The following is a 57,671-nucleotide window of genomic DNA, read 5'->3' as shown; positions in this document are numbered from 1 at the left end:
ACGACACTTCCGGATTGGTCACCACAACGGCCATGTCGGCATGGCGCATGGCAAGCGTCGCGCCGCGCTCGATCCCGGCCGGGCTGTCGCAGATGATCCAGTCGAATTCCTTCTTGAGGTCTTCGATCACACGATCAACGCCCTCGGTGGTGAGGTTGTCCTTGTCGCGGGTCTGGGAGGCGGGCAGCAGATAAAGCGTGTCGAGACGCTTGTCGCGGATAAGCGCCTGCGGCAGCTTCGCATCGCCCTGAATCACATTTACCAGATCGAACACCACGCGGCGTTCGGCGCCCATCACCAGATCGAGATTGCGCAAGCCGACATCGAAGTCGATAACGACAGTCTTTTCACCGCGCTGCGCAAGAGCGGCGCCGATGGCTGCGGTGGATGTCGTTTTGCCAACGCCACCCTTGCCGGAAGTTACAACAATTACTTTTGCCATATTGGTCTCCTGTAGCTCCCGCACGCCTTATGAGAGTATTGCCCGCCCAACCGGACATGATTTCTTTTCAATAAATTCGATCAACCGAGCGTTTCGGCCATCATGTAATCGCCATCGAGCCAGAGCTGCACCGCCTGACCGCGCAACCGGGCTTCCATGTCTTCAGCCGTCTTGTAGAGGCCGTCGATTGCAACCAATTCGGCTTCCATCTTGCGGCAGAAAATGCGCGCGTTGGAATTGCCTGCCGTCCCGGCCATCGCACGACCGCGCAGCGCGCCATAGACATGGATCGAACCGCCCGCCACCACTTCCGCACCAGAAGCCACCGAACCGACAACAGTAACGTCGCCATCCGGGAAATAGATGGACTGGCCGGAGCGCACAGGCTCCGTTACCACCATCGAAGGGACGGCCTTCACCAGTTGCACATTGGCGGGTGCTGCGGTTGCAGCCGGCTTTGCCGGGGCCGCAGGCTCGCTCACCTCGGGATTGAAATCCGCGGCCACCTGCCCGCCACGCAGCGCTGGCGGCATGCCAGGACCGAGAAGCGAAGGACGCGCATTTTCAAACCCCGTGATCCAGACACCGCGACCTGCAAGATCTTCCAGTAGCTGAACCAGCTGCATCCGTTCGATAACCAGATTCTCAAGATCAAGCACGACTGGCCGGTTCAGAAAGAACCCCGCCGAACGCGCGGCAAGATCGTCTAGCCTGTCCAGCCAGCCATCCAGCGGCAGTTCAGGCGAGAGCACCAGCGCAAGAAAGGAGCGCCCTTTCAAACGGATCGGACGGGATTGTGTTAGCACTTGATTCATCTTGGTTAAAAAACGGTTTACTCGGTCTATATGCGGAATGGTTAACAGATGGTTAATTTTTGGCTGACGTCCTGACATGTAACCCCTCCGACGAAGCGAAGGCGCGCTAGCATGAAGCCGGACCCGCTGCTGCATGCATTCCAAGACGTGGCCAAGCTGCGGTGCACCTCGCGCACCAATCGACTCAACTGGCTTAAACGTACCCGAAGAATAGGGCATCAGCCGGGCTTTTCGGCGTCTTCCACAGAAGAAAGCGCTTCAGATTTACGATTAAATCCCAATCAAATGTGACGCTGCGTAACGTCTTAAAACGTGACTGCGATTTTTATACGAACTGAAGGGTAACGCGCGTTGCAACTCAAAATGCGCGGACCGAAGCCAGCATATTCGATTGTTACGATTCTTGGGAAAAACTGATGGTTCCTGGATAAGGAACCGCCTCGCGTTTGGGCGGGGGGCTTAGGGGCGCGAGGCGGGCGAGCTCTCAGGAGTGCACGCAGGGAAAAAATGGCGACTAAAGACCGATTCTAAAACCAACAAAGGGTTCCAGTCTGAAAGATTACGTGATCAGAACGGATAATTATCCCACTTAATTGGGAGGGCGATCTGGTTAAACACCCGAGATCATAAGGCTTTTTTTGAAACTCTTATTGAGTCAGAGTTTTTATAGTCCTGTCTAAATTTCCACCGCGCAAGCCTATCGCATCAGTGAAATTTGAAGACTGATTCCTTAAATCCGTCGGCGCGAACCTAATCACACCTGTTCCAAAATGGAAATAGCAATCTCGGAGAATTGCGGGGTACAACTGCGAAGCGCACTCAAATGACAGCTTCACACAGGTGCCGTGGTTCCACTCCGCCTCACGGCAATTAGATAGTCCATAAAATATATCAAATATTAGCCAAAGTTTTGTTCGGCTGGGAGCCACACAGTGTGGGCGAGTACGACCCGAGATCAGTCGAGACCCAACCGCTCATCAGCAGGAGACCCGGCAACTACTCAATTAGCTTCATGGATTTCAGTATTTTCTGAAATTTATAGAGTTTTGTCGGGGGCTTGCTTTTAGAAACTCCCACATTATTGTGTGCTCCACTTGGAGGAGGGAGTGACCGCCCCAGCGCGCTAGACCGCTGCGGGGCGGTTTCTTTTTTAGCCCTTTAAAAAATGCATAGCTGCCCTGCAGCATGTCCTCTTGTAAACCTCTGACCGCGCACCTATTTTCACGTTGTTCGGTTTCACTCCTCCTCCCAGAAACCGGACACGAAGCGCGATACTCCTCCTCCCAATCGCGCTTTACCAATCAGCCCGTTGCGCACTCCTCCTCCCAGCGCGACGGGCTTTTTTGTATCTCCAGACAAAGCTAAAACAGTCGCAGCTTGCGCATATGAAACGCTTCGGCATAGGTTTCCGGCGCGCGACATTCCATACCGCGCAATCGCGCCAATCCGCGAAATGTTTCGGGGTCGAACCAGTCCTTCGAACGTTGTGTGCCGAAATGCTTCATCAAAAGCTCGACCTTGTGTTCCATGATCGCCGCCGAAAGGGCCGAATAGGCATTGGGCTGGCCGAGGTCGCCATCCCATTTCGGGATTTCATATTCGAGGATCAGCTGGTCGCGGAAGAGGTTCCAGGTCAGTTCGTTGACTGTGCGGTGATCCTGATGCGCGTCGCCGTGGCGGTGGGTGAAAACAATATCCGGCGTCTGGCGGCTGCGTTGTTCGATCAGCCACGCCTTGATCTCGCGGATCTGCGCCGGGAAATAACTGTCCTCAAACGCCGCAAGCCGGATGCCGGGATTTTCCGTACCGCGCAGAAAATCGCGCGCTGAAGCCTCCGCCTCGGCGCGTCGTTCTCCACTGCCCGACAACACACACCATTCGATGTGCATCGGCGTTCCCGCTTCGATCAGACTGAGGAGCGTTCCCCCGCAACCGATTTCGATATCGTCCGAATGCGCGCCCAGACATAAGAGCTGAAGCGGCCTGCCCGGATTGGCGAGAGAACGCAGGTCGATCATAACGCTATGGCGATGTTGGCTGCGCGCTGCTCCGCCTTGTGTTTCTTCCAGGGCATATCGCCCTTCTCGACCATGTCTTCCAGCGTCTGCCAGTCGCGCAGCGTATCCATTGAACGCCAGAAGCCCTCATATTTATAGGCCATCAGTTGATTGTCGGCGATAAGACGGCTGAACGGTTCCAGCACCAGCTCTTCGCCCTCTCGCATGTAATCGAAGATTTCCTTGCGGAAGAGGAAATAACCGCCATTGATCCAGATATCAGAGGTGTTTGACGTCCGAAAAGCCCGCACGTCCCCGCCTTCGGCGATATCCGCCAGATGATAGGTCAGCGGCGGACGCACGGCGAGGAAGCAGGCTATCTTGCCGCTCGCCTCGAAACGCCGCGTCATGTCGTCGAGATCGACATCGCTCAGACCATCGCTGTAATTGGCGAGGAACATGTCCTCCTTCTCGACATGGGCACGCGCGCTCCACAGGCGCTCGCCGATATTGCGCCAGATGCCGGTGTCGAGCAGGGTCACGCTCCAGTCGCGGTCCACTTCCTCCAGCAATTCGACATTGCGCCCGCCATTGGAGACGACGCAATCGGCGAAAGTCTGCGGGCGGATCGTCAGAAAGAAATCCTTCACGACATTGGCCTTGTAACCGAGACAGAGGACAAAGTCGTTGTGGCCGTAATCGCTGTAATACTCCATGACATGATGCAGGATCGGCTGGTGGCCGAGCGGGATCATTGGCTTGGGCACATTTTCCGAATATTCGCGGATTCTGGTTCCAAGACCGCCGCAAAACAGAACGACTTTCATGACTAACGCTCCTCTGCAATCAGAGCTGGATCGATCAATCGGACATGAGGAATGGGGATAATGAATTTCGCGCCCCATTCGACCACGTGCTGCATCTGCCGGATAATCTCATCCTTGAAGTTCCAAGGCAGGATGAGAATGTAGTCCGGCTTGTATTTGTCTATCGCCGATACGTCATAGATCGGGATATGCATGCCGGGCGTATAGCGCCCGTGCTTGTAGGGATTGCGGTCCACGGTGAAATCCAGAAAATCCGTGCCGATGCCGCAATAGTTCAGAAGCGTGTTGCCCTTGCCCGGCGCACCATAACCGCTGATGCGCTTGCCCGAATTCTTGGCTGCAATCAGGAAGGACAGGAGATCACGCTTGGCGTGACGGGTCTTTTCCGCAAACTGTTCATAGGTCGCGATATCGGTGAGGCCGAAGCTCTCTTCCTTCTTGAGAAGGGCCGCTACCCGGGGCGACGCCTTGCGCTTGCTGCCGGTGCGCGCCAGATAGACCCGCAGCGATCCGCCATGGGTCGGCACTTCCTCGACATCGATGATCTTGAGGTGGTGCCTGTGCGCCATGAAGCGAATGGTCAGCAGCGAGAAATACGAGAAATGCTCGTGATAGATCGTGTCGAACTGGTTGAACTCAATCAGATTGGCAAGATGCGGAAATTCCAGCGTGATGACACCTTCGGGTTTCAGCAGAAGCTGCATACCGCGCACGAAATCATTCAGATCGGGCACCTGCGCCAGAACATTGTTGCCGATAATGAGATCGGCGCTTTGATTAGCACCGAGCATTTCCAGCGCCAGTTTCGCGCCGAAGAAATCAACCCGGGTTGGCACGCCCTTGGCGATTGCGGCTTCCGCCACATTGGCCGCAGGTTCTATGCCCAGAACCGGAATGCCCTTTGGCAGGAAATGCTGCAGCAGATAGCCGTCATTGCTGGCGACTTCCACCACGAAACTGTTCTCGTCCAGTTCCAGCCTTTCGGTGATCGCGTCGCAATAGGCTCTGGCGTGATCCACCCAGCTTGTCGCAAAGGACGAGAAATAGGCATATTCCGTGAAAATCTCGGCGGGCGAAAAATACTCCTTCAGCTGCACGAGATAGCAATGATCGCAGACCAGCGCATAGAGCGGGTAATAAGGCTCCATGCGGTCCAGCTGATCGGCGGCAACGAAACTTTCGCAGGGCGGCGACATGCCCAGATCCACAAAGGTGTGTTTGAGCCGCTTACCGCACAGGCGACAGCCGGTCCGCTCTTGCGTCATGCTTTTGCTCCGCGAAATATCCGGTGTCTGGATGGTCATACACACCCCCTCGGCTCTGGCCCTCACAATGGCCGCCACTACTCTGCCCCCAAACTACTAAGCGGTCTAAAGATTGCCGAGACTGCCATCTGGAGCGCGGCGCACATACCATTGGGCGCAGCCATCACCGAACGAATACTGCCAATCCTCACCCGGCTTGCGTCATAGGGCGGGCAAGGGTGTAGGCCGCTCGCCCATCCGGGGGAAAGCCCTACGTCGGAAGGTGAAGATCGTCCCTCGAAGAAGGCTCTACCGGGCGCTGACCACGCTGTCAGAATGTCGGCAGGCGGAAACGGGGCGTTCCATATGCGGTTTACTTCTCTGAACATTGATGGCGCATGGTCTATCGAGCCGGAACGGATGGAGGACGAGCGCGGCTGGTTTGCGCGGGTTTATTCCGAAACGGCTTTTGCCGAACGGCAGATGGAAACGCACTATCCGCAACACAGCCTTTCCTTCTCGCGTGAGAAAGGCACGCTGCGCGGCTTGCACTACCAGCATGACCCGCATTCGGAGACAAAACTCGTCACCTGCCTGCAAGGCACGGTCTGGGATGTGCTGGTCGATATACGCCCCAAGTCGCCCACCTATATGCGCTGGGTTGGTCTGGAGCTTTCGGCGGAAAATGGCGTGCAGCTTTATATACCGGAAGGCTGCGCCCATGGATTTCAGGCGCTTACCGATAATGTCCTCATCCGCTACATGATCTCGCATCCCTACACGCCGGACCATGCAACGGGCCTGCGCTATGATGATCCGGCGCTCGGCATACCGTGGCCGAACCAGCCCAGCGTGATTTCGGACAAGGACCGCTCTTGGCCTTTACTTTAGGCCCATTACTTCAACTCGATCAGCAATCCGGCATCGCGCAATCTCTCCGCAGCCCCGGCGAGCGTTGCGAAAGGCAATTTCGACCGCTCGGCCATGTCGAGAAGTGACGCGCCGCCGTCAGATAGATTAAGAATCCAGAGCATGGCCATCGCTTCCTGCGCGGCACGGCTGTCACCACCGGTCTTGCCGTAAAGCCCACGACGGCCCAGTTGCGGCTCGCCCTTTGGCGAGGTGTTGAGCGGAATCCAATTTCGCTCCGCTATATCAATGGCCTGCATGATGAGATTGAAAGATTGCTCAAGACATTCCGGCTTGATGAAATCCAGATTATCCGCTGAGGTATGATATTCCGAGAAAGTGCCATAAAGGCTGCGTTGAAACATGCCGACCGGCAGGTTGAACCCCGGCGAGCAGAACTGCCTTTCATCATATCCATAGGGCCAGAAATCATGCATTGTCGCCCCGGCCAGACCGGACTGCGCGAGCACCTGCCCCATGATCCGGTCGATCGCCGCGTTGCCGCGACGGCTGCGCTTGTAATTCGGCCCGCCATCATCGCCAACGCAGGACAGGACAAGGCCGTGACTGACACGGTCAAGGTGCGGCTCGTTCTCTCTCAGCCAGGCAAGCGCGCCGAATGTCGCCGGGCCGAACAGGAAGCGATAAGTCAGCCGCGTGGAGCGCGCTTTAAGCGCCGTCCCCAGAAGCGTCAGCAATGCCAGACCTGAGCAATTGTCATTGGCAAGCGATGGGTGACAAAGATGCGCGGAGATCAGAAACGTCTCGTCCGTTGTTCCGCGATGCGTGAACTCCCCGAAGACGAGCGCACCATCGCGCCGCTCGGCATCGATAACCACGTCATAGTCTCCCTCGGCCATTGCCAGAAAGTCGCTATGCGCCATGCAGAAACCCCAGTCCTCCGCATGATAACAGGTACGGTAGGGAATGAGGTCCGGCTGATCGGGCAGCGTGTGAATGTGGCCTCTCAAGGCTTCGAGCGAAAGCCTTGTTCGTACAGGAATACTGAAGTTCACCACATGCAGATTGTGCCGCGCAAAATCGACAATCCGCTGGCCGTTTCTGTTCGCAATATAGGCTTCGCGGATCACCCATTCCTGCGGCGCTTTCCAGTCGAAAAGCGGGGTGCCGGTCGGCACCTCGTGAATCTCCAGCGGCAAATGCCTGCCAATAATGGCGAGCGTGTCCCGCACGCCCTCACCCGTCAGACTGCGGCAGATAGGATAAAGCTGCGCGGCCAGATCATAGATCGCCTGCCCGTCTGGAGACCGGTGCATGTCCGTGATTGCTGGCCGCGCATCCATCATGCGATCGCTCTGAGCGGCGGCTGCATAAGCTCCACGCGCCGCAGATCGCTGTCGAGAACACCTTCCTCCAGAAGCTTGCGAATATGGGCGATGCGCTGGAACCGAGGCCCTTCGAATTCTTCAAGCGTCAGGGTCGAGCGGCTATAGGCTGCCAGAAGCTCTTCCGCACCCGCCGCCGCATCCCATTGCGGCTTTGCGTTGGGCAGAACCCGCGCCAGCTTCTCGAAGCTGACACGGTAGGACCGTGTATCCGGGCCGGCATCTTCGGCAAATTCGATCCGGCAATCGGGCACCGTCTCGGCGACAATGCCCGCAATGTCACGAATACGGTAATTGTGTTCGGTGGAGCCGACATTGAAGGCTTCATTGAAGACCTTTTCGCGCGGCGCTTCCATGGCCGCCATGAAGGCTCGGGAAATATCACGAATATGCACGATAGGCCGCCATGGCGTGCCATCTGATTTCAGATAGATCAGCCCCTTGGTCACGGCCCAGGCGACAAGATTGTTCAGCACGATATCGAAGCGCAGGAAAGGCGACACGCCATAGGCCGTTGCGGGTCGCAGATAAACCGGGCAGAAATTCGCATCGGCCAGCTCACGGATTTCCTGCTCGGCGCGCACTTTCGAGCGGCCATAGGCCGTCACCGGCTTCAACTCGCCGGTTTCGTCGATCAGATCGGCATCGCTGATGCCATAATTGCTGCATGACGAGGCAAAGAGAAAACGCCCCACGCCCGCACGCTTGGCGGCTTTCGCCATTGCCACGCTGGCGCGGTGGTTGATGTCATAAGTCAGTTCTTCATTGAGGTTGCCCAGCGGATCGTTCGACAGCGCGGCCAGATGAATGACTGCATCGAAACCTTCCAGATCGCGCGGCGACACATCGCGCACATCCTTGCGCAGCGTCGGTACATGAACAACCGCACCACCTTCTTCGAACAGGCAATGTTCGTAAAGACCGATATCGTAGCCCGACACCTCATGGCCCGCATGAACGAGGATCGGCACCATGACCGATCCGATGTAACCCTGACTTCCGGTAACCAGCACTTTCATAGTCGTTTCCTCTGCATCCCCAATAATCCAAGTTAATCACGCAGCAGTGGGGGTAGCGATTTGACCGAAGGCATATCCGGTTAAAGACAAGCGGGGTGCACGGCAGCGGAAGGGCGTAGCGCTTACCCCTTTCGGTTAAGCGCAAATCGGCCCGGCTTACCGATCAGCAATATCCAGTCTCCGTCCCCGCCCGCATTCTTTTCTGATGGGGTGCGAAAGGTCAGCGTCTGGCCATCTTCCTGCGGCGTGGCCGCTTGTATCCCTATCCCGGAAGATGGGTCGATCCAGACGACATCATCGCCAGTTTTCACTGCGGCCTTACGGACGGAAAAGCTGCCCCCTTCGCCGTAGATCACCGCTCCAGTCCCGCCGGAAAACGATGCAGCATAAAGGTTGCGCGCATCGGTAATCAGGCCGTTGCGGTCGGGCTGGAGTTCGGTCCATGGCAGCACCGCAAACAGCTTTCGCAGCACCGTCATCGACCGCGCACCCGGACTGTTCAGCTCTTGCCGCCAGTCCCGATCGGAGTCGAACACGCCCGGCCCGCCAAAATGCCAGATCGGACTATTGCCGAAGAACTGCCCGACCGCTCCAGCCAGCAGCGCGCCATAAGCATTCCGGCGTATCATTTGCGCAGTCGTTCCATGCTCATTCTCGTAGAGCGTCTCAACCAGAATGACCGGCATTCGGTTGGCTTTGGTCTGCGCAAGCACGGAACTATGAACATCGTCATAGTCATAGACGGTGTCGATAGAAAGCCATTTGGCGTCGGACCAGATTTCGGCGGTGTTGGTGTTGCGGCGCGTATGAACGGTTTGCAGGGCATTCGGCAAAACGGCCGCGATGCCGTCGGCCAGGCTGGACACCAGCCTTTTATCCGGCGCATCAAAATCGCCGCCCAACACCCAGATAATATTGGTATATTTGGCGAAGCGGCGCGCCACCGCCTCGCCATAGGCGCGCATCCGTTGCGGCCCTGCGGCTTCGATTTCCAGATACCAGCCCTGCCCGCCGCCATTGGCGCCAAGATAGGCCGGGGCCAGCAGAACCACAAAACCAAGCGTCTGCGCCCGCTCGATGACCCATGCGGCATGGTCGAAGTAGCGCGGATTGATCGCGCCAAAAGCTGCATCTTTAAACGGCTTGTCGCCATAGGCATTGGCAGGCGGATTGCTGGAAAACTGATGTTCCAGAAGATTGACCAACAGGGTGTTGAAGCCGCGTTTGCGGCGGTCTTTCAGGTAGAGATCCACATCATCGCGTTTGAGTTGAACGATCAATGACCATGCAGTGTCTCCCTGCATGAGAAATGGCTTGCCGGATGCATCTTCAAAATAGCGGTGGCTTTCGCTGACATGGATCGGCAGCTTGACCTCCGTCGCGGCTTGCGTCGCCCCATTCAGCAACACAAACGCAAGCAAACCTGCCAGCATCCCTCTCATAGCGTCGCGGGCGGACATGCATTCACGTTTTCATTGAAGCGGCGATAGACCACCTGCGATGGACGTCCTGTCAGATAGGTCTCGACACCGTCATTCAGCGCCCGCGCATAGATAGCAAGAGCGCCGTCAATCGCATCGACCGTCTTCGCGATATCATCATCGCTATGGGTATAACTGACCACCAGCGAAGGCATCAACACACCACGCCGGATGGTCTCCTGAAGAAACAGGGAGCGGAACGCCTGCGATGGCGCGCCGGTTTCGTCCAGCGTCGCATAGGCGAGGCAACTGTCGCGTCCAACCGTGCTGACATAGTTGCTTAAGCCGTGGCGGGTGATCGCCTCGTTCATACCGCTCGCAAGCTTGGCCCCCTGTTCATACAGGTGCTCGATAACCGGTTCATCGCGATAAACCGCTATTGTCGCCATGGCAGCGGCCATAGCGTGGGTCTCGGCACCATGCGTGGTCGACAGCAGAAACACACGCGGAAACTCGGTCTGACTGAGGCCGCCGAGCTGCATATATTCCGCCTTGCCTGCAAGCGCCGAAATGGCAAAACCATTACCGAGCGCCTTGCCGAAACAGGAAAGGTCCGGAACAATATCGTAGAGTTTTTGCGCGCCCTGGCTGTGCCAGCGGAAGCCAGTGATCATTTCGTCGAGCACGAAAAGCGCACCATTTTCATGGGCAATGCGCATCGCTTCATGCAGAAAATTTTTCTTTGGATCATCGGCACGCGCTGGCTCCAGAATGATAGCCGCAATACGCCCCGGATAATCCTCAAACAGAGCCTTTACGCTGGCGAGATCGTTGTAGCGGAAGGTCGCCGTCAGGGCCGAGACTGACGCCGGAATGCCCGCATTCATCTTCGTCGTCCCGATGAACCAGTCATCGGTGGAAAAGAACGGGTGGTCCGCACAGCAGGCGATCATGTCGCGCCCGGTATAGGCCCGCGCCAGACGCATTGCGCCCGATGTAGCGTCAGAACCATCCTTGCAGAATTTGACCATCTCGGCATTGTCGATCAGCTCAAGAAAACGCTCCGCGCAATCCACTTCCATCGCGCTCGGGCGGGTGAAATTGCACCCATCCTCCAGCGCATCGCGCACGGCCTTCAAGACCGGCGGATAGGCGTGACCCAGCCCCACGGCCCGGTTGCCCATGCCATATTCGATATATTCATTGCCATCGACATCGAAGACATGCGAGCCGCAACCGCGTTGGATAAAACCCGGAGCGAGGACCGGATACTGGTCGTCGCCCTTGGCATAGGTGTGGCAGCCGCCGGGTATAAGCGCATGGGCCTTGCTACCCAACAATTGAGAATTGCGAAACTGCGATGTGAACAGATTCATGGCGAATACCTTCGATTGCTCGGCAGCCGGTCAGGCTGCGGACCATCCCGCATACATTCGTTCCCTTATCCGGCGCAGCCAGTTCTTGACCGGCTGCGGCAGGCGGCTGCGCAAATTCTTGTGCAGCGCATTCGGCATAGACCATTGCGACAAGGCCAGTGGCGGCGCGATTTCCGGACGGTCCCGGTGCAGCTTTTGCAGCAGATTTACATAAGCGCCCCCAACAATATCGCTGTCGAAAGTCGAAGTGACTTTCTGCACTGCCGCTTCCGCCATGCGGTTGCGCAATTGCGGATCACCGGCAAGCCGGTCAATCTGTGCCGCCGCCCGCCCGCAATCGCCAATCGGGAAGAGCATCCCGTCTTCGCCATCGGTGACGATCATATCCGTCACACCTGCAATGCGCGATACGATGGCCGGACACCCCTGGCTCATCGCTTCCATAAGCGTCATCGGGCACCCCTCATAGCGGGAGGGCATGACCAGCGCATCGTGCTGACTGACCAGCCATGACACATCGGAAGGCGCGACCCATCCGGTAAAGCTGACCTTGTCGCCGAATGGTTCCAGCTTGTGGCGCAGCGCTTCGAGGTCCGGCCCATCGCCTGCAATCGTCAGATGATAATCGCAGCTGAGCCGCCGCAAAATGCCCGGCAGCCAGAACACACCCTTCGAACTGTCGTCTATACGACCCAGATGCAAAAGCCGGATCGGCTTTCCATCTGCATTACGCGATGGGGCGCGCCCGATATGCGGATCGCGGCTCAACCCGTTCGGAATCACCAGCGTTCGCGACGCATCGAAACCGTAGCCGCGAACAAGATCGTCGCGGCAGCGGTTGGAGACGCCGACCGTCGCATGAACATGATCGCGGATTGCGCGTGCCGCCTCGTAAGTGCCGGGCGTGATGCTGTGGACGATCATGATGCGCAGAATATCGGCAGGCAGATAGCGGACGAGATTGGTTTCGAAACGCTGCGACAGCACATTGACGAAGACAGCATCGAACCGATTATCGCGCAGAAAATCCACAATGCGCTTTGCGCGGGTTTCTTCATCGAGAACACCCATCCGGTCAATGGCGTCGCCCTGCCGCTCGGCATCCTCCAGCCCCTGCCCTTCCGGCACGCTGACGGTATCGCCCGCAGCCCCCGTTGCAAGCCAGCGCAGTTCAATGTCCGAGCGCGCCAGTGACGCACGCATCCGCGTGAAAACCGAATAGGTCCCGCCTATGTGCGGGCGCACGAAGTAGGCACATTTCATCGTAAACACCCCCTTTAGAGCGGCTCCATTACACTTGAATAGGGGTGCCGCTCTAAATGTCTTTTCGTCCGCATTTCCAACGCAAAACCGCTTCGCACTTTTGCTGGAAATGCTGGTTTTCCGTCGCATTATCCCACGCAAAACCGCTTCGCACTTTTGCTGGAAATGCTCGGACCCCGGAAACCAGACTTCGAGGGAAAATGTCCCTCGAAGCCTTGTTCCGGTATATCGAGGGGGCAAGTTGATATACCGCTGCCAGTGTATCGAATTCGCAGGCGGGCGCATTCTGGCCATGAGGGGTAAGAGAGGTATGCTCCATCCTACATTAGACGATGGGCTTCCCCCTTCTGCCAGTTTTCCCGCGCGGTGATCCCAGAGTACCGTGCAACAGGCGCTTCGGGGGCGCTTCTGGAGACACCAGTATGAGAATAGGCCTTTTCGGACAGTTCGGTTCCGGCAATGCAGGCAATGACGGCTCTCTGGAAGCCATGCTGCAATTACTGAAACGCAACTGTCCCGATGCGGATCTGCTATGCATCTGCGCGCGCCCCGATATCATCTCGGAAAAATACAATGTCGCGACAGTGCCGGTGGGAAACCCCGCGCTAGAAAGCGACCTCTTTCGCCTGCTCGACAAGGCGCTGCTTCAGCTGCCACGACGGCTCGCCGGATTTCTCACCGCAATTTCCGTCGCACACGGCCTCGACATCATCATCGTGCCCGGCACGGGCATTCTCGACGACTTCAACGAAGGTCCGTTCGGCTGGCCGTTCGTCATCCTGCGCTGGTGTCTGGCGGCACGCCTTGGCCGCGCCAAGCTTGCCTTCGTGTCCGTTGGCGCCGGGCCTGCCGATCATCCGGTCAGCCGTTTTTTCTTCCGCAAGGCGGCGCTCTCCGCAGTGTTCCGCTCTTATCGCGATGAAATCTCTCACGATTTCATGAAATCGCTGGGGGTTAGTGCGCGCAGCGATACGGTGAGCGCAGATATTGCCTTCGCGCTGCCACCGGCCAGCAACGCAATCCATGACAGCGTTGCCGGACGCGTGGGCCTTGGCGTCATGACCTATCGCGGGTGGAAAAGGCGAGCGGCCAACGCCTCGGACATCTATGATACCTATCTCGGCAAAATCGCAGAACTGGCGAAAACACTTCTGGCCAGCGGGCGCGAGGTGCGGCTGCTCACCGGCGACAAGGGCGACGTTCAGGCCATCGGCGATCTGATGGCGCGGATCGATTCACCGGACGCCGCGAAGATTATTATCGAGCCTGTCGCGTCTCTGCACGAGCTAATGCAGCAGATCGCGAAAACAGATATCGTGGTGGCGAGCCGTTATCACAACATTGTTTGCGCACTTGCCATGGGACGCCCTGCAATCTCGCTCGGCTATGCCGCGAAAAACGAGGCGCTGCTGCACGATACCGGCCTTGACGGCTTTGGCCATCATATCGAACGGTTCGACCCGCAAACCATTCTGGCGCAAATCGATGATATGTTCGCCCGGCGTCAACAACTGGCCGAAAGTGTTGAGGCCGGGGTGGCCCAATATCGGCTGAAACTCGCGCAGCAGGAAGAGACCTTGCGCGTACAACTGCTGACGAAACGGAAAAGCGTTCGTCTATTGTCGCCCGGTCGCCGCCAGAGGGCGAGCTAGCATCGTATCGACGTAGCTGCGCAAGCGCCGCTTCGTATCGGGCCGGTGCAGGAGATAATTGACCGGCGGGATAAAAGCCGTCTGTGTCCGCTGCGACACTGCGAATTTCAGAAGCTGCCGCCAGGCCGGATCACCACGCAGCAGGTGGGATATGGCTGACCAATAGGCCCGTTCCGCGATGCCCCGGCGCGCCATGCGATGCAAAGCATCGCAATCGGGCAAGACACGCCCCTCACGGGTAAAAAAATACTCGCCCGCATCCGCCGTGTGCTGAATATGCAGCAGATGGGTGTCGCGCAATTGCTGCGAACGGTTCTGCCCATGCGAGCGCGTACCGCCCTGAACACAGTCCAGTTCGGCAATCCTCCCCTGCAATCCAAGCCGCAGCCACATGTGATAATCGTCGCTATGCGGTAGGGCCTCGACATAGTGTCCCGCCGCTTTCTGCGCCGCAGTGCGAACCACCATCGCCGAACCCGGCAACTGGAACACGCCGAGCCGGCAAAAGCGCTCGATGAAGGCCGTGCCTGTCTCGACGCGGCAGGGCACATCGTCCGGCTGGGGCGGGATGGGGGGAATCGGTGCGTCGCCATTCACCGCAACGTCGCGCCCGTAGGAGAATGCGATTGTTGGATCGGTTTCCATGATCGCCAATGCGCGTCGAAGCGCGCCGGGAACGATGAAGTCGTCGGAACACAACAAAACGAAATAGTCGCCGCTGGCCCAGTCGATACCATCGTTGAACGAGGCATGCTGGCCCTTATTGACTGGCCTCAGCAGCAGTTCCACCCGCGCATCTTCGGCAGCGAGCGCACGCGCCACATCGGCGCTGTCATCAGTAGAGGCGTTATCGATGATCAGCACCCGCAGGTTTTCAATATCCTGCGACAGCACACTGCGAACACAGATGCCGAGATAGCGGCCGTAATTGTAATTCGGAATGACGACATCGACACCTGGCTGTCTCATACTCGATCTCCTCATTCGGCTGGCGTGGAGGTGGAGAAACGCCCGCGTCCCAACCGGCCAAGACGACCCGCAACTCTACTGAGCGCCCATCCAAGGACCGGTGTGATTTCCGATGCAAAAGGATGGCGCGTGATCAGCACGGCTCCGATCCAGCTGGCGACACCAGCAAGGCCGATGGCAAAACCCAAGCCCCAATGAACTTCCAATGTGCCAGCAGCGGCAATCATTGCAACCGGAATGGCAAGCGTCAGCAGCGTTACGAACCCGCTACGCAACAATTCGACGCCCAGCATCCGGTAGGAAAAAGCCACGTGCTTGCGCACATAGACCACGGAAACAACCATCTGGAACGGTGTACTGATGAACAGGCTGAGCGCTACCGCCATCAGGCCATGGTAAGCGGCGACGCAAAGAATGATCGCCGTCACCACGCGTGAAATCAGGTTGGATATGAAGGCATCGCGATTGGCGCCGAGCGCCATCAAAAGCGGATAGGTCAACACGACCGAAAACCAGAACATGCTGGAGAGGCACATGATGACGACAATCGACGTTGCGCCATACCAGTCTGGTCCGAGCACCAGATGGACCGCCGGAAAAGCGAGCAACGCCAGCAGCGCCTGCGCAGGCCAGTAAACAACCGAAATATAGGACAGCGCGCGCACATAGGATTGCGCTATATCCACACCCGCCCGAACCTGATCGGAAAGCATCGGAAAGGCGACCGTAAAGATCGCCGACAGAAACACCCGGTCGGGCAAACCGCTCAATGTGCTGGCGCGATTATAGATCCCGACGGATGCGGCGGGCATGAAACGCCCCAGCATAAGCTGCGGAAAAGTCTCGCAAATCTTGCTCAACCCCGCACTGCTCCCGAGATACATGCTGAATTGCCACGCCATGCCGATACTTGCGAGCGATGGGCGCAGCAGTCGACCCAATGGATAAAGCGCTGCCGCAAAAGCGGTTGTGACTGCCGCCGCAGCCAGCGATCCGAAGGCGAAGCACATATGCCCCACGCCCCACCAGGCCATTGCGATGGTTATGGCTGCGCCGCAAACGGAACCGGCGGTGCGAATGCGCGCCAGAGCGCCAAAAGCCATGTCGCGCCGCAACAGGGCAACAACCGGCAATGAAACGCTTTCGATCACCGCCGCGATGATGGTGACGGTGAGAAAAAGCGACAGCAGAGGATCATGATAGGTGACGGCAAAATAATCGCGCGCCAGAAAGAGCGCTGCGGCCAGCACCAGCGTCACGCTCATCAAAAACGTGAATGCCGTCTGGATATCGCGATCCTCGACCTTCTCGATCCGGATCAGGAATTCGGCGCTTGCGAATTCACGCAGCGAAAAGACAATCGCCGCGACACTGAGGCCGACAACGCCCATGCCGGTCTCGGACGGCCCCAGAAAACGCGAAACCGCAACGACAGTCAGAAAATTGCACAGCAATCCGGCATATTGCTCCAGCGTGGCAATCACGAAGCCCCGGCGATGATTTTTCATGATCGGCTCCGTGTAACGAAGAACAGCGGGAGCGCCGACATTTCCGGCAGACAATTTTCCAAGATGCGATACCCCCTCGCAACCGTGCCGGGCGGAAAAGTCCACCCGGCTTCCTGGCGCCTTCAGAATAGCCTTTCGCCCGCCGCGGGGAATGTCACCGATGGTATTAGCGCCTGACCTGAAAGGGGTATGCCGCTCGCTCTAAAGCCAAGTCGTGGGACATCAGCTGACTGGGTAAAAATTCCAGAACGTTCCCAATGGAATCGCCACGCGGTTCGGTTGGGAAATGCAGCAAGGAAAAAGAACAATAGACCTTCTTTCGCGCCTCGGAGGAGACATGAGCAATCTTTCCTGGATCACGCTTCTGGCCTTCGTCCTCTCGGTCGCCTTTTGCATCGGCTTCCGTGAACTGGCCCGCGAATGGTATCTCATCGACATTCCGGACGACCGGAAACGGCATGAGGGTGCGGTGCCGCTTTGTGGTGGCATTGCGATTTTTCTGGCCTTCGCCATCGCCGCTTCGATTGTGCATGGGGCTTCCCAGCAAGCCAATATGCTGCAGCTGCTGCCCGGTCTGGCGGTCGTTCTTGTCACAGGCGTGCTGGACGACCGTTTCAACCTGCCGGTGATGCCGCGTCTGACCATCCAGCTTTTGGCCGCGGCCCTGATCATCGGAATGGCCGATATTGAGCGGCTTAGTCTCGGCATGACTATCGGCTGGCCTTCCGGCCTGACCGCAGACGGCGGCAGCGTTTATCTTATGGGGCCTCTTTCACTGCTGCTTGCACTGGCATTCATCGTCGGCCTTATCAACGCGGTCAATATGAGTGACGGCGTGGATGGACTGGCAGGCGCATCCAGTGCCGCTGCCTTTTTCTGGCTTGCCGTGATCGGCTTCGACTTTGGACAGCATCGGCTCGGCCTTCAGACGCTGGCGCTCGCGGCGGCGTGCCTGGGCTTTCTTGTCTTCAATATGCGCCACCGCTGGCGCATGAAGGCCAGCCTCTTCCTAGGCGATGGCGGGAGCACCCTTCTGGGTGCGGCCCTTGCGGGCACATCCCTCATCCTCGCAAGTGGAGAACCCGCCATCGCCTTCCCTGTTCTGCTGTGGGTCGTCGCCGTTCCCGTCATTGATACGCTGAGCCTCATCATCCGCAGGCTTGGCGCGCGACGCAGCCCGTTTTCCGCCGACCGCCAGCACCTGCACCACCTGTTGATGGATGCTGGCCTGAGCTGCGGGCAAACGGCCATGGCTGTGATGGCGCTCAACCTGCTGGCTGGCGCGATCGCCTATATCGCGATCCGGGCCGGTGTGCCCGCATGGATCATGCTGGCTTTGCTCCTGCTGCCAGCCACGCTGCACACGCTTTTCGTGCTGCGCATGACCAGAGGCACACGTCCCGCTGTCGTCGTTGCCGCGACAATCTCCGAGACAGCCAAGACGGCAAAACCCAATCTCACATTTCCGGGGACCACTTCATGACCGTTTCCGCGCTCATCATGACATTCAACGAGGAAATGAACCTGCCCGCCTGTCTGGAATCGCTTGCCTGGTGCGACGATATCGTGGTGCTCGATTCATTCAGCACCGACCGCACCGTGGAAATCGCCAAGGCTGCGGGCGCGCGGGTCTATAGCCATGCTTATGACACCGAGGACCGCCAGCGCATGTATGGACTTACGGAAATCAAGTTCAAGCATGACTGGGTTTATACGCCTGACGCCGATGAAATCACGCCGCCGGACCTGCGCGACGAAATGCTGGCTATTGCCGCCGATCCTGATCGACCGGAAGTGTTCTTCAAGGCGCGCTACAAGAATATGTTCATGGGGCGCTGGATACGCCATGCGAGCCTTTACCCGACCTGGATAACCCGCCTTGTCAGACCCGACCGTGTCCGCTTCGAACGCTCGGTGCATTCCCGTGCCAGTGGTGGACCGGGCGGCGAATTGCAGGCGCATTTCATCCATTACAGTTTCAACAAGGGGCTGGAAGCCTGGTACGCGAAACACAACCGCTATTCCTCGGTAGAAGCCGACCTTTCAGCAGCGCGCCTTCTGGAACGGCACATCGACTGGGGTGGTATTTTCTCCACCGAGCCTGAGAGACGGCGGCGTGCGCTGAAATCGCTGTCCTACAATATGCCCTTCCGTCCAAGCCTGCGCTTTTTCTACATGTATGTGCTGCGGCGCGGTTTTCTCGATGGCAAGCCCGGCTATCTTTATTGCCGCCTGCTTGCAGCCTATGAGTTCATGATCGTCGTCAAGATGGAAGAGCAGCGCAGCCGTCAGAGCGCGCAGCCTTCCCGCTCTTCTGTCCAGCAGCGACCGCTGGACGCCAAAAAACCGGAGCGACACATGGTATGATGTTGCTCGCCCTTCTGCCCTGCGCCGTGTTCTTCGGACTGGCCGCCATGTTCTTCTCTGAACCCTTGCTGGCACTGCCGGACGACGGCAGCCGGGCCGATGTGATCGTCGTGCCGGGCGGTGACGGTCAGCCGCGTGCGGAACAGGCGGCACGGTTGTGGAAGGAAGGGCGCTCGCCCTATATCCTCGTCACCGGTGATGGCGACTGCCTTTTCAACAAGCAGATCATCGTGCGCGAAGGTGTGCCGCCATCGGCTATTTTCGTGGAATGCTATTCCGGCAGCACCTGGCAGAATGCGCGCTATTCCGCCCCTATGATGCGCAAAATCAATGCGAAGAGCGCGCTTATCGTCACCAACTGGTATCACTCGCGCCGCGCTGTTGCGAGCTTTCGCGCCGTTTGCCCGCAGATGCATTTCGTGTCCGCGCCTGTCAATGACAGCGACGAACATATCGGCTTTCCCACCACACGCACTGATGTAGAGGTGATCGCCAAGGAATATGTCAAGCTTGGCTGGTATCTGCTGTCCGGCCGCATCTTCCCGCAGGATCTGACCGGGCACGGCCCAGCGCTCAACCTGTCCTCAATCTGCAAATCGACGGAGGACGGGCTGTGAACCTCTCGCTGACATGGATGTTCGTTCTTCTGGTTGTGGCATTTCTGGCCACCGGCTTTCTGGGGCGGCCTGAGCGCATGTATCAATTTCCGTTTCTGGCCGGTGTAATGACCTTCGGTTTCATCCTGCCGCAGGTTCCAGCCCTGGTGTATGACCAGTTCATACCCGCGGGCGCCTATGCGAAAACCATGGTGATGGGCATATTGGCTCTGCTTGCTCTGGCGCTCGGCTGGCAGATGGGGAACCGCCCGATAAAATTCCTCAGCATGAGCTTCAGCGAAAGGCGGCTTTTATGGGCTGCTGCCGGGCTATCGGTTTTCGGCGCATCCTTCTATTTCCTTTTGAGCCGCCTGCCCGGCGAAGTATCCATCGGCGTGCAGATGACCGGCATGCCCGTCATCTGGCTCTTCTTCGCGCAGCTCATGCCCTATGGTCTCGCGATTGCGCTGCTTTGCTTTGCCCGGCGCAGCTCGTGGCTCGCACTGGGCATCATCCTGTTTGATCTGGTGTTCTATCTCGACCGCATCGTCGTTACCGGCAAACGCGCCGAGGCCATCCAGCTTCTGTTGATGTTCCTGCTTGCTTTCTGGTTCTACCGGCGCTGGGTAGTGCCGCGCACATTAATGTTCATCGGCATCATTGCAGGCACGTTCCTGATGACCAGCATGGGCGATTACCGTCAGGTGACGCGTGCTGCCTCGGGGTTCGTCCTCGACCAGATTCTCGATATCGACTATGCGGCCAATTTCGAGGAAACGCTGGAACGCGGCGGCCCCGAAATGCGCAACGCCGTATTGCGAATGGATGAGATCGACCGGCGACTGGAGTTCGATTACGGCAAGTTCCACTGGAACCGGATCGTCTTCACCTATGTGCCCGCCCAACTCGTCGGCAGCCAGATAAAGGACAGTCTCTATCTGTCCACACCGAAGCCTGACCGCAATTACAACCCGCTGACCGGCACGACCGAAACCGGGCTGATCGATGCCTTTTCATCATTCTGGTATTTCGGCGCGCTGAAATTCCTGCTGCTGGCCTGGGTCATTCGACGCCTCTGGGAAACGGCCATGGCAGGTGAGATGCTCGGGCAGCTCGTCTATATGTTTTCTATCGTGCCCGCCATGCATGCCATCTCGCATCAGACAGACTGGGTGATCACAGTCTGGATACACATGGCCCTGTTTCTCATTCCGATCCTGTCTGTCTGCGTCATTCGCAACCGCTCCGTCCACTTGCCGGTATCGCCTTCCGGGTCGATACCGCAACTCATCCGGGGATGACCCATCATGACCGCCATGCCCAATCACCCCCGTCCCCGATCCGCAGCGTCCATTGCGGGACGAAAAGATGCTTCGCGTCCGCTGGAAGGCGGGGCGACATTCACCTTGCAGCACCGGCTGCAGCGTCTTGGCTGGCAAATGACATGGCTGGTGCTCGCCGCCTGGACGCCCTCGTTTTTCTGGCGCTGGCGCGGCATGGTGCTGCGGCTGTTCGGCGCAAAAATCCACAAGACTGCCATCGTGCGCGGCAGCGCGCGCATCTGGTGGCCGCGCAATCTCATCATGGGTGCGCATTCCTCGCTTGGTCCCGGCGCACACTGCTACAATGTCGCCAATGTCACGCTGGCGCCCTTTGCCATCATCTCGCAAGGCGCGCATCTCTGCACGGCGGGCCACGATATCGACCGCGCCGATTTTCCGCTCACGGCATCGCCCATTCATATTGGCCCGCATGGCTGGATCGCCGCTGAAGCGTTTGTCGGTCCCGGTGTGAATGTGGGTGAAGGCGCAGTGCTTGGCGCGCGCGGTGTCAGTTTCCGCGATATGGAACCATGGACGGTTTATGCCGGAAACCCGGCAAAAGCCGTGCGGCAAAGACGAAAAGCCGTGTGATTGGGCTGGTTAAACCGGTCCCATCCGGCGCTCGCGGATAAGGCTATAGCCATTTCCGCCCATGATCGAGCCTGTCTTGCGCTTTTGATAGGACTGATAGGCATCGAGGGTTTGCAGCGCGATGCGCGGCCAGGTGTAATTGTCCCCAACCAGCTTATGGCCCGCCTCGCCCATCCAGACCGCCCGCGTGGGATCGTCCAGAATCTGCATCAGCCCAGCCGCAACGGCTTCGGCATCCACAGCGCAGACTACGCCCGCTCCCGCCTCGGCGACTTCAGGAAAATGGCAGGCATCGGTGATCACCACCGGCACACCGCAGGCAAGCGCCTCGGTAATGGCGACGCTGAAACCTTCCTGCCGGCTTGGCAGGCAAAAACAGGCTGACCGTTTCAGCGCAGCGATCTTGTCGGAACCATAAAGCCCGCCAACCAGATGCACACGCTTTTCCAGCCCATATTGGCGGATCTGCTCGCGAAAATCATGCTCAGCACCGCCATCCGGCCCCGCAACGACGAGGTCGACATCTGGCAGGATCGGTGCAATCCGGCGATAGGCATCGGCCAGAATGTCGAGACCCTTCTTGTAATGCAGGCGCGACAGAAACAGCACAAAGCGCCGGTTCGGCAGTTTTGCCAGTGCTGCACTGTCGTCAGCGCCAGCGTCACCTTCGACTTCATCGAGGAAAATGCCATTTGGAATGATCAGGCTTGGCGGCTTCAGCCCCAAGGGTCGCATCAGCTCGATTTCATCACGATTGAGCGCCTGAATGAAGGCCGCGCCATCGAGCATCCGGCGAAAGGCCAGCGCCAGCGCCAGTTTCTTCTTCCACGATCGCTGTTGCATGCTCCACATATCGAGCATGCCGCAACAACAGATGCAGTATGGCACGCCGAAGCGACGGCACAGCATGGAAGCCCGCAGCAGATTGGTTTCCCAGACACCGTGCAGATGCACAAAATCCGCCGCACGGATTAGCGGCGCCATAGCCTTTGCCGCCCGGCTTCCGAACAGCATTTCCCGCAGATCGGGCATCGGAAGCAATAACGTCTGCACCTTGTCGAAATCCGGTATGGTTTCGGCGGCCTTGGCCGCGCGGCGGTTCACGTCTTCATCGCTATAGCTGACGATCGTCACGCTATGTCCAAGTGCTGCCTGCGCCGCCGCCAGCCTGACAATGACCGCCTGCGGGCCGCCTTTGGCGGGATCGTAGGAACCGATGACGTGAACAATCTTCATGCCGCCAATCTCCGTGTGTGCTGCGAAAGGGCTGCGACAAGACGCTCGCCATAACGCGCCACCGTATAATCGGCGGCGCGCTCACGTGCGCTGTCGCTCATCCGTGCCAGCATGGCCGGATTGCCAGTCAGTTGTTTGAGAATTTCCGCCGTCTCGGCCACGTCGCGTATCGGCACAATGTAGCCATCAATGCCATGCCGCACGACGCTGCCGGTATTGTCCGTGCAAATGACCGGCAAGCCTGCCGCCAGCGCTTCATAGACGGCGGTGGCCGACCCTTCGCAAAGCGATGGCAACAGGAACACATCCGCCCATTCGAACTGCGCCTGCATTTCGCTGCGCGGGATCGGGCCGGTCAGCTCCACGCTGGCCGACAGGGTCGCAACAGCTTCCGGCTGCACGTCAATCGGCCCGACCATGCGAAACTGCGCGATATCCCGCACAGCCCTCGCAACCGCGCCCACATAGGGCGAGCCCTTGCGCAACCCGACTGCACCGACCGTCAGCACCCGCAACGGCCCCGGCGCGCGCAGCGATTGATTGAGCGGAAAGCGCTTGTCCACCCCATAAGGCACGACCACCACCTTATCCGGCTGGCATCCGGCCTCGATTACATGGCGCGCCACAAAGTCCGACGGACAGACCACCGCGTCGGCAATGGCCCATTCCGCCCTTTCACGTGCTGCAAAATCATCGGCATGCACATCGTCGGCAGCGGACACATGCCAGCCGGGATTGAGCACTTCCTCTTCGCAGGCCAATTGATCGACCACAGTGCGCGGCGCGATCATCTGTTCAACGGCAGTCCATAATCCTGCCTGTCGCGCAGCGGTCAGCTGCTCCAGCGCCTCACCGCTGAACGCGTAAACCCCGCTTGCCCCGTGAAAACCGCTGTCCGCCACCAATTGCCCAAATCGCTGTCCGGCCCAGATGGCGTTGGCGGTCGATTTCGGCCCGGTCTGGTTGGCAAGCCTGCGCACGGCGGAATGCAGGCCGAAGCCCGGAAAAGTCGTCATCCGCTCCTGCGGGATGCCCTGCGGCGCACGCCCGATCAACCGCCGCACGGCGGTTGGAAGCATGGTGGGCGGCAGACCGTTCAAAAGACGCGGCCAGCCCTGCAAGGCGCAAATATCGGTATAGAAATGCGCGAGCCTTTGCCGGTCGGCAAAAATGCGCGGTACGGCATAATGCATACGCGCCCCAAGCTGGGTGACGACAACTGAGCCATCCATCATCGAAGCTCTCCCGACTGGAATTTGCGATCCAGAACCGGCATTGCTGCCGGCACGCTTTTCTCTTCCAGACGCCCCACCGCCGATTGCCACATGGCCGCGCCATATTCGCGGGAATAGGCGGTTTCCATCAGATAGCGTGCATTGTTACCCATGGTCATGCGGCCAACCGCCGAATGGCGCATATGCAAAACGGCCTCGACCAGACGGTCCACCTCGCCCGGACGCAATGCTGCGCCGCATTCGAAATCACGAACGATGGAGCCTATCTCGCCATCGGGGTCGCCAATGAAGATTGTCGGACGCCCCGCTGCCAGCACCCCGTAGAACTTGCTCGGCACGATGCAATGTTCCAGTTCTGGCTTAAGCGACACCAGATGGACATTGGCAGCGCCGAGGCTTTCGGAGAGTTTTTCGACCGGTTGAAACGGCTTCATCATCACATTGGTCAAGCCGCGCCGTTTGACTTCGCTTTCGACAAAGCCCCGCTGCTGCCCCTCGCCGATCATCAGGAAAACAACGCTTTTCATATGTTTCAGCCGCTCGGCTGCGTCGAGAACGGTCTGGAATTCATGCGCCCGACCGAAATTACCGGAATAGCCGATGACGAATTTTCGCCCCAGCCCCCAGGCGCGGCGCAGCGGATTTTCCGAAGGGGCTACCGGCATGATCTCGTTGCGATCCGCCCAGTGATGCACAACGCTCAAATTCTCGCGCGCTATGCCCGTTGAAGCAAGATAGCGCGACATGCGCTCAATGGGGCAGATCGTCAGTGCCGACTGGCGCATGGACCAGTTGCGCAGCGCCAGCGTCAGCCTTGCCGATGCGCTGCCCGGTTTAACCAGACCAAGCTCGATTGCCGTTTCCGGGAAAAGATCCATCACCCAGTTGACAAGCTTTGCCCGCCGAAGCCGGATCGGCAATGCTGCCGAAACCGACAGCAAGGGCGGATCGGTGCAGATCACGCAGATATCGTCCTTGCGGGCATGGGTCGCGAACCAGGCCGCAGCGGAAAGATGGAAGGTGGCATAATCGACCGCCCGCCCGGCCAGTTTTCCGCGACCAAAGCCTGAGGTCCAGATGCGATGCACATCGACACCATCAATCGTCTCACGCGCGGGCAAGGTTTCCCTGCGGTTGTCATGGAAACTGCGGCTGGTCAGAATCGCCGTTTCAATGCCCTCGCCCACAAGCGTCTGCGCCAGACTGGAGACCATGCGACTTGTCGCGGACTGGTCCGGATAAAAATAACGATTGGCAAGCACAACGCGCATGAGCCCCGTCTCCCGTCTTTTCGACCTCATGGAAGTAGCATCGCAACAGCGGGTCGTTCATCGCAAGAAACCCAAAGGCATGGGCGGCACGCCAAGCGGGCGAAGTGCCTACCTCTTTGGGTGCATCGGGTCATAGCGGACACCATCACCGCTTCACCCGAAGAGGGTTAGGCACAGCCGTGCTTGCCGTTTTGGAGCCGTTCTGCCGCGACACGAAATCGGTAACATGGTCTCATGGATATTCAGGACGGAGGGCAGTCCCTTGAACGATAGATTGCACGATAGCTTGCATGATAATCAGCGTGAGAAAACCGCGCTCATCATCGGTGTTACCGGCCAGGATGGCGCCTATCTGAGTGAGCTTCTGCTCAAGAAGGGCTATCGCGTTCATGGTCTGAAGCGGCGTTCGTCCTCGTTCAATACCGGGCGTATCGACCATCTCTATCAGGATCCGCACGAGGAAGACGTGCGCTTTCGCCTGCATTTCGGCGACTTGACCGACGCCACCAATCTATGCCGCGTCATACAGGAAGTGCGCCCCGACGAGATTTACAATCTCGGCGCGCAAAGCCATGTGCAGGTGAGTTTCGAAACGCCGGAATACACCGCCAATACGGATGCGCTCGGCACGCTGCGCCTCCTGGAATCCATCCGTATTCTCGGCCTTGGCAAGACTTGCCGCTTCTATCAGGCTTCAACCTCCGAGCTTTTCGGCAATTCCTCGCCACACGCGCAGAACGAGCATACGCCGTTCATGCCCCAGAGCCCTTATGCAACGGCCAAGCTCTATGCCTATTGGACCACGGTGAATTATCGCGAGGCCTATGGTTTCCACGCCTCGAACGGCATCCTGTTCAACCATGAAAGCCCGCTGCGCGGTGAGACTTTCGTTACCCGCAAGATCACCCGCGCCGTCGCGGCCATCGAGCGCGGTTTGCAGGACAAGCTGCGTCTTGGCAATCTGAATGCCCGCCGCGACTGGGGCCATGCCCGCGATTATGTGGAGGGCATGTGGCGCATCCTGCAGGAAGAGACACCGGATGATTATGTGCTCGCCACCGGCGAGACCCATACGGTGCGTGAATTTGTCGAACATGCCTTCAAGGCCGTCGACAAGCAGATTGAATGGAAGGGCGATGGCGTGGAGGAAATCGGCATTGACCGGAAGACCGGCAATTGCCTGATCGAGATCGACCCGCGCTATTTCCGTCCGAATGAGGTGGATTTCCTGTTGGGCGACGCATCGAAAGCCCATAGCCGCCTTGGCTGGCAGCACACGACCGGCTTCGACAGCCTTGTTGCCGAGATGGTGGATTGGGATTTGCGCAATATCATGCGGGAGGCTGGGCGCAATGACTTCTATGGACATTAACGGGACCGCAGAACCGGTCTATTCGCTGGCAGGCAAGAAGATTTTCGTCGCCGGGCATACCGGCATGGTCGGTTCGGCCATCCTGCGCCGCCTGCACGGCACGGATTGCGACATCATCACTGCCGCGCACAGCGCGCTGGACCTGACCCGTCAGGGACCAACCGAGAACTTCATTACCGGGCGCAAACCTGATGTCATCATCATTGCGGCGGCCCATGTCGGCGGCATTCTTGCCAATGCGCAATCCCCCGCCGATTTTCTCTATGACAATCTCGCCATCGGCATAAATGTCATCCACGCCGCGCACCAGACCGGCGTGGAACGCCTGCTCTGGCTGGGGTCTAGTTGCATCTACCCGCGCGACGCGGCGCAACCGCTGACCGAAGACGCCCTGATGATGGGGCCGCTTGAAGCGACCAACGAAGCTTATGCCATCGCCAAGATTGCCGGGCTGAAATATGCCGAGGCCTGCGCGCGCCAGTTCGGTGACTGCTTCATGACGGCAATGCCGACCAATCTCTACGGTCCGAATGATAATTTCGACCTGAAAACGTCGCATGTGTTGCCAGCGTTGATGCGCCGAATCCATGAAGCGAAAATCATGGGTGCAGAGCAGGTGACCCTATGGGGCAGCGGCACGCCGCTGCGCGAATTCCTGCATGTTGATGATCTGGCCGAGGCCTGCCTGCATCTCTTGCAGTTTCACCATGGGTTCGAGCCGGTCAATATCGGCTCCGGCGAGGAAATATCGATCAAGGATCTGGCGCTGCTGATTGCCCGTGTCGTGGGCTATGAGGGCCGGTTCGAGCATGATCTGAGCAAGCCGGATGGCACGCCGCGCAAGTTCCTCGATACATCCCGCATGGCCGCACTCGGCTGGAGGCCACGCATCAGCCTCGAAGATGGCCTACGCGCCGTCTATTCCGCCTGGGTGGAAGAAAGCGCTGAAGCCGTCGCGGCATAGAGGACCTGTTTCACCCATTATCGCCCACACCCTCATGCTGAGGAGGCGCGCAGCGCCGTCTCGAAGCACGAGGGTTCCAGATGGAAATTGATATGTTTGCCAGCCGTTTCCCGTCCTTCGAGACGCCGCCTGCGGCGGCTCCTCAGCAACCGTGTTGTTGAGAGGTCCAAGGAGTTCGCCTTCGCAGGATGGTGTTAAGAATGGTTGCGAGCTTTCGCATGGCGGCGACGATGGCGACCTTTGGCGGTTTTCCGGCATCGCGCAGCCTTGTGTAGAAGATCTTGATTGTTGTCGAGCAACGAATGGCCGACAGGGTGGCCATGTAGAGTGCGCAACGCACGGTAGTGCGGCCACCGCCGATATGGCGCTGCCCGCGCATCATGCCGCTGTCATAGGCTATAGGAGCAACCCCTATCAGAGCGGCGAGCTTCTTGTCATCAATGCTGCCCAGTTCCGGCAGTTCGGCGATGAGAATGGCGGCTGTTGTCTCGCCGATGCCGGGTACCGAGAGCAGGAGGTTGCGCCGTTCTGCCATCTCGGGTTCAGCCTCGATGGCCAAGGCGATAGCCGTGTCGATGCGGATGAGCTGCGCCTTGAAGGAGGCAAGCAACTCATGGATGAGAGCGGCGATGTCTGCAGATGCATGTTCGAGGCGGTTCTTCTCGGCAATGGCCATGTCGATGAGTTGGCGGCGGCGTGTCACCAGCGCGGCCAAGGCAATGCGGCCGTCGTCGATATGGGGGATCTGTGCCGGCCGCATCGCCTTGGCGAAGTGCAGGATGACCCGCGCATCGACCCGATCGGTCTTGGCCAACCGACCGCTGGCTCTGGCAAAGTCGCGGACCTGGCGGGGATTAACGACGGCAACCGCAATGCCAACCGCCGCCAACGTGCGCACCATAGGCGTCTCGTAGCCGCCAGTTGCTTCGACAACGACCAGACTGGCTCCCGCTACCGCGGCTGCGAGTTCATGGCAGCCTGTCACATCGTTGTTCCATCGCGCCACCGATGTGACCCCGTAGCGCGCAACATCCAGATAGGCCTTGGAGACATCTATCCCGACCATAAAATCCTGTGAGGCATCCATGGGTGCTCCTCCTTGCAACGCGGGCTCAAAGCCCAGCCAACCGTTCGAGCGAAAGGATGCAACGGAGGCGCTTGCTGAGGCACGGGGTCAAGTCCCAAGGATGACACGCGCCTCCGTCACGTCACCTATTTTACACTATCGACAACGTACAAGGATGAGGGAAAAGGATCACTACGACGGCGACGTGTTGATTTTGCTCATATCGAGTTCGATACGCAGAATATCGCCCGGTTTGATTTCCGTCCGCTCGTTGCCGACGATGTCCTGAAACGAGCCATTGACGTTGCGGCTGATCGTGAAGATCAGCTTCTTGCGCATATCGGATGATGAGATATTGCCGGAAGACTTGGCGATTTCCGCCATGGTCTGGATTTGCGCGCCGCTGCGCCGCTCCATCCGCGCCAGATTGAGATCGACCTCCTGCAAGCTGGTTGCCGCATCGCTGCGCCGGACCTCTTCCAGATTGGCGATACGCTGCTGCACGGCGAGCTGGTTTTGCCGCGCCCGCGCCAGAAATGACGCCAGCTCCAGCGCATCTCGGCGGGTCGCCGACAGGTCACGTTCCTGATCACGCAGGTTCGATTTGGCGGCAAGGCCGCGATCGACCAACGACCGGCTGGAATCTACATTTTCCTGCAACAGCTGGATTTCGGAATCATGCAGCTTGATGCTTTCCTGCAATGTGCGGATTTCATCGCCATAACTTGCGACCTGCGCTTCCAGTGCCTGCCGCTCGGCTTTCATATTGGTGCGGCGCACGTCGAACAGCGTGCGTTCGCCTTCCAGCATATGCTGGACCATCACCTGATCGTCTTTCGATACGTTGGATTGCTGCGATGGCGTGTAGTCGAACTCGCCCCCCTGCAATTCGGCAGCCAGGCGCGCACGGCGGATTGTCTGGGCGGCAATCTGCAATTGCAGATCGGAATATTCCTGCTGTGCAGCGATCAGCTGCATCCCTGCGGTCATGGCGGGCGCTTCGCCCTTGCCCGCGCCACCGCCGAGCGCCATCAGTTCCAGCGCGACCATACCCGGCCTGTACTCATATTTGCCGGGCGACTTGATATCGCCGACAACAAAGACCGGCGCATATTGATTGATCGTCGCCGTCACCGTCAGACCCGGAATATGCTGCGACAGGGATGCGGCGATCCTCTCACTGATTTCAATCGTCGTCAGTCCGCGCACGGAAACGTTGCCGACAACCGGGTAACCGATATTGCCATCCACATCGACGGGATAGAGCCCGGTGAGGGAAGGTTGGCCATAAACCGTGACTTGCAGCACGTCATTCGCTCCGACGCGGTAAATCTGCCCCTCGGCCAGCGCCAGATTGCCCGCGCCGAACAACAGCGCGGCGGAAAACACCGATGCCTGCAAATGACGGGCGAAGCGGTGCCTCTCTATGATCTTTGGCATGGCTCCCCCTCCTATATCTGTCTCTGGGTCGGGTCCGGCACAGACCGGCCACGCTTGAACAGCGCCGACAGCAGGGCGCGGCCTGTCGCCAACGTGTCGGCCATCCTTCCCGTGTAGATCGCCGGGGTCTGACTGACGACGGCAAGCGCGGGCTTGCGGCCAAAAGAGGCCAGCGTCTGCACCAGCGCATTGGTTGCACCGGAATCGCGCCGGTCATCGCTGACCACAAGAAGTGCTGTATCCGTGGCGCGGGACATCAGAACCGACCGCTTGTCTTCCTTGAAGGGCGGCAAATCCACCAGGATGATCTTGTGATCGGCGCGCAGCTGCGCAATGAGCCCGCCCAGCCAGTCGCCTTCCGGGGCTGGTCGATGCGGCCTGATGATATCGATGCCCGAGCCATGATCGTGAATCAGTGCCGCACCACTCAGCTTTTTGGCTGTAGCGGGTGGCTGCAAATCACCAACAGGCAGACCGAAAGCCGCACAAAGGCCGGACTGGCCATTGGTCGCATCAATCACCGCTATCGAAACACCGCTCGCGGCAAATTGCTGTGCCAGCGCCGTGATTACCAGACTTTTGCCGTCGGTATCGGACAGGGAAATGACGGATAGAGCGAGTGAATCGCGTCCTCGCGTCAACGCCCGCAGACGATCGTGCACGGACTTGATGGCGCGCCCGAAAGCGCTGGCCGGGTCCAGCCCGCCATTGATCAGCAAAGGTACGGTCAGGCGCGGCGTTTTAGGCAGCAAGGTTGCCGCCGGAATTCCCGGCAAAGCGAGCGATGAAGTCTGCGCCGGTCTGATCCGATCGAAGGTCTCCTTCAGCATCGCACCCGCAACGGCAAAAAGCCCGCCCAAGCCGATGCCGAGCAGCAGCCAGTTGATCAGTTTCGGGCTTGCCTTGGCCATCGCCGGTTCGGCGCTGGAAATAAGCTGCGCTTCTGCCGAGGCGATACCGTCCTGCTCGATCAGTTGCTTGTACCGCGTCAGATAACTTTCATAGACAACGCGGCTGGCATTGGCTTCGCGGTCGAGCTGCGCCGCCGTTACCTGCGCCTGATTGGCGCTGGCAAGGTCCGCTTCAGCGGCTTTCAGCGCCTCTTCGAGACTTGACCGCCTTTGCCGGGCGATCTGGATTTCATTGCTAAGGCTCTGCACGATCTGATCGACCTGCCCGACAATCTGTTGTCGCAGCGCATCCCGCTCTGCCGTCAAAACCGGAATCTCGGCGCTTTTCAAAGCACCGTTCGATTGCAGCTCGCCCAGCTGGCGTTCAACACGCGCCTCTTCATTACGCAATTGCTGGATGGCCGGCGAGGCCAAAACTTCTGCCAGGGCCGGCGCATCGCTGCTGCCTTTCAGAGCTTGCGCAGTCTGCAACCGCGCTTCTGCTGACGACACGGCACCGGTTGCCGCGACGATCTCCGTATTCAAGGCCGCAACGCGCTGCGCCTGAAAGGTCATCTGCCCCTGATCACCCGCCAGACCGGATTTCTGCCGGAAATCTTCCGCCGCCCGTTCGGCGGTTTCAAGATCGTTGCGCAATGTGACCAGCTTTTCGCCAAGCCACTCGCTGACGCGCTTGGCCGCCGATTGCTGCACATCCACCTGATGGTCGAGATAGGCGGTCGCGAATGCATTGGCGACCTTGGCGGCATAGACCGGATCGGATGCACGATACGAAATGAAGATCGTATAGGAACGACCGTCGTTGGTAACCTGCAACCGCGACAGCAGAAGGTCGATCTGCTGCCGCTCCTGTGTCGCCGGATCGCTATCCTGCGTCGCCGCGGGCGGCACCGTGAAGCCGTCCGCCTTCAGGATATCGATGACCTTACGCGCCATCATCCGCGAATTGATGATATCAAGCTCGGAGCGCAAAACCGGGCTATCCTGCGGCAGCGGCGTGATGGCGCTTTCACTTGGAAGCGCCTGTAGACGGCGCATGTCCAGAACAACCACAGCCTCCGAGACGTAAGAGACCGGGGCATTCATATAGCCGAGGAAACCGGCCCCTATGCCCACGAGAATGGGCACGGTCAGCATCAGCCTTCTGCGCTTGACAGTGTCCAGAAGGTCGGCAACCGGCTGCCGCGCGCTTCCTGATGAAACGTCGGAGATAATCACAACAATGCTCCTTCACGGGAGGATCAGCTTGGATTGGACGGCTATTGCAGGTCGGAAAATGAAGTTTCCGAAGGGAAAAGCTCGTTGATGATGCAGGCTACTTCCGTGCGGTTGGTCACCTTGAGCTTCTTCATGATATTGCGAATATGCACTTTCACCGTGCTTTCGCGCAGCTTCAGCTCATAGGCGATGATCTTGTTGGCCTTGCCACGACGCAACGCATTGACGACCTCGGCCTGCCGCTGTGTGAACATGCCGCCCAGTGGCTGAATACGCTGCGCGCCCGTGTCGGTTGCATGGCGCAGCGCCAGAACACTGCTTGCCGGGACGAAAGTGCCGCCCGCCATGGCGAGACGCAGCGCTTCGATACAGACATTCAGATTGACCGATGTGGGGATATAGCCCTTCACGCCATGCTCCAGCGCGCGGACGACCTGCGATATTTCTTCCTTGTCGGCAAGGATGATCACCGGCGCAGGCGCGCATTCGGAAACGAGTGATTTCAGATAATTGCCGACCGCCGGATCGGATACTTTCTGCCCGCCCACATTGAAGAGAACAGCGGCAGCGGTCCGGCTACGACGCTGATGTTGCCATTGCTCGAAAGAACTGAAGGTTGCAATGGCCATATCGGCGCAATTATTGGTTAATCCATGCGCCAGACATTCGCGATCCAAGGCGCGGCTGTCTATGATGACGATCAGGGACTGTTCCCTTTCCTTGGTAAAGTCACGCTGGTCAGCAACGCGGCCCCCATACACATTGCGAGAGTTGAGGCTCTCGTCCTTATCCTTGAACTGTGCAGAAATATTCATTTTAACGCCCTCTGAATCTTTTAAGAACGCAACCCTCTTCCATGTTTAACCGCAGTTAAACACAAGGATTACATCGTGTTCTATTTTATGATTGTATTCAGTCGCCCTAAGATCTTGTATATTTCTTATTTTTCTAAATTATTGCCGAACTCCCCCGGGCTGTCATTAACCTAGATTAACGGGCGAATAGAAATATGGTTTAGGGTGTATCCGTTATTCTACCCAATTAGTGGTAGAAAATGCCCTCTTGCCAAATCATTGCCCCTCACGGAAGCTTGGCCGTCGAATATGACGCTTTTCGTGCAGGACGAGCCGGGCAATCATCCTGATATCCAAACCACGCACCGGGTAACGCCGATGGGGCTGAATAACGAAGACAACACGCTGCTCAATCTTCTCAAGAACCCACCCATCGATGCGACCTTCGAGGCGAATGACCTGAATGTTCTGCGATCGATGCCGGTTTCGACCAGGCACTATGCGCCACATACGATCATATCCAGACAGGGTGACTGGACGAATTCGGTGCTCATCATCAACAGCGGATGGTGCTGCATCTATCGCGACCTGCCGAATGGCGACAGGCAGATCCTCGACTTTCCGATGAAGGGCGACCTTTTGGGGTTCCGCACGGGATTGGGCTTCAACTATTACACGCTGTTTTCAATCACTGACATTTCGGTGCTGGAAATCAACCTCGATACGCTGGTTGAAAACATGCTGAAATCGGCGCGTCTGGCCATGGCTTTCATGGAGATGACGGCGCGCCAGCGCACCATTCTGCTGGAACATCTGATCAGTCTGGGACGACGCGCATCAGTTTCGCGCGTTGCACATCTTCTGCTTGAACTGGGCTATCGCGCGCGGGCCAATGGCACCGGCGACGAGAACGGCTTCTATTGCCCCATCACCCAGAGCGAACTGGCCGATGCGCTCGGCCTGACGCCGATCCACACCAACCGGATGCTCCGCGAACTGCGGGAGGACAATCTCTTGACCTTCCGGAACAATGAGGTGAAATTCCTCAACCGGACGGCGCTCATGCAGATTTGCAGCTTCGATGAAAGCTATCTCGCGGCCAATATTTTTGCGAGCATCCACAAATCCAACCGTTGAAGCTTTACTAGCCCTCACGGCATCCGCTCCGTTAGTCAGCATTATCGGCTTTGTTTATCAAATCTTATCCGTATAGAGGCCAATACTGCGCCTGAGCAATCAGACGAGGAAAAACGTATGGGCGGCGCGGCAAGCGAAGAACTCATTCACGTGCTCTATATCACGGCCATTGTCGCCGAAGCCATGACAGCAGCGCTGGCCGCCGGGCGTCGGGAAATGGACTGGATTGGCGTGTTCCTGCTTGGCTGTGTAACCGCCCTTGGCGGCGGGTCGGTACGCGATGTTCTGCTTGATCATCATCCGCTGTCATGGGTGCAGCATCCGAGCTATCTGGTGATCACCGGTTTTGCTGCTTTGGCCACCATCCTCATCGCGCGCCATATGCATCGCCTGCGGCAGATGTTCCTTTTCCTCGACGCTATCGGCCTGGTGGTGTTCACGGTGATTGGCTGCGGCGTGGCGCTTGGCATGAATATGCCGATCATCATCGTGATTGCAGCAGGCATGATCACCGGCTGCGTCGGCGGCGTGTTGCGGGATGTGCTGTGCAACGATGTGCCACTGCTGTTCCGCTCGGAGCTCTACGCCACCGTGTCAGTCGTCACCGGCGGCATTTTTCTCGGCGGCCTATATCTGAATGTGCCGCACGGTCCCGCCGCCTTCGTGGCGATGGCGGCCGGGCTTGTTCTGCGACTTCTGGCGCTGCGCTTCAACTGGAGCATGCCCAAATTCGTCTATACAAAGGACCTGCACTGACTGGAGTTGGGTCTATCGTTGCTTTTTCTGGCCGCGTGAGCGCAGCCAGAAAATGGCGAAGAAACCCAGCACGAAAACAATCGCGAAGATTGCGGCGGCCACATGCGAGCGCGCGCCCAGTGCCAGCATGATGCTCGGCACAAAATAAGCGAGTACCCCGAAACCAATCAGGATGACGGCGGCGGCGATGGCCGGATGGCTTTTCTGCGGTTCAGCCAAGATTTCGGAACTCCTCAAATCTCTTTATCTGCTGGCCGTCACTATCAAAGTTTTCCGGTGCAAGCCATGCCTGATAGGCTTTCTTGAGCGCAGGCCATTCACTGTCGAGGATCGAATACCAGGCCGTGTCGCGGTTCTTGCCCTTGGCCACCATATGCTGGCGGAAAATCCCCTCGAAGGTAAAGCCGAAACGCTCCGCTGCGCGCTTGGACGGCGCATTGTCGTTGTTGCACTTCCATTCATAACGACGATAGCCAAGCTCATCGAAGATATATTGCATGAACAGAAACTGCGCTTCCGTTGCCGCGGGCTTGCGCGAAATCAGCGGCCCCCAATAGATATTGCCGATCTCGATCACGCCATACACAGGATCAATGCGCATCAGGGTCTGGCGACCGGCCACCTTGCCACTGGCCTTGTCGATGACGGCGAAGAACAACGGGTCCTCGCTTTTTGACACCTTGTCCAGCCAAGGCTCGAATTCCGCGCGGGTTGCGGGTGGAAATTCGAACAACCAGGTGAAACGCTGGTCGGCGTCAGTCACCGACGACGCTGCAAAAAGCTCGTCGCCATGCTTTTGCGGGTCGAGCGGTTCAAGGCGCACATAGCGCCCTTCCAGCACTTTGCGTTCAGGTTTCGGGCGTGGCGTCCAGTTCTGCAAATCAGTCATGTTGTTCTCCCAGTCAGCAAGACAGGAGCATAAAAGCAGTGCCACGCAAACCAGATTATTGTAGCCGTTTCATTTTTACCGAATGGCAGCCCGGTCCACCGAGACAGCCTTCACCAAGGCAACCACCCGTTCGCCTGCCCGCAAGCCCAGATCGTCCACCGAGCGGCGCGTCAGACGCGCCTCCAGATGCCGCCCCTGAAAGTCGAGGGAGACATGCGCGTTCGGCCCCTCGCCTGCTTCGATGCCCGTAATGATGACCGGCAGCACATTGCGAATGCTGATTGCGTCTGGCGCCTGACGCGCCAGAGAAACGTCCCGCGCCCGCACGCGCAGTCGCACATGCATACCCTGTTTCAGCCCCGTATCCGTCAACTGGAACGAAGTGCCGCCGAGGTCGATTTCCGCCAGCTTGTAACTCTGGTCATAAGAGGCGACCGTGCCTTCCAGCAGCACGCCTGCTCCATCGCCTTCATCGATCAGCGGAAATATCGAAGCCGCCTCGCCGCTTGCCGTCACCTTGCCGCCGGAAAGAAGCACGATCTCATCGGCCAGCCGCGCCACCTCGTCAATGTCGTGGCTGACATAGACAACCGGCACATGGCTTTCGTCACGCAACCGCTCGACAAAGGGCAATATCTCCTGTCGGCGCGCATGATCCAGCGAGGAAAGCGGCTCGTCCAGCAGCAGTAGTGCCGGATCTGACAACAGCGCCCGGCCAATAGCGACACGCTGGCGCTCGCCGCCCGATAACGTCGTTGGGCGACGGTCGAGAAGCTGTTCGATGCCGAGAAGCGCTACCACCTCATCGAAATTGCGCGTGGCCTGCCGGTGTCCCGCCCAGCGCGCATAGGTCAGGTTGCGCTCGACGCTCATATGCGGAAACAGGCGGGCTTCCTGAAAGACATAACCGATGCGCCGCTTCTCCGGTGGCAGATCAATGCCCTTATCGGCGTCGAACAGCGCAAAATCGCCAACCGCAATGCGACCGCTTTCCGGGCGCAACGTTCCGGCAATCATCTTCAAAAGCGTGGTTTTGCCCGCCCCCGAATGGCCGAACAAAGCAGTGACGCCACCACCCGCTGCAAAATCGGCTTCAACGGCGAATTTGCCATTGCGGCCCTTGATGGAAACAAAGAGCCCACTCATTTGGCATCTCCGGCAAGCCTGCGCTGCAACCATTCGGACAGCACGACGGCTATGATGGAAATCGCAGCCGATATGGCAATCAGTCGGAAGGCTTCAGCATCGCCCGATGGCGTTTGCATCAAAGCATAAATCGCAAGCGAGAGGGTTCGCGTCTCGCCGGGAATATTGGAAACAAAGGTGATGGTCGCGCCGAATTCACCCAGCGCCTTGGCAAAACCAAGCACGGCACCTGCCAGAACGCCCGGCAAAAGGGGCGGCAGGATCACGGTGAAAAAGGCCACAAGCCTGCTGGCACCCAATGTCCGCGCCGCTTCTTCAAGCCCGCGATCCAGCCCTTCAATCGACAGGCGGATCGGACGGACGAGCAGCGGAAACGCCATGACACCGGCGGCAAGAGCAGCACCGGTCCACCGAAAGGAAAAGGACAGGCCGAACCATTCCTGCATGGGTGCGCCGAACGCCCCTCTTGCACCGAACAGGATCAACAGCAGATAGCCTGTGACCACCGGCGGCAGAACCAGCGGCATGGTCACAAGCGCCTGCGCCAGAGACTTGCCCGGAAAATCGAACCGGGCAAGAATCCACGCGACAAGGAACGCGACTGGCAAAGCGACAAGGATGGCAATTCCGGCAACCCGGAGTGACAGCAGCACAATCGGCCAGACGCCCACTTCCATCATCACTTGCCCGCCTCCGCAGCGCCGACAAAGCCCTTGTCCTTGATGATCGCCTGACCGGCATCGCTTTCAAGAAAAGCAAGGAAGGCCTTGGCGGCATCGTTTTCATTCTTTTCAATGAGAGCCGCCGGATAGAGGATCGGCGCGTGACTGGTTACCGGGAACCGGTAGGCTTCCACCAGATCGGGCGCGGCAGCACGGTCGGAAGCATAGACAATGGCCGCCTTAACTTCGCCACGGCTGACATACTGCAGTGCCACGCGCACATTCTCCGCGAAGACGCCATTCTTCTCGACATCTTTCCAGATATCGAGCTTTTCCAGCGCGGCCTTGCCGTATTTACCGGCAGGCACGTTGGACGGATCGCCCATGGAGAAACGGCCAGCGCTCAACAGTTCCTTGACATCGGCCTTCGCCGTATCCTTCTGTGTGGCGATAACCAGCGCATTGCCTGCGATCACCTTGCGCGACGCCGTGTCGATGGCATTGGCCTTCTCGACATAGTCCATCCAGTCGAGATCGGCGGAAATGAAAATCTGCGCCGGTGCGCCCTGTTCGATCTGCTTGGCCAGGACCGACGAAGACGCGAAGGAAGCGACCACTTCCGTGCCGTCCTTGGCCTTGATCTGCTTGGCGGCTTCCTCGATCACATCCTTCATGCTCGCGGCGGCAAAGACCGTTACCTTTTCGGCGGCATGCGCGACCGAAGCGGTGCCAGCGGCAATTGTGATAAGAAATGCGGCGATAAGTTTTTTCATGACTACCCTCCATATTGCCCGTTTGAATGGACAAACACCATCATCCGCCGGAATGAACCGGCGCGCTTTTTTGCGATGATGGGTGTGATGGAGGCAAACGCGACCCGGATGCCGTCAGACCCTTGATGCACGGGCGTCCATGCAAAAGCCGCCCAAAATTCCGTAACGAATTCAGATCGTTCCGAAACTGGGGCCAACATAATGCGGTGCAACTTGTTTGGCTAGTGGCTAAAGAAGGCTCAACTGCCGATATGCTTGTGTTGTCCGCGCGCTTTGGCGAGACCGATCTGCTTTTGACGCTCGGCATAACGGGCGCGATCTTCCGGCGTGCGCTCATCATAGCAACCGGCGCAGGAAATACCTTCCTCGAAGAACTTCGACAGCTTGTCCTCTGGCGTGATCGGACGACGGCAGGCGCGGCAAAGCTCCACGTCGCTTTCTGTCAGGCCATGGCCAACGGCTACGCGCTCGTCGAACACGAAGCACTCGCCGTTCCACATGCTCTCTTCCTGCGGGACTTCTTCCAGATATTTGAGAATGCCGCCCTTCAGATGGAAGACATCGTCAAAGCCGAGGCCTTTCACAAAGGCCGTCGCCTTTTCGCAGCGAATACCGCCGGTGCAGAACATGGCAATCTTCTTGCCTTCCAGCTTGTCGCGGTTCTGTTCTACCCAGTTCGGAAATTCACGAAAAGTCTTGGTCTGCGGATCGAGAGCGCCCTCGAACGTACCGATCGCATATTCATAATCGTTGCGCGTATCGACAACGACCGTATTTTCGTCGGCAATCAGGGCGTTCCAGTCTTGCGGGGCAATATAGGTGCCGACGCTTTTCAGCGGATCGATACCATCGACGCCCATCGTGACGATTTCCCGCTTCAGCCGCACCTTCATGCGATTGAACGGCATTGCGCTTGCATGGGAATATTTTAGTTCCGGCTGGCTGAGTCCCGGAATGGCGGTGATATGCTGGACGAGCTTTTCAATCGCCTCGGCTGTGCCAGCCACAGTTCCGTTGATCCCTTCGGCAGCCAGAAGCAGCGTTCCCTTGATGCCGTTTCCACAGCAAAGCTGCGCCAGCGGCTCGCGCAGACTTTCATATTGCGGCAGCGGCGCAAAGCAATAAAGGGCGGCGACGGTGAAAGGCAAATTGCTCATCGGTTGTGTCTTCTTTGAAAATCTACCCCGCAACTAATCCCCGGACACCGATAATTCAAGACAACTTTATCCTCACGGCCCCGGATGCGGCGAAAATCGCCACGAACACCACCGTCCAAGAGGAGAAATGCATGTTCGACAAACAGACCATCGATGCGATGACCGTCATGGCAAAACAGGCCGAGATCAATCCGGCGGCCTTGCTGGCGGTTGCGGAAGTGGAAAGCGGCGGTCGCGCGCTTTACGAAGTGGATGGACAAAAGGAACCGGCAATCCGTTTCGAAGGGCATTATTTCGACCGCAGGCTTTCCGGGCGTATCCGCGACTATGCCCGCAAGAACGGCCTGTCCGCGCCGGAAGCTGGCAAGATCGCCAATCCGAAATCGCAAGGCGGCCGTTGGCTTTTGCTGGAACGAGCCATGGGTCTCGACAAGAAAGCCGCGCTGGAATCCACCTCCTGGGGTTTGGGTCAGGTCATGGGCGCGCATTGGGAATGGCTCGATTTTGCTTCGGTCGATGCGCTGGTGGCGGAAGCGCGCGGGTCGGTTGCCGGTCAGGTGCGGCTAATGCTGCGCTTCATCGAAAAGGCGGGGCTGGTGGAAGTCATGCGCGCCTGCGACTGGCGCAACTTCGCCAGACGCTATAATGGCCCCGCTTTCGCCCGCAACAATTACGACACGCGCATGGCCGCCGCCTATCAGCGCTGGCTAAAACAGCTTGGTACTTTCAAGTCTGCGGCCTGAAAACAACCTTGTCCCGGCTGTGGACAAGTGGGCCTCTTATATTTAAATCGATTTATCACATTGCGTGCATGTCCATTTTTGCGGAATCGTTGCACGTTCCGCAGAATATGCCGAAATACTCCAACAGCCGAGCGAGCCGATGCCCCAGAAAACCGATCTTCTCGTCCCCGTCATGAAAGGCCAGCCGGTTATTCCGGTGCTGCTGATCGACAAGGTAGAACATGCCGTGCCGCTGGCGCGCGCACTGGCCAAAGGCGGGCTTCCTGCCATCGAGATCACCTTGCGCACGGCAGCGGCGCTGGAAGCCATTCGCACTGTGGCTGATGAAGTGCCTGAAGCCATCGTCGGCGCCGGTACGATCCTCAACGCAAAGCAATATGAACAGGCGGCAAAGGCCGGTTCGCGCTTCATCGTCAGCCCCGGCGCGACGAGACAGATTGTCGACGCGGCCAATGACAGCGACGTGCCGCTGCTGCCTGCCGCCATCACGCCGAGCGAAATGCTGACGCTGCGCGAAGAAGGCTACACGCATCTGAAATTCTTCCCGGCGGAACAGGCCGGTGGCGCATCGTTCTTGAAGGCGCTTTCGTCTCCTCTGGCTGGCACTTTCTTCTGCCCAACCGGCGGCATCAGCCTCGCCAATGCAAAAACCTACCTCTCGCTGCCAAACGTCATTTGCGTCGGCGGATCGTGGGTTGCCCCGAAGGAACTCGTGGAAGCGGGCGATTGGGACGCCATCACCACGCTTGCACGTGATGCAGCCAGCCTGAAAGGCTGAGGTTCCTAGAGCATTTCCAGCAAAAGTGCGTAGCGCCTACGCAGGGAAATCAGTCCACTGGACTGATTTCTGATCCTGCTTCGATGCGTCGGATAATGCGTCAAAACAAATAGATAGAGCGGTTCCACGATTCCGTTTTAACCGGAACCGCTCTAAAACCGACCATAAAAAAGGGGCCTCCGTGGCCCCTTTTTCTTTGATGCCTTTGCGGCAATCAGTTCGTTGCGGTGAATTTTGCGACCGTCAGGAAGGTCACAGCGTTGCCGCTGAACTTGTTTGCGCGTTCGCTGGGCAGATCGCCTTGTTGGAAGCCAGCCGTATAGACCATTGCTGGGGCACTGCGCAACGCATCGTTACGCAGAACCGGATTGGTGACCGGAGCCTTCTGCGCCATGGATTCCGACGACATTGCCATTTCTGCATTATGCACGGCTGCCGGCTGAACCACGGCCCGCGGCTTTGCCGAAGACGCTTTGGCAACACGACGAGCGCCCTTGGCGGTGGTGCGAACACCCGTATCAACCGCCTTGCCAACTGAGGCAGGCTGCTTGGCGCGGGCTGCCGGTTGAACCGGTGCCGCGACAGGCGCCAGAGAAGCCGTCTGAACCGGAGCTGGTTTCATCTCCACTTTGGCAACCGGTTCGGAGTCGTAATCGTCGCTCGGCGGGGCGATCAGCTCACCGATTTCGTCCTTTTTGGACAGCATTGCGAGCTGGGTGTTGGGCTCGGCGCGCGGTGCCTGCTGCGGCAGGGGCAAAGCACCCGCTTCACCCGGATTCGTTGGCGAAGAACCCGCACCGGCCACAGCCACGGCATCATTGTCGTGATTATTGACCAGCGCTGCAATTGCATCCTGACCGGTGGCGACAGGGTGCTCACCCGGACGTTCCGGACGCTGCGACGGGACAACCGCTGCAATAAGCTGCGCCTGCGCATCGTCGCCTTCAAGCTGCGGACGGGCCGACGGGATCGGCACGAAGCCGGTCATGAGCGGCGAAGCATCCGCCACCTGGGCCGCCGCATCAGGATCGGCGGCGGCAAGCGCCACGGCATCCTGCGGCGCCATTTCAGGCTTGCGCGCCGGGATCGGCACATTCATGGCGACGACAGCGGCACCTTGCTCGGCAACAGTGCCGGTCTGCGCCTGCGATTCGAGTGTTTGAGCGTTCAAACCAGTCTCAGGACGCGGAGCCTGCATCGGAACCGGCGCTTCACGCGCTGGCAATGCGGCAATCATCGTTTCGCGCGGCTGAGCCGGAGCTTCTTCCACCGGCGCTGCGGCTGGAGCCTGCTTGGCCGGAGCCGTGGCGCGCGCCGGACGCGCAGTCGCTGGCGCCGCGACATCGCCATTATCTTCTTCTTCATCCGCACCACCGCCGAAGAGCGCGCCAAACAGCGTCTTGCTCTTGCGCGTGGATGACGAATTGCTGGCCACCATGACCTCGCCGCCGCCACCGGCCTTGCGCTTCTCGATCATGGCCAGCGCCTGCTCATAGCCCGGCAATGGCTTGCCATCAGCCGGAAGGTGGGCCGTCTTGCCATCCGGGAACAGTGCCAGAAGCTCGCGACGGCTCATGCGCGGCCAGGAGCGGACATTGCCGACATCCATGTGCACGAAAGGCGAGCCCGAGCGCGGATAATAACCGACGCCGCCGATCTGGTAGCGCATGCCGATGCCGCGCAACTTGGCCAGATTGACGCCCGGAATGTAATAATCCATCGCGCGACCCAGCATATGCTGGCTCTTCTTGGCGACGCCGCGCGTGCTGGAACGCAGCATCGCGTTGGTCGCAGGCGAGCGATAGGCCGACACCACATTGATATATTCGCGCGAGCCGGTGGACTGATAGACCTGCCAGACCAGATCGAACAGGCGCGGGTCCATCTTGGTCGGCTCATTGCGGCGCCAGTCGCGCAGGAAAACGTTGAGGCGCTTCAGCCCTTCGGGCACATAGCGGCCATTCTTCTTGAAGACGATTTCCGCCTTCTCGCCGGTATGGACGTAATAAAGTTTGAGGGCGCGGGTTTCAGCCGAAGCCTGCGTGGGAGAAGCCACAAAGGCGATTGCCGCCGCAACAAGGGAAAACGAGAGAGACAGACGCGTCGTCGCACCGATCCGGGTTTTATTCCAGACATTCGCGAAACGCGCTTTCATGGTCGATATGCTGTTCATCGAATCGTATCGCCTTACCGTTTTGTCCGCCCCCAGAGGCTACAAGTCTGAAACTCGCGGCAACTGTCAGTCACGACAGTTGCAATTGGTCTCGCCCGCAGCTCTCTTTCCAAGTGACCTTTTCTGAGCGCCGCACGAAATCCGCTTCGTTCCGCCATAGATCCAATTGTCGGATTTAATGGTTAATGGACGCTTAGTGAACAACAAATGCGGAAACACCATGGCAAAAAAGACACAGGAGCGCATCTATTTTCGCTATGGTAAAAAAATTATTAACAGTCTTTAATTGGCAACAGGCACTCTTTCCGCCCCAAGGCGAAGATTAGAAGCTATTGAAATTCAAATATTTAGACTGATTTCATTATCCTGCGGAGCGCCGGAAAGTGGTGCTGTCACCCTCCTGACCGTCATCGAATCCCCTGCCGGATATGGAGGTCACATCAATGCCATATTCCTTGAGCTTCCGGTAAAGCGTGGTCCTTCCGATGCCCAAACGACGCGCGACTTCACTGATTTGCCCGTCGTAATGTGCCAGCGCGAAGCGGATCATTTCTTCTTCGGCGGCGGCAAGGGTCCGCACTTCGCCATCGGCATTGGTGCCGCTGATGACACCGGGCGCGACCCTGCCGGATGCGATACTGGCATGCGTCGCCACCCTCGCGCCTGTCTGGGGCGCACCCGTCCAGCCGTCAACATTGCTCATCAGTTCGGCAAAATCCGCCATGGTCAGCTCGGAGGTCTCGCACAGCAAAACGGCGCGGAAAACCGCATTCTTCAACTCGCGCACATTGCCCGGCCAATCATAGACCCGCAACCGTTCCAGCACATGCGGCGCAATGCCGGTGATATGGCCGCGCCGCTCCTCGCTGGCAAAACGCATCGTGAAATGGTGCAGCAGGACCGGAATATCTTCCGAACGGTTGCGCAAGGCGGGAACCGGCAACATGAAAGACCCCAGCAACTGGCCAAGGCCCGGATGGAACCGCCCCGTATGCACCAGATCGCTCAACGGCTGCGTCGTGGAAGCCATAACGCGCGCATTGAACGGGTATTGAACGCCCGCCGCCTCGAACTGCCCCGTTTGCATGGCCGAATAGAGCCGCATCTGGGCATGACGCGGTAGGAACCCGACTTCATCCAGATAGAGCGTGCCGCCATCGGCACTCGCCAGCTTGCCGAAAACCCCCTCCGGCCCCGTGATCGCGGAACCGCCCATGCGTGGCTTTTCCGGCGCGCCGAACAGGATCTGGTCCACATTGTCCGTTGTCAGTGTGCGGCAATCGACGGTGATGAAAGTTTCGCGCCATCTCGCGCCAGCGCTGCAAATGGCGCGGGCCAGCGTTTCCTTGCCGCTGCCTGGTTCCCCATCGAGAAGAAGCGGCGCATCCAATGCGGCAGCGCGTCGTGCGGCGACCATCGCCCGCTCCATATCGGGGCTTCTGGCAATGATGTCGGAAAGCGGAAAATGTGTTCTGAGCGAACGGTTGCGCCGCACCTCGTGGGCGAGCGCATCAAGTTTCAGCGCATTTGAAATCGAAAGCTGGACGCGCTCAGGAACCACCGGCGTGGTCACGAAATCCACTGCACCAAGCTTCACCGCCTGCAAGGCCCTGTTCAGGTCTTCGCCCTGAACCAGCACGATCACCGGTATGGTCACGCCCACATCGCGCATTTTGGCGAGAACGCTGAGACCATCCATGTCCGGCATGGCCATGTCGAGCAGGATCAGCGCAATATCCTTGCGCTGCGTCGCGAAACCAAGCGCGCCATTGCCCCCGTCAGCCAGGATCGTGCGATACCCCATGCGCTGGACCATCGCTTCAATATTGCGTCGGTGAATCGGATCATCATCCGCTATGAGAATGCGCGTGCCCATTAAAGCTTTAATCAACCTGTGGAGTTCCCGCGCCCGGACACATTAAACTGTTAAAAAATCAACAAAAGTTTACTGCTCCAGGCGCGCTATTTGGAGCCAAACCGCCAACAATTGCAAGACCTTAAAACAGTATCTGACGCTAGTTTCACAAAATTTTCGTCTAAAAAACACTCAATGCTTGAAGCGCCCAAAAAGTAATCGCGGAAGTTACTGACAATTTATTGGCTGCTTACATAACACCGGTTGTACCGCTGTGTTGCCCCTCTTGGCGATCCCGGCAAGACATGCGAGAAGAAGGCCAATAGGAGAATGCTTATGACCCGTTTTTCAGACTCTGCTTCGTTCAACGCACTTCTTCCCGTACCGGTTCTGGCCCCATCCGGCGATAGCGCCGCTACCGCAAAGGCCGATCTCGGCACACTGCCGGAATGGAACCTTGCCGATCTTTATCCCGCAGCCGACAGCCCGCAGCTGAAGGCCGACATCGAGAAAGCGATGAAGGATTCAGCCTCCTTCGAAGAACGCTGGAAGGGCAAGCTGGGTGCTGAAGCAGCCAAGGCCGATGGCGGCAATTTTGCCGATGCGATCAAGGAATTCGAAGCGCTGGACGAACTGATGGGGCGCATCGCCTCCTATGCCGGGCTCTATTATTACGGCGACACGACCGATCCGAAGCGCATGAAGCTTTTTGGCGATGTGCAGCAGAAGCTGACCGACGCCAGCACGCATCTCATTTTCTTCAGTCTCGAACTGAACCGCATCGATGATGCAATTCTCGACAAGGCCATGGATGCCAATGCGGCAATCGGCCATTATCGCCCGTGGCTGACCGATCTGCGTAAGGACAAGCCCTATCAGCTCGACGACAAGCTGGAACAGCTTTTCCACGAAAAGTCGATCACCGGTTTCGGCGCATGGAACCGCCTGTTTGATGAAACCATGTCGGGCCTGCGCTTCGAGATCGACAGCCAGGAACTCGCCATCGAACCGACGCTGAACATGTTGCAGGACGCTGATGGCGCGGTGCGCAAAAAGGCGTCCGAAGCGCTCGCCAAGACATTCGGCGCCAATCTGCGCACCTTCACGCTGATCACCAACACGCTGGCCAAGGACAAGGAAATTTCCGACCGCTGGCGCGGTTTTCAGGACATTGCCGACAGTCGCCACCTTGCAAACCGCGTGGAACGCGAGGTTGTGGATGCGCTCGCCAAGGCAGTCGAAGACGCCTATCCACGCCTTTCGCACCGCTATTATGCGCTGAAGGCCAAGTGGCTCGGCCTAGACAAGCTGGAAAACTGGGACCGCAACGCACCACTGCCGGAAACCCCGCAGGCCCTGATTTCGTGGGATGAAGCGCGCGATACCGTGCTTTCGGCCTATGGCAATTTTGCGCCGGAAATGGCCGCGATTGCCAAGGATTTCTTCGACAAGAACTGGATCGACGCGCCAGTGCGTCCCGGCAAGGCTCCGGGCGCTTTCGCCCATCCGACCGTGCCATCTGCGCATCCTTATGTTCTGCTCAACTATATGGGCAAGCCGCGCGATGTGATGACGCTTGCCCATGAACTGGGCCATGGCGTGCATCAGGTTTTGGCTGGTGGCCAGGGCGCGCTGATGGCCTCCACCCCGCTGACACTGGCCGAAACCGCTTCGGTCTTCGGCGAAATGCTGACCTTCCGTTCACTGCTGGAGCGGACGAAGGACAAGCGCGAACGCAAGGCCATGCTGGCCCAGAAGGCCGAAGACATGATCAATACGGTCGTGCGCCAGATCGCCTTCTACCAGTTCGAGCGCCGCATCCACACCGAGCGCCGCGAAGGCGAATTGACGTCGGAGCGCATCGGTGAAATCTGGATGGATGTGCAGCGCGAAAGCCTCGGCGAAGCGGTGCGGCTCAATCCGGGCTACGAGACGTTCTGGTCCTATATCCCGCATTTCATCCACTCGCCATTCTATGTCTATGCCTATGCTTTCGGCGATTGTCTGGTGAACTCGCTCTATGCCGTCTACCAGAATTCCGAAAAGGGCTTTCAGCAGAAATATTTCGACATGCTGAAAGCGGGCGGCACCAAGCATCACACGGAACTTCTGGCTCCGTTTGGTCTCGATGCCACCGACCCGAACTTCTGGAGCAAGGGCTTGTCGGTGATCGAAGGCATCATCGACGAACTCGAAGCCATGGAAGACTGAGGCGACAGTGACCCGAACGGGTAACAAACCGCTGATCCTGTTTCGGGACGATAAGGCGGGCCGCGACGTGCTTTTCGCGGCCCCATCGACCATCATCCGCGCCGACGAGCCGGATGAATTCGATGCCGCATGGGATGCCATGCAACACGCCCATGCGGATGGGAAATGGCTTGCGGGCTATCTTTCCTATGAGGCCGGCTATCTTCTTGAACCGAAGCTGAAGCCCCTCCTGCCGACCGGGCGCAAGGCCCCTATGCTGTGCTTCGGCGTCTTCGACGGGCCATCTGACGAAGTTTTGCATCATCGTGGCAATGATAATGCGACCTATCTGCGCGATCCTGTCGCCGAATGGACGCCAGCAGAATATAAAACGCGGTTCGACCGCCTGCACCGACACTTGCACGAAGGTGACTGCTATCAGGGCAACCTGACCTTTCCGGTTCATGCGGAATGGGGCGGTGATCCGCTGGTGCTGTTCAACGCGCTCGCCGCACGTCAGCCGGTTCGCTACGCGACCTATTGCGATCTCGGCGGTCCGACAGTCTTGTCGCGTTCGCCAGAGCTTTTCTTCGAGGTGGATGCCGATGGGTGGATCGAAACCCATCCCATGAAAGGCACCATGCCGCGCGGAGCGACGCCTGAGGAAGACGAGGCTAATCGCACCTTTCTGATGAACGATCCAAAAAACCAGGCGGAAAATCGCATGATCGTTGATCTGCTGCGCAACGACATATCGCTCATCAGCGAAGTCGGCACGCTGGAGGTGCCAGAACTTTTCCGGGTTGAAACTTACCCTACGGTTTACCAAATGATCAGTCGGGTACGAGCAAGGCTGAAAAGCGATATTCCCCTGCGGTCGCTATTTGCAGCCCTTTTCCCCTGCGGTTCGATTACCGGCGCGCCGAAAATCAGCGCCATGGAAATCCTGCGCAAGCTGGAACCCAACCCACGTGACATTTATTGCGGTTCGCTCGGCTGGATTGAGCCAAGCGGACGCATGCGTTTCAATGTCGCCATCCGCACGATCTCGCTTCTCGACGAAAATCGTGCAATCTTCAATGTCGGGGGCGGCGTGGTTTTCGATTCCACGGCGCAAGCGGAGTATGAGGAATGCCTTCTGAAAGCACGGTTCGCGACGGGGCAAAAACCGTCAGTGCGGAACCAGAATATCAGCTGATTGAAACCATGCGATGGGAGCCTCTGTCCGGGGTTCTGCGGCTGCAATTGCATCTGGCGCGACTGGAACAGTCCGCGCGCGAACTTGGTTTCTCCTGCAATATGGACGCCATCCGCCAGCAGATTGAAAATGCAGGCTCCGGCGACCACGCCCTGAAACTGCGTCTCACGCTGGCCCCGGATGGCGTCGCCAATGTTGCTGCCTTTAATTATGAGCCGCTGCCGCAGCAGACGACATGGCGCATAGCGATTGCACGCACCCGCCTCAAACATGACGACCCGCTGCTTCGGTACAAGACCACGTGCCGTCAGGCCTATATCGCCGCGCGTGAGGAATATTCTTCCGCAGAAGTGGACGAGGTCATCCTGCTGAATGACCGCGATGAGGTCTGCGAAGGCACCATCACGTCGATTTTCCTCGATATTGGCGGTACGACCTGTGTGACGCCTGCTCTATCCTGCGGGCTGCTGGATGGCGTTCTGCGCCGCGAGCTTTTGAACAACAGCGTGGTCTCTGAGGGGATAGTTTCCGTAGACGATCTCAAAAACGCGCGTAATATTCTCGTCGGCAATTCACTGCGCGGCATGATCCGCGCCAAGCTGATTGAAGGCTAAAATCCTAAAAAGCGTTAAACACGTCTGCATGTCATAGGGGTGTGACGTTTCTTTCTTTGTATGAAGTTGTGCTATCGTTCCGGTTTCAATCCTGCCGTCGAACGGTTACAGAGCAAAACGCCGCAATTTCTGCGGCTCACACAGAGGAAGAAAATGGCGAAAGCGAAATGGCAAGTCTATAGCGAGATCACCGGCCCCGTAATCATGATCGGCTTTGGGTCGATCGGGCGCGGTACCCTGCCGCTGATAGAACGCCATTTCAAATTCGACAAATCGCGGATGGTCGTGATCGACCCGAGCGAGAAAAACCGCAAGATCCTTGACGACAAGGGCATTCGTTTCGTCAAACAGGCGATCACCAAGGATAATTACGCAGAAGTGCTGGACCCGTTCCTGAAAGGTGCGGAAGGACAGGCTTTCGTCGTCAATCTGTCGGTCGATACCGGATCGGTCGATCTGATGCACTATAGCCGCAAGAACGGCGCGCTTTATATCGACACCGTGGTCGAGCCTTGGCTCGGCTTCTATTTCGATGACAAGATGGACAATGCCGCGCGCACCAATTATGCGCTGCGCGAAACCCTCCTGGCTGGAAAGCGCAAGAACCCCGGCGGCCCGACCGCCGTTGCATGTTGCGGCGCCAATCCGGGCATGGTGTCGTGGTTCGTCAAGAAGGCGCTGGTCGATCTGGCGACGGAACTCAAGCTCGACTTCACCGAACCGGCGGCCGATGACCGCAACGGCTGGGCCAAGCTGATGAAAAAGGCTGGCGTGAAGGGCGTTCACATCGCGGAACGCGACACGCAGCGCGCAAAGGAACCGAAACCGTTCAACACGTTCTGGAATACGTGGTCCGTGGAAGGTTTCATTTCCGAAGGCTTGCAGCCTGCCGAACTTGGCTGGGGTAGCCACGAAAAGTGGAAGCCGAAAAATGCACGCAAGCAGAAGAAGGGCACGAAGGCGGCAATTTTCCTCGAACAGCCCGGCGGCAATACGCGCATTCGCACCTGGTGCCCGACCCTCGGCGCGCAATTCGGCCTGCTCGTCACCCACAACGAGGCGATCTCCATATCCGATTACTTCACCGTGCGCGATAAGAAGGGCAAACTCGATTACCGTCCGACCTGTCATTATGCCTATCATCCGAGCAATGACGCCATTCTCTCGCTCGACGAAATGTTTGGCGCGGGCGGCAAGGCCCAGCCCGTCCAGCATGTGCTGGAAGAGGCAGAAATTCTCGACGGTTCGGACGAACTGGGCGTCCTGCTCTATGGTCATGACAAGAACGCCTACTGGTATGGTTCGCAGCTGACCGTCGAGGAAGCGCGCAAGCTTGCGCCCTATCAAAATGCGACGGGCCTGCAGGTTTCGTCCGCCGTGCTGGCTGGAATGGTCTGGGCGCTGGAAAACCCGACAAGTGGCATCGTCGAAACCGACGAAATCGACTATCGCCGCTGCCTCGAAGTCCAGATGCAGTATCTTGGCCCCGTGAAAGGCTATTATACCGACTGGACGCCACTGGAAGGTCGCGGGCATCTGTTCGAGGAAGACCTCGACACCAAGGACCCATGGCAGTTCCGCAACGTGCTGGTGCGTTGATTCAATGAAGCCAAGGCCCGGCACCGACCGGGCCTTTGCGCCTCAGCGCATCCGAACGAAACTGATGTGATTTTCCAGACATGTCCGGTCAATTAAGGCGCATTGTGGCAGACCGCTTTCCCGATCTCGTAGCCCTGCTCAGCGGGCTGCTGATCCTGCCGTGGATTCTGGGCGTGCCGGGGCATCCGAGCCAGCTTGTGCAGACGGGATGGACAATCGGACTGGTCTCGATGGTTGTTTATCTGGCCCTCTACCAAACTGCCAAGTCCCTCGCAGCACGTCGCTCCGTCAAGAACAATCCCTCCCGCATCGCCCTTATCAGTCGCGTGATGAAGTGGTCGGCGGGTCTGCTTGTCTTGCTGATGCTTATATCCTTCGGGCTGATATTCACGGCATAAAGCCGGCATCTGCGCGGCGATTTTGCATCATTACCAATAAATTAACACATCTGGCGGCCAATCCTCACATTGGGGACTTGTTTTCGTGTAAATTTCGATTCATCACACGTCATTATCCCCATTTTGGAGAAAGCATGGACATGAAAAGCTTCCGCATCGTTGCCCCACTTGCCGTCATGTCGCTTGTGCTGGCGGCTTGCGAAACGACCGGACCGGTCGGCGGCAATGTTCCAACTGTCTCCCGCGCACCGAGTGGCATCGAAGGCAGCTGGGTCGATCCGAACGGCATTGTATCGTCGTTCAATGGCGGTATCTTCGAAACCCGCACCACCGACACCAACGAACGGCTCGCCGAAGGCAATTATCGCTATCAGTCGCCGCAGCTCGTTGAAATCGACATGCGCTCGATTGTGCGCGGCACCTCGTCCAAGGTCAATTGTGCTCTGGTTTCGCAAAACCAGCTCAACTGCACCTCGTCGGCAGGCTCGCGCTTCTCACTGTCCCGTCGCGCAACCAGCTAAAGCATTTCCAGCAAAAGTGCGTAGCGGTTTTGCGCAGGATAATGCGTAAAAACAAACAGATATAGCGGTTCCGAGATTCTGTTTTAACCGGAACCGCTTTAAAGCGAAACATAACATCTCTTCCCCTTCAAGCGGCGCGGGCTATGCTCGCGCCGCTTGAATTTTTTGTTGTCTGCAATTGTCAGGATTGTAATTTGTCGCTTTTTCTGGCCTTTGCTTACTGCGCGTTTCCCGCGTAAAACCGTTTCAAACTTTTGCTGGAAATGCTCTATTTTCCAGCGGGATAGGAGTCGGCTCATGAGTAAGATGGACACCGTGCAACAGAACCCAAACCAGCCCGCGCAGGCCAAACTGCCCAAAGTTGGGGTTCTGCTGGTCAATCTGGGGACGCCGGACGGCACGAGTTACGCCCCGATGCGGCGCTATCTTGCAGAGTTTCTGTCCGACCGCCGCGTGATCGAATGGTCGCGCCTGTTCTGGTATCCGATCCTTTACGGCATCGTGCTCAATACGCGTCCCAAGCGTTCCGGCAAGCTCTATGACCGCATATGGAACCACGAGAAGAACGAGTCGCCATTGCGCACCTATACGCGCGCGCAAGGTGAAAAGCTGGCAACCGCGCTCACCGACATTCCCAACGTCGTCGTAGACTGGGCGATGCGTTATGGCCAGCCATCCATTGAAAGCGTGACCGATCGCCTGCTGCAACAGGGCTGCGAGCGTATCGTCGTGTTCCCGCTCTATCCGCAATATTCGGCCACCACGACCGCGACGGTGAACGACAAGTTTTTCGAAGCGCTGATGAAAAAGCGCTTCATGCCAGCAATCCGCACCATTCCGTCTTATGAAACGGAACCGGTCTATATCGAAGCGCTGGCGCGCTCCATCGAAAGCCACCTCGCGACACTGTCCTTCAAGCCGGAAGTGATTCTGGCTTCCTATCACGGCATTCCGAAAAGCTATTCCGACAAGGGCGATCCTTATCGCGAACAATGTCTGGAAACCTCGCGCCTGTTGCGCATCCGGCTCGGCATGGATGAAAACCAGTTTCGTTCCACCTTCCAGTCCCGTTTTGGACCGGAGGAATGGCTCCAGCCATACACAGATGAAACCGTGGAAAATCTGGCGAAACAGGGCGTCAAATCCGTGGCGGTTCTCAATCCGGGCTTCGTTGTGGACTGCCTTGAGACGGTCGACGAGATCGGCAATGAAGCCGCACACCTTTTCCATGAAAACGGCGGCGAAAATTTCAGCCACATCCCTTGCCTCAACGACAGCGCAGAGGGCATGAAGGTCATCGAAACGATGGTGCGGCGCGAATTGCTGGGATGGGTGTAATATAAGGGAATAGGGGAATAAGGCAGTAAGGGAATAGGTTTTCATACTCCCTTATTCCCTTACTCACTTACTCCCCTAACGGACGAGGGTTAGACAATGACAGGTTTCGACATCACGCTGCTCATTCTGGCTGCGCTGGTTCTGGCGACACTCTTCGCGGGCATCAAGACGGTGCCGCAGGGTTTCAACTATACGGTGGAACGTTTCGGCCGCTATACGCGCACGCTTAATCCGGGCCTCAATCTGATTGTCCCGTTCTTCGACCGTATCGGCGCGCGCCTCAATATGATGGAGCAGGTGCTGGATGTTCCGACGCAGGAAGTAATCACCCGCGACAACGCCATTGTCGGCGTCGACGGCGTTGCCTTCTATCAGGTGCTGAACGCTGCGCAGGCCGCCTATCAGGTGGCGAACCTGCAATATGCGATTCTCAATCTCACCATGACCAACATCCGTACCGTCATGGGCTCAATGGATCTCGACGAATTGCTTTCCAACCGCGATGCGATCAATGATCGCCTGCTGCGTGTCGTTGACGAAGCAGCCCATCCATGGGGCATCAAGATGACCCGCGTGGAAATCAAGGATATCAATCCACCCGCAGATATCGTCACCTCGATGGCCCGCCAGATGAAGGCGGAGCGTGACAAGCGCGCGCAGGTTCTGGAAGCCGAAGGCGACCGCAATGCCCAGATTCTGCGCGCCGAAGGCCAGAAGCAGTCGCAAATTCTCGAAGCCGAGGGCAAGCTGGAAGCAGCCAAGCGCGAAGCAGAAGCCCGCGAGCGTCTTGCCGAAGCCGAAGCCAAGGCCACGACGCTGGTGTCGGACGCTGTCGCCAACGGCAATGTGCAAGCGCTCAATTACTTCGTGGCGCAGAAATACACCGAAGCGCTAAGCAATATCGCCAGCGCCAAGAACCAGAAAGTCGTGCTGATGCCGCTGGAGGCAAGCTCGCTGATTGGTTCGCTCGGCGGGATCGGGGCCATTGCGCGGGAAGTGTTCGGCGACGGCAACAAGCCCGTTGACCCGACACCGCCATCGCCGGGCATTTCGCGCGCGCGCAGCGTTCCGCCGACCGGTCGCGGCTAAATCAGGGGTGGAGCGCCATGATTATCGAATTTCTGTCCGAACTTGGCATCTGGAGCTGGCTGGTCCTCGGGCTGGTCCTGCTCATTCTCGAAATTCTGGCGCCCGGCATTTTCTTCATCTGGTTCGGCCTCGCCGCACTGGTGACAGGGGGGATGGCTTTTCTCCTGTCATCGACCAGCGCTTTTGGCTGGCAGGTCCAACTGGTCGTATTTCTTGTTTTGGCCGTGGTGTTCGCGCTGGCAGGACGCCGTTTTTTTGGCTCGAAGAGCGAAAATCTGGACGAGCCTCTGCTCAACCGGCGCGGCGAACAGCTGGTTGGTCAGCGCACCACACTGACCGAGCCCATCAACAATGGGCGCGGACGCATTCGCATCAACGATACGACATGGCGTGTGAAAGGGCCGGACCTGCCCGCAGGTACTGAAGTTCGCGTCGTGGCCTTCGATGCAGTGACGCTGGAGATAGAGGTGGCTGTTTAGGGCAGTAAGGCAGTAGGGGAATAGGGCAGTATGTTGCGCCCTAATTTATCCCTATTGCCCTACTGCCTTACTGCCCTCTTAAACGGCCCCAATCCGCAGCAGATCGTGGAAATGCACGAGACCGACCGGGCGGTTGTTCTCGACCACGATCAGTGCGCCGATGTGGTTTTCGTTGATCGTGTTGAGTGCAGCAGTGGCCAGCATGTTCTGATCGACCGTCTTCGGCTTGCGGGTCATGATGTCATCGACCGCCAGTTCCGACAGATTGCGGTGCAGATTGCGCGAAATATCGCCGTCCGTGACGATACCGGCCAGTTCGCCGCTCTCATCGACCACAACCACGCAACCGAAACTCTTTTGCGCCAGCACTTTCATCGCGGCTGGCATGGCCGTTCCAGCGGCTACCAGCGGAATGCGCTCTCCGCGATGCATGATATCGCGGATATGGATGAGGCTCGCACCCAGCGAACCACCCGGATGGAAGGTTTTGAAATCGCTCGGTGTAAACCCGCGTGCTTCCAGAAGCGCAATCGCCAGCGCATCGCCGATGGCGAGCTGCATAATGGTTGAAGTGGTTGGCGCCAGCCCGTGCGGGCAGGCTTCTGCCGTCTTGGGCAGCTGGAGCACGACAGTTGCAGCGCGACCGAGTGCGGAATCCTCACGCGAGGTGATTGCAATCAGCGGAATGCGGAAACGCTGCGAATAATTGACGATGCCCTTCAGTTCTGCCGTTTCGCCGGACCAAGAAATCGCCAGGATCACATCGTCACGACCAATCATGCCGAGATCGCCGTGATTGGCCTCCGCCGAATGCACGAAGAAAGCAGCCGTGCCCGTCGAGGCAAAAGAGGCGGCAAGCTTGACGCCGATATGGCCGCTCTTGCCGACGCCGGTAACGACCAGACGCCCCTTGGCGGTGGCGATCTGTTTTACCGCTTGTGCGAAGGGACCGGACAAACCATTGCGCAGCGCTTCTTCAAGCGCGGCAAGTCCTTCGTTTTCGGTTCGAATGGTCCGGAGCGCCGAAGCGATGGCCGCTTCCGCACCCGTCGAAATCTGGGTTTGATCGAGCTTTTCCATGGCGCAAAGCGTTAGCCTCTTCGCTGCCCGTTGTCCAAGCTTTTATTACCCACAAATGATTGCTTTCGTTGCGCAACATCGCCGATGGCAACCAAGAATTAACCATGTGCCTTTACCGTTCATCCACCACGTTGCAACGGTTTGAAATCACATATGCCATTTGCCATGCCTCTATCCGGCGGTTCGACGCCCATTGCCCGCAGGCTGAGAAGCCTGTTTCTGGCGGGCGCGGCGATGGCTATCATCCCTTCCCTCTCGCATGCTCAGGATGCCTATCTGCGCGGCAGTGTGCCGGAAGACGTGCTTTCCGCCTCGTCGCCGGATACGCTCGCCGCGCGCGGGCTCGCAGCCCCCGGCCGTTCCGATAGCGCCAGCGGTGGTGGGAGCGATGACGGTTCCGACACATTTTTCGCGCCGATGCAGGATAATGCGGTTGCAGCGGACGCCCAGCCACAGCCTGCCCCGGCGGCGCCGCTCGAGGATCAACCGCTTGACGCCATGCGGGTTGGCGCGATCACAAACGAAGCGGATAGCGATAGCGGGCGTGTGCAGCGCGAAAATATGCGCCAGTCACCCGAACAGGGGCGCGGGCCGGCACAGGAGGCAGACCCCTTCGCGCCGGTTGGCCTCCGCGCCGGATCGTTCGTTCTGCGCCCTTCGCTTGAGCAAGGCATTCGCGCGACATCGAACGGCGACAATAGTGCGTCCGGTTCGAGTGCAGTGCTATCGGAAACCACGCTGCGCCTCAATGCGCAATCCGACTGGGCGCGGCATCAGGCGACGCTCGATGCATCGGGCACGCTGAGCAAATCCATTTCCGGTCAGGATGTGAGCGAACCGCAGCTCGACATTCAGGGCAATCTGCGCCTCGATCTGACCGACCAAACCACGGTCAATACGGGCGCGGGTTATAGGCTGCGGCGTGAAAGCGCCTCCAATCCGAATGGCGTGGTTGGCGCCTTGCAGCGCCCGCTGGTTCACACCTTCAATGGCAGCCTCGGCGTCGAGCACGATACGGGGCTGATTTTCGGTCGCGCCACGGGCCGCGTCGAACACGATATGTATGGCGATGCGGAACTGCCTTCCGGCGGCACTGTCAGCCAGAAGGATCGCGACAACACCTATGCCAGCATCACGCTGCGCGGCGGTTTCTCCATGTCGCAGGCCATCAAGCCATTCGCCGAAGTGGAACTCGGCAAGCGCATTTTCGACGAGCGCGTGGATAGCAACGGCTTTGAACGCAGTGGTTCGCAATTCGCCCTGCGCGGCGGCCTGATGGTCGATATGGGCGAAAAGCTGAACGGCGAGTTCGCCGCAGGCTATATGCGCGCCAACAGCGATGATGACCGGCTTGGAGCAGTCAGCGGACCGTCGATCAATGCCGCGCTCAACTGGTCGCCATTGCGTGGCACCGATGTGCGGCTTTATTCACAAACCACCGTGGATATGTCCACCACGCCGGGCATTGCCGGTTCGCTGCTGCAATTTGCGAGCCTCGACGTCACGCATCGCATCCGGTCGGACCTCAGCCTCAATGGCAGGGTCGACACGCTCATCCGCGCGAACAAGGATGGCACCGGCACGGACTATACGCTGGGTGCACAGATCGGCGCGACTTACTGGATCAACCGCTTCGTCGGGCTTGATGCGCGCTTGCGTCATGAATTCCTGACGAGCCAGGTTTCGACACGAGAATATAACTCCAACAGCATTTATCTCGGCGTGAAAGTGCAGCGCTAGTGGTCTGATTCCAACATTTGCATCCCTCGGTTCACGCGCTGAGCAAATGTTGGAATCAAAAAGACCACTAGCAAGTATATGTATCTAAAGCTTGTCGCATTTATTCGGCCTCATACCCAGCAGCCTTAAAGAAGTTCTGGCATTCATTGATGGAGAAGAGACTGATGATATCGCCAAGTGCTTTT

51 protein-coding genes (1 of these 51 running past the window's edge) are annotated in these 57,671 nt (G+C 58.3%); 23 read left to right on the top strand and 28 right to left on the bottom strand.

Going from position 1 to position 57,671, the window contains the following annotated elements; genetic code table 11:
- The 5 genes from minD to D8666_RS15945 form a co-directional block, all read right to left on the bottom strand.
- On the bottom strand, nt 1–442 hold the 5' portion of the coding sequence (gene minD, locus D8666_RS15970) for a septum site-determining protein MinD (protein WP_109367680.1). The gene continues 374 nt to the left of window position 1, outside the view; 442 of the gene's 816 nt are visible here — the first part of the coding sequence; the start codon lies at nt 440–442; the stop codon falls past the left edge of the window.
- An 80-nt stretch (nt 443–522) separates the two neighbouring features.
- Complete coding sequence (minC, locus tag D8666_RS15965) at nt 523–1,257, bottom strand: septum site-determining protein MinC (protein WP_109367681.1); 735 nt, start codon at nt 1,255–1,257, stop codon at nt 523–525.
- A gap of 1,361 nt (nt 1,258–2,618) precedes the next feature.
- The gene (locus tag D8666_RS15955; RefSeq protein WP_121538748.1) at nt 2,619–3,275 is read right to left on the bottom strand and encodes a PIG-L deacetylase family protein; all 657 of its coding nucleotides are present in this window, start codon (nt 3,273–3,275) and stop codon (nt 2,619–2,621) included.
- The gene (locus tag D8666_RS15950; protein WP_121538746.1) at nt 3,272–4,081 is read right to left on the bottom strand and encodes a sugar phosphate nucleotidyltransferase; all 810 of its coding nucleotides are present in this window, start codon (nt 4,079–4,081) and stop codon (nt 3,272–3,274) included. The genes D8666_RS15955 and D8666_RS15950 overlap by 4 nt, the downstream gene beginning before the upstream one ends.
- A 2-nt stretch (nt 4,082–4,083) precedes the next feature.
- Nucleotides 4,084–5,385 (bottom strand): class I SAM-dependent methyltransferase, encoded by a 1,302-nt coding sequence (locus tag D8666_RS15945; RefSeq protein WP_109367684.1) that lies wholly within the window; start codon nt 5,383–5,385, stop codon nt 4,084–4,086.
- 306 nt (nt 5,386–5,691) lie between these two features.
- Here D8666_RS15945 and rfbC point away from each other — a divergent pair, with 306 nt between their 5' ends.
- Nucleotides 5,692–6,216, top strand: a complete 525-nt coding sequence (gene rfbC / locus D8666_RS15940) for a dTDP-4-dehydrorhamnose 3,5-epimerase (protein ID WP_109367685.1) — start codon at nt 5,692–5,694, stop codon at nt 6,214–6,216.
- Between the two features lie 5 nt (nt 6,217–6,221).
- On the opposite strand, the gene D8666_RS15935 is transcribed toward rfbC, so the two are convergent.
- The 5 genes from D8666_RS15935 to D8666_RS15915 all read right to left on the bottom strand — a co-directional run bounded on the left by D8666_RS15935 (nt 6,222) and on the right by D8666_RS15915 (nt 12,659).
- Nucleotides 6,222–7,541: a DUF4910 domain-containing protein gene (locus D8666_RS15935; protein ID WP_109367686.1), complete on the bottom strand. Its 1,320-nt coding sequence runs from the start codon at nt 7,539–7,541 to the stop codon at nt 6,222–6,224.
- Nucleotides 7,538–8,599 (bottom strand): NAD-dependent epimerase/dehydratase family protein, encoded by a 1,062-nt coding sequence (locus D8666_RS15930; RefSeq protein WP_109367687.1) that lies wholly within the window; start codon nt 8,597–8,599, stop codon nt 7,538–7,540. Before D8666_RS15930 ends, D8666_RS15935 begins: the two co-directional genes overlap by 4 nt.
- A gap of 122 nt (nt 8,600–8,721) precedes the next feature.
- Nucleotides 8,722–10,059 (bottom strand): glycoside hydrolase family 140 protein, encoded by a 1,338-nt coding sequence (locus D8666_RS15925; protein WP_371830831.1) that lies wholly within the window; start codon nt 10,057–10,059, stop codon nt 8,722–8,724.
- Nucleotides 10,038–11,396: a glutamate-1-semialdehyde 2,1-aminomutase gene (locus D8666_RS15920; protein ID WP_109367688.1), complete on the bottom strand. Its 1,359-nt coding sequence runs from the start codon at nt 11,394–11,396 to the stop codon at nt 10,038–10,040. Before D8666_RS15920 ends, D8666_RS15925 begins: the two co-directional genes overlap by 22 nt.
- A 30-nt stretch (nt 11,397–11,426) precedes the next feature.
- Complete coding sequence (locus tag D8666_RS15915; RefSeq protein ID WP_109367689.1) at nt 11,427–12,659, bottom strand: glycosyltransferase family 4 protein; 1,233 nt, start codon at nt 12,657–12,659, stop codon at nt 11,427–11,429.
- A 422-nt stretch (nt 12,660–13,081) separates the two neighbouring features.
- On the opposite strand from D8666_RS15915, the gene D8666_RS15910 reads away from it, so the two are divergent.
- On the top strand, nt 13,082–14,311 hold the full coding sequence (locus D8666_RS15910; protein ID WP_109367690.1) for a polysaccharide pyruvyl transferase family protein: 1,230 nt from the start codon (nt 13,082–13,084) through the stop codon (nt 14,309–14,311).
- On the opposite strand, the gene D8666_RS15905 is transcribed toward D8666_RS15910, so the two are convergent.
- A complete protein-coding gene (locus tag D8666_RS15905; protein WP_109367691.1) occupies nt 14,276–15,280 on the bottom strand; it encodes a glycosyltransferase family 2 protein in 1,005 nt (334 codons plus the stop codon). The two genes, D8666_RS15910 and D8666_RS15905, sit on opposite strands and share 36 nt — an antisense overlap.
- Before the next feature lie 11 nt (nt 15,281–15,291).
- Nucleotides 15,292–16,788, bottom strand: a complete 1,497-nt coding sequence (locus D8666_RS15900) for an oligosaccharide flippase family protein (RefSeq protein WP_109368016.1) — start codon at nt 16,786–16,788, stop codon at nt 15,292–15,294.
- A gap of 337 nt (nt 16,789–17,125) precedes the next feature.
- Between D8666_RS15900 and D8666_RS15895 the strand changes: the two genes are divergently transcribed.
- The 5 genes from D8666_RS15895 to D8666_RS15875 are packed head-to-tail and all read left to right on the top strand — an operon-like array spanning nt 17,126 to nt 21,664.
- A complete protein-coding gene (locus D8666_RS15895; RefSeq protein ID WP_109367692.1) occupies nt 17,126–18,271 on the top strand; it encodes an MraY family glycosyltransferase in 1,146 nt (381 codons plus the stop codon).
- A complete protein-coding gene (locus tag D8666_RS15890) occupies nt 18,268–19,155 on the top strand; it encodes a glycosyltransferase family 2 protein (protein ID WP_109367693.1) in 888 nt (295 codons plus the stop codon). The genes D8666_RS15895 and D8666_RS15890 overlap by 4 nt, the downstream gene beginning before the upstream one ends.
- A complete protein-coding gene (locus D8666_RS15885; RefSeq protein WP_371830835.1) occupies nt 19,155–19,772 on the top strand; it encodes a YdcF family protein in 618 nt (205 codons plus the stop codon). Before D8666_RS15890 ends, D8666_RS15885 begins: the two co-directional genes overlap by 1 nt.
- A complete protein-coding gene (locus tag D8666_RS15880) occupies nt 19,769–21,052 on the top strand; it encodes a hypothetical protein (RefSeq protein ID WP_109367695.1) in 1,284 nt (427 codons plus the stop codon). The genes D8666_RS15885 and D8666_RS15880 overlap by 4 nt, the downstream gene beginning before the upstream one ends.
- Nucleotides 21,053–21,067: 15 nt before the next feature.
- The gene (locus D8666_RS15875; protein ID WP_121538803.1) at nt 21,068–21,664 is read left to right on the top strand and encodes an LbetaH domain-containing protein; all 597 of its coding nucleotides are present in this window, start codon (nt 21,068–21,070) and stop codon (nt 21,662–21,664) included.
- Nucleotides 21,665–21,673: 9 nt separating this feature from the next.
- Here the strand turns inward: D8666_RS15875 and D8666_RS15870 are convergent, their stop codons facing one another.
- Genes D8666_RS15870 through D8666_RS15860 form a run of 3 tightly spaced genes read right to left on the bottom strand, consistent with a single transcriptional unit; the run spans nt 21,674 to nt 25,406 of the window.
- Nucleotides 21,674–22,900, bottom strand: coding sequence for a glycosyltransferase (locus D8666_RS15870; protein WP_109367696.1), 1,227 nt, complete (start codon nt 22,898–22,900; stop codon nt 21,674–21,676).
- Complete coding sequence (locus D8666_RS15865; protein ID WP_109368018.1) at nt 22,897–24,132, bottom strand: glycosyltransferase family 4 protein; 1,236 nt, start codon at nt 24,130–24,132, stop codon at nt 22,897–22,899. The genes D8666_RS15870 and D8666_RS15865 overlap by 4 nt, the downstream gene beginning before the upstream one ends.
- Nucleotides 24,132–25,406, bottom strand: a complete 1,275-nt coding sequence (locus D8666_RS15860) for a glycosyltransferase family 4 protein (RefSeq protein WP_109367697.1) — start codon at nt 25,404–25,406, stop codon at nt 24,132–24,134. The genes D8666_RS15865 and D8666_RS15860 overlap by 1 nt, the downstream gene beginning before the upstream one ends.
- A gap of 286 nt (nt 25,407–25,692) precedes the next feature.
- Between D8666_RS15860 and gmd the strand changes: the two genes are divergently transcribed.
- Together gmd and D8666_RS15850 are read left to right on the top strand one after the other, a co-directional pair.
- Entirely contained in the window at nt 25,693–26,778 is a 1,086-nt protein-coding gene (gene gmd, locus D8666_RS15855; protein ID WP_109367698.1) for a GDP-mannose 4,6-dehydratase, read from the top strand.
- Nucleotides 26,768–27,742: a GDP-L-fucose synthase family protein gene (locus D8666_RS15850; protein WP_109367699.1), complete on the top strand. Its 975-nt coding sequence runs from the start codon at nt 26,768–26,770 to the stop codon at nt 27,740–27,742. The genes gmd and D8666_RS15850 overlap by 11 nt, the downstream gene beginning before the upstream one ends.
- A gap of 142 nt (nt 27,743–27,884) precedes the next feature.
- On the opposite strand, the gene D8666_RS15845 is transcribed toward D8666_RS15850, so the two are convergent.
- From D8666_RS15845 to D8666_RS15825, 4 genes are all read right to left on the bottom strand, one after another.
- On the bottom strand, nt 27,885–28,829 hold the full coding sequence (locus D8666_RS15845) for an IS110 family RNA-guided transposase (protein ID WP_109367700.1): 945 nt from the start codon (nt 28,827–28,829) through the stop codon (nt 27,885–27,887).
- A gap of 171 nt (nt 28,830–29,000) precedes the next feature.
- A complete protein-coding gene (locus D8666_RS15835) occupies nt 29,001–30,248 on the bottom strand; it encodes a polysaccharide biosynthesis/export family protein (RefSeq protein WP_109367701.1) in 1,248 nt (415 codons plus the stop codon).
- Between the two features lie 11 nt (nt 30,249–30,259).
- Nucleotides 30,260–32,377 (bottom strand): GumC family protein, encoded by a 2,118-nt coding sequence (locus tag D8666_RS15830; protein WP_121538744.1) that lies wholly within the window; start codon nt 32,375–32,377, stop codon nt 30,260–30,262.
- Between the two features lie 41 nt (nt 32,378–32,418).
- Nucleotides 32,419–33,192 (bottom strand): response regulator transcription factor, encoded by a 774-nt coding sequence (locus D8666_RS15825; protein ID WP_109367703.1) that lies wholly within the window; start codon nt 33,190–33,192, stop codon nt 32,419–32,421.
- Between the two features lie 357 nt (nt 33,193–33,549).
- Between D8666_RS15825 and D8666_RS15820 the strand changes: the two genes are divergently transcribed.
- Together D8666_RS15820 and D8666_RS15815 are read left to right on the top strand one after the other, a co-directional pair.
- On the top strand, nt 33,550–34,308 hold the full coding sequence (locus D8666_RS15820) for a Crp/Fnr family transcriptional regulator (RefSeq protein WP_109368019.1): 759 nt from the start codon (nt 33,550–33,552) through the stop codon (nt 34,306–34,308).
- 117 nt (nt 34,309–34,425) lie between these two features.
- Nucleotides 34,426–35,064 (top strand): trimeric intracellular cation channel family protein, encoded by a 639-nt coding sequence (locus D8666_RS15815; RefSeq protein ID WP_109367704.1) that lies wholly within the window; start codon nt 34,426–34,428, stop codon nt 35,062–35,064.
- A 12-nt stretch (nt 35,065–35,076) separates the two neighbouring features.
- On the opposite strand, the gene D8666_RS15810 is transcribed toward D8666_RS15815, so the two are convergent.
- The 6 genes from D8666_RS15810 to trhO form a co-directional block, all read right to left on the bottom strand.
- Complete coding sequence (locus D8666_RS15810; protein WP_121538742.1) at nt 35,077–35,283, bottom strand: hypothetical protein; 207 nt, start codon at nt 35,281–35,283, stop codon at nt 35,077–35,079.
- The gene (locus tag D8666_RS15805; RefSeq protein ID WP_121538740.1) at nt 35,276–35,953 is read right to left on the bottom strand and encodes a GNAT family N-acetyltransferase; all 678 of its coding nucleotides are present in this window, start codon (nt 35,951–35,953) and stop codon (nt 35,276–35,278) included. Before D8666_RS15805 ends, D8666_RS15810 begins: the two co-directional genes overlap by 8 nt.
- A 75-nt stretch (nt 35,954–36,028) precedes the next feature.
- Entirely contained in the window at nt 36,029–37,099 is a 1,071-nt protein-coding gene (gene modC / locus D8666_RS15800) for a molybdenum ABC transporter ATP-binding protein (protein WP_109367707.1), read from the bottom strand.
- Complete coding sequence (gene modB / locus D8666_RS15795; RefSeq protein ID WP_109367708.1) at nt 37,096–37,779, bottom strand: molybdate ABC transporter permease subunit; 684 nt, start codon at nt 37,777–37,779, stop codon at nt 37,096–37,098. Before modB ends, modC begins: the two co-directional genes overlap by 4 nt.
- Nucleotides 37,779–38,534: a molybdate ABC transporter substrate-binding protein gene (gene modA, locus D8666_RS15790; RefSeq protein ID WP_109367709.1), complete on the bottom strand. Its 756-nt coding sequence runs from the start codon at nt 38,532–38,534 to the stop codon at nt 37,779–37,781. Before modA ends, modB begins: the two co-directional genes overlap by 1 nt.
- A gap of 239 nt (nt 38,535–38,773) precedes the next feature.
- On the bottom strand, nt 38,774–39,691 hold the full coding sequence (gene trhO, locus D8666_RS15785) for an oxygen-dependent tRNA uridine(34) hydroxylase TrhO (protein ID WP_121538738.1): 918 nt from the start codon (nt 39,689–39,691) through the stop codon (nt 38,774–38,776).
- A gap of 131 nt (nt 39,692–39,822) precedes the next feature.
- Between trhO and D8666_RS15780 the strand changes: the two genes are divergently transcribed.
- Together D8666_RS15780 and D8666_RS15775 are read left to right on the top strand one after the other, a co-directional pair.
- The gene (locus tag D8666_RS15780) at nt 39,823–40,434 is read left to right on the top strand and encodes an N-acetylmuramidase family protein (protein WP_121538736.1); all 612 of its coding nucleotides are present in this window, start codon (nt 39,823–39,825) and stop codon (nt 40,432–40,434) included.
- Between the two features lie 139 nt (nt 40,435–40,573).
- Entirely contained in the window at nt 40,574–41,212 is a 639-nt protein-coding gene (locus D8666_RS15775; protein WP_109367712.1) for a 2-dehydro-3-deoxy-phosphogluconate aldolase, read from the top strand.
- A gap of 214 nt (nt 41,213–41,426) precedes the next feature.
- Here the strand turns inward: D8666_RS15775 and D8666_RS15770 are convergent, their stop codons facing one another.
- Together D8666_RS15770 and D8666_RS15765 are read right to left on the bottom strand one after the other, a co-directional pair.
- Nucleotides 41,427–43,367 (bottom strand): peptidoglycan L,D-endopeptidase MepK, encoded by a 1,941-nt coding sequence (locus tag D8666_RS15770; RefSeq protein WP_371830833.1) that lies wholly within the window; start codon nt 43,365–43,367, stop codon nt 41,427–41,429.
- Nucleotides 43,368–43,746: 379 nt separating this feature from the next.
- On the bottom strand, nt 43,747–45,261 hold the full coding sequence (locus tag D8666_RS15765) for a sigma-54-dependent transcriptional regulator (RefSeq protein WP_109367714.1): 1,515 nt from the start codon (nt 45,259–45,261) through the stop codon (nt 43,747–43,749).
- A 315-nt stretch (nt 45,262–45,576) separates the two neighbouring features.
- Between D8666_RS15765 and D8666_RS15760 the strand changes: the two genes are divergently transcribed.
- The 9 genes from D8666_RS15760 to D8666_RS15720 all read left to right on the top strand — a co-directional run bounded on the left by D8666_RS15760 (nt 45,577) and on the right by D8666_RS15720 (nt 54,666).
- Nucleotides 45,577–47,451 carry a M3 family oligoendopeptidase gene (locus D8666_RS15760; protein WP_167836098.1) on the top strand — a complete coding sequence of 625 codons (1,875 nt, stop codon included), beginning with the start codon at nt 45,577–45,579 and terminating at the stop codon, nt 47,449–47,451.
- Between the two features lie 7 nt (nt 47,452–47,458).
- Nucleotides 47,459–48,628, top strand: a complete 1,170-nt coding sequence (locus D8666_RS15755; protein WP_109367715.1) for an aminodeoxychorismate synthase component I — start codon at nt 47,459–47,461, stop codon at nt 48,626–48,628.
- Entirely contained in the window at nt 48,562–49,242 is a 681-nt protein-coding gene (locus tag D8666_RS15750; RefSeq protein WP_121538734.1) for an aminotransferase class IV family protein, read from the top strand. Before D8666_RS15755 ends, D8666_RS15750 begins: the two co-directional genes overlap by 67 nt.
- A gap of 153 nt (nt 49,243–49,395) precedes the next feature.
- Entirely contained in the window at nt 49,396–50,841 is a 1,446-nt protein-coding gene (locus D8666_RS15745; protein ID WP_121538732.1) for a homospermidine synthase, read from the top strand.
- An 80-nt stretch (nt 50,842–50,921) separates the two neighbouring features.
- On the top strand, nt 50,922–51,239 hold the full coding sequence (locus D8666_RS15740) for a hypothetical protein (protein WP_121538730.1): 318 nt from the start codon (nt 50,922–50,924) through the stop codon (nt 51,237–51,239).
- Nucleotides 51,240–51,379: 140 nt separating this feature from the next.
- Nucleotides 51,380–51,760: an outer membrane lipoprotein Omp10 gene (gene omp10 / locus D8666_RS15735; protein WP_109368022.1), complete on the top strand. Its 381-nt coding sequence runs from the start codon at nt 51,380–51,382 to the stop codon at nt 51,758–51,760.
- A gap of 297 nt (nt 51,761–52,057) precedes the next feature.
- Complete coding sequence (gene hemH, locus D8666_RS15730; RefSeq protein ID WP_121538728.1) at nt 52,058–53,098, top strand: ferrochelatase; 1,041 nt, start codon at nt 52,058–52,060, stop codon at nt 53,096–53,098.
- Between the two features lie 96 nt (nt 53,099–53,194).
- Nucleotides 53,195–54,187: an SPFH domain-containing protein gene (locus tag D8666_RS15725; protein WP_109367719.1), complete on the top strand. Its 993-nt coding sequence runs from the start codon at nt 53,195–53,197 to the stop codon at nt 54,185–54,187.
- Between the two features lie 17 nt (nt 54,188–54,204).
- Nucleotides 54,205–54,666, top strand: coding sequence for an NfeD family protein (locus tag D8666_RS15720; RefSeq protein WP_209445989.1), 462 nt, complete (start codon nt 54,205–54,207; stop codon nt 54,664–54,666).
- Nucleotides 54,667–54,744: 78 nt separating this feature from the next.
- Here D8666_RS15720 and D8666_RS15715 read toward each other — a convergent pair whose 3' ends face one another.
- Nucleotides 54,745–55,746, bottom strand: a complete 1,002-nt coding sequence (locus D8666_RS15715; RefSeq protein ID WP_109367721.1) for a KpsF/GutQ family sugar-phosphate isomerase — start codon at nt 55,744–55,746, stop codon at nt 54,745–54,747.
- A 153-nt stretch (nt 55,747–55,899) separates the two neighbouring features.
- On the opposite strand from D8666_RS15715, the gene D8666_RS15710 reads away from it, so the two are divergent.
- The gene (locus D8666_RS15710; protein WP_121538726.1) at nt 55,900–57,486 is read left to right on the top strand and encodes an outer membrane beta-barrel protein; all 1,587 of its coding nucleotides are present in this window, start codon (nt 55,900–55,902) and stop codon (nt 57,484–57,486) included.
- The last annotated feature ends 185 nt before the right edge of the window (nt 57,487–57,671 follow it).

This window comes from Ochrobactrum soli (genome assembly GCF_003664555.1).
Taxonomy (GTDB): domain Bacteria; phylum Pseudomonadota; class Alphaproteobacteria; order Rhizobiales; family Rhizobiaceae; genus Brucella; species Brucella teleogrylli.
Note: the sequence above shows the minus strand (reverse complement) of the source record. Positions and strands in the feature narration are given on the sequence as shown.

Excerpts from the sequence above, each read along its gene's own strand:
- minC (WP_109367681.1), bottom strand. The coding sequence starts at position 1,257 with ATGAATCAAGTGCTAACACAATCCCGTCCGATCCGTTTGAAAGGGCGC.
- D8666_RS15955 (WP_121538748.1), bottom strand. The coding sequence starts at position 3,275 with ATGATCGACCTGCGTTCTCTCGCCAATCCGGGCAGGCCGCTTCAGCTC.
- D8666_RS15950 (WP_121538746.1), bottom strand. The coding sequence starts at position 4,081 with ATGAAAGTCGTTCTGTTTTGCGGCGGTCTTGGAACCAGAATCCGCGAA.
- D8666_RS15945 (WP_109367684.1), bottom strand. The coding sequence starts at position 5,385 with ATGACCATCCAGACACCGGATATTTCGCGGAGCAAAAGCATGACGCAA.
- rfbC (WP_109367685.1), top strand. The coding sequence starts at position 5,692 with ATGCGGTTTACTTCTCTGAACATTGATGGCGCATGGTCTATCGAGCCG.
- D8666_RS15935 (WP_109367686.1), bottom strand. The coding sequence starts at position 7,541 with ATGATGGATGCGCGGCCAGCAATCACGGACATGCACCGGTCTCCAGAC.
- D8666_RS15930 (WP_109367687.1), bottom strand. The coding sequence starts at position 8,599 with ATGAAAGTGCTGGTTACCGGAAGTCAGGGTTACATCGGATCGGTCATG.
- D8666_RS15925 (WP_371830831.1), bottom strand. The coding sequence starts at position 10,059 with ATGTCCGCCCGCGACGCTATGAGAGGGATGCTGGCAGGTTTGCTTGCG.
- D8666_RS15920 (WP_109367688.1), bottom strand. The coding sequence starts at position 11,396 with ATGAATCTGTTCACATCGCAGTTTCGCAATTCTCAATTGTTGGGTAGC.
- D8666_RS15915 (WP_109367689.1), bottom strand. The coding sequence starts at position 12,659 with ATGAAATGTGCCTACTTCGTGCGCCCGCACATAGGCGGGACCTATTCG.
- D8666_RS15910 (WP_109367690.1), top strand. The coding sequence starts at position 13,082 with ATGAGAATAGGCCTTTTCGGACAGTTCGGTTCCGGCAATGCAGGCAAT.
- D8666_RS15905 (WP_109367691.1), bottom strand. The coding sequence starts at position 15,280 with ATGAGACAGCCAGGTGTCGATGTCGTCATTCCGAATTACAATTACGGC.
- D8666_RS15900 (WP_109368016.1), bottom strand. The coding sequence starts at position 16,788 with ATGAAAAATCATCGCCGGGGCTTCGTGATTGCCACGCTGGAGCAATAT.
- D8666_RS15895 (WP_109367692.1), top strand. The coding sequence starts at position 17,126 with ATGAGCAATCTTTCCTGGATCACGCTTCTGGCCTTCGTCCTCTCGGTC.
- D8666_RS15890 (WP_109367693.1), top strand. The coding sequence starts at position 18,268 with ATGACCGTTTCCGCGCTCATCATGACATTCAACGAGGAAATGAACCTG.
- D8666_RS15885 (WP_371830835.1), top strand. The coding sequence starts at position 19,155 with ATGTTGCTCGCCCTTCTGCCCTGCGCCGTGTTCTTCGGACTGGCCGCC.
- D8666_RS15875 (WP_121538803.1), top strand. The coding sequence starts at position 21,068 with ATGCCCAATCACCCCCGTCCCCGATCCGCAGCGTCCATTGCGGGACGA.
- D8666_RS15870 (WP_109367696.1), bottom strand. The coding sequence starts at position 22,900 with ATGAAGATTGTTCACGTCATCGGTTCCTACGATCCCGCCAAAGGCGGC.
- D8666_RS15865 (WP_109368018.1), bottom strand. The coding sequence starts at position 24,132 with ATGGATGGCTCAGTTGTCGTCACCCAGCTTGGGGCGCGTATGCATTAT.
- D8666_RS15860 (WP_109367697.1), bottom strand. The coding sequence starts at position 25,406 with ATGCGCGTTGTGCTTGCCAATCGTTATTTTTATCCGGACCAGTCCGCG.
- D8666_RS15850 (WP_109367699.1), top strand. The coding sequence starts at position 26,768 with ATGGACATTAACGGGACCGCAGAACCGGTCTATTCGCTGGCAGGCAAG.
- D8666_RS15845 (WP_109367700.1), bottom strand. The coding sequence starts at position 28,829 with ATGGATGCCTCACAGGATTTTATGGTCGGGATAGATGTCTCCAAGGCC.
- D8666_RS15835 (WP_109367701.1), bottom strand. The coding sequence starts at position 30,248 with ATGCCAAAGATCATAGAGAGGCACCGCTTCGCCCGTCATTTGCAGGCA.
- D8666_RS15825 (WP_109367703.1), bottom strand. The coding sequence starts at position 33,192 with ATGAATATTTCTGCACAGTTCAAGGATAAGGACGAGAGCCTCAACTCT.
- D8666_RS15820 (WP_109368019.1), top strand. The coding sequence starts at position 33,550 with ATGGGGCTGAATAACGAAGACAACACGCTGCTCAATCTTCTCAAGAAC.
- D8666_RS15815 (WP_109367704.1), top strand. The coding sequence starts at position 34,426 with ATGGGCGGCGCGGCAAGCGAAGAACTCATTCACGTGCTCTATATCACG.
- D8666_RS15805 (WP_121538740.1), bottom strand. The coding sequence starts at position 35,953 with ATGACTGATTTGCAGAACTGGACGCCACGCCCGAAACCTGAACGCAAA.
- modC (WP_109367707.1), bottom strand. The coding sequence starts at position 37,099 with ATGAGTGGGCTCTTTGTTTCCATCAAGGGCCGCAATGGCAAATTCGCC.
- modB (WP_109367708.1), bottom strand. The coding sequence starts at position 37,779 with ATGATGGAAGTGGGCGTCTGGCCGATTGTGCTGCTGTCACTCCGGGTT.
- modA (WP_109367709.1), bottom strand. The coding sequence starts at position 38,534 with ATGAAAAAACTTATCGCCGCATTTCTTATCACAATTGCCGCTGGCACC.
- trhO (WP_121538738.1), bottom strand. The coding sequence starts at position 39,691 with ATGAGCAATTTGCCTTTCACCGTCGCCGCCCTTTATTGCTTTGCGCCG.
- D8666_RS15780 (WP_121538736.1), top strand. The coding sequence starts at position 39,823 with ATGTTCGACAAACAGACCATCGATGCGATGACCGTCATGGCAAAACAG.
- D8666_RS15775 (WP_109367712.1), top strand. The coding sequence starts at position 40,574 with ATGCCCCAGAAAACCGATCTTCTCGTCCCCGTCATGAAAGGCCAGCCG.
- D8666_RS15770 (WP_371830833.1), bottom strand. The coding sequence starts at position 43,367 with ATGAAAGCGCGTTTCGCGAATGTCTGGAATAAAACCCGGATCGGTGCG.
- D8666_RS15765 (WP_109367714.1), bottom strand. The coding sequence starts at position 45,261 with ATGGGCACGCGCATTCTCATAGCGGATGATGATCCGATTCACCGACGC.
- D8666_RS15760 (WP_167836098.1), top strand. The coding sequence starts at position 45,577 with ATGACCCGTTTTTCAGACTCTGCTTCGTTCAACGCACTTCTTCCCGTA.
- D8666_RS15750 (WP_121538734.1), top strand. The coding sequence starts at position 48,562 with ATGCCTTCTGAAAGCACGGTTCGCGACGGGGCAAAAACCGTCAGTGCG.
- D8666_RS15745 (WP_121538732.1), top strand. The coding sequence starts at position 49,396 with ATGGCGAAAGCGAAATGGCAAGTCTATAGCGAGATCACCGGCCCCGTA.
- D8666_RS15740 (WP_121538730.1), top strand. The coding sequence starts at position 50,922 with ATGTCCGGTCAATTAAGGCGCATTGTGGCAGACCGCTTTCCCGATCTC.
- omp10 (WP_109368022.1), top strand. The coding sequence starts at position 51,380 with ATGAAAAGCTTCCGCATCGTTGCCCCACTTGCCGTCATGTCGCTTGTG.
- hemH (WP_121538728.1), top strand. The coding sequence starts at position 52,058 with ATGAGTAAGATGGACACCGTGCAACAGAACCCAAACCAGCCCGCGCAG.
- D8666_RS15725 (WP_109367719.1), top strand. The coding sequence starts at position 53,195 with ATGACAGGTTTCGACATCACGCTGCTCATTCTGGCTGCGCTGGTTCTG.
- D8666_RS15720 (WP_209445989.1), top strand. The coding sequence starts at position 54,205 with ATGATTATCGAATTTCTGTCCGAACTTGGCATCTGGAGCTGGCTGGTC.
- D8666_RS15715 (WP_109367721.1), bottom strand. The coding sequence starts at position 55,746 with ATGGAAAAGCTCGATCAAACCCAGATTTCGACGGGTGCGGAAGCGGCC.
- D8666_RS15710 (WP_121538726.1), top strand. The coding sequence starts at position 55,900 with ATGCCATTTGCCATGCCTCTATCCGGCGGTTCGACGCCCATTGCCCGC.